The 56,834-nt window shown below is 63.6% G+C and carries 51 protein-coding genes, 1 tRNA gene and 4 pseudogenes (1 of these 56 running past the window's edge); 30 read left to right on the forward strand and 26 right to left on the reverse strand.

Going from position 1 to position 56,834, the window contains the following annotated elements; all coding sequences use genetic code 11:
- The 4 genes from GSQ76_RS28415 to GSQ76_RS28430 form a co-directional block, all read left to right on the forward strand.
- A partial coding sequence (locus GSQ76_RS28415) for a type II toxin-antitoxin system ParD family antitoxin (protein WP_216851343.1) occupies positions 1-375 on the forward strand: 375 nt, incomplete at its 5' end.
- Entirely contained in the window at positions 372-686 is a 315-nt protein-coding gene (locus GSQ76_RS28420; protein WP_158747452.1) for a type II toxin-antitoxin system RelE/ParE family toxin, read from the forward strand. The genes GSQ76_RS28415 and GSQ76_RS28420, both read left to right, overlap by 4 nt.
- 2,816 nt (positions 687-3,502) lie before the next feature.
- On the forward strand, positions 3,503-4,159 hold the full coding sequence (locus GSQ76_RS28425; RefSeq protein ID WP_158747453.1) for a ParA family protein: 657 nt from the start codon (positions 3,503-3,505) through the stop codon (positions 4,157-4,159).
- A complete protein-coding gene (locus GSQ76_RS28430) occupies positions 4,117-4,854 on the forward strand; it encodes a hypothetical protein (protein WP_158747454.1) in 738 nt (245 codons plus the stop codon). The genes GSQ76_RS28425 and GSQ76_RS28430 overlap by 43 nt, the downstream gene beginning before the upstream one ends.
- Before the next feature lie 104 nt (positions 4,855-4,958).
- Here GSQ76_RS28430 and GSQ76_RS28435 read toward each other — a convergent pair whose 3' ends face one another.
- Positions 4,959-5,501 (reverse strand): hypothetical protein, encoded by a 543-nt coding sequence (locus GSQ76_RS28435; protein WP_256367034.1) that lies wholly within the window; start codon positions 5,499-5,501, stop codon positions 4,959-4,961.
- Positions 5,499-5,696: pseudogene (locus GSQ76_RS32405) on the reverse strand (hypothetical protein); the annotation flags it as partial. The gene GSQ76_RS28435 and the pseudogene GSQ76_RS32405, both read right to left, overlap by 3 nt.
- 984 nt (positions 5,697-6,680) lie before the next feature.
- Between GSQ76_RS32405 and GSQ76_RS28440 the strand changes: the two are divergent.
- Complete coding sequence (locus tag GSQ76_RS28440) at positions 6,681-7,637, forward strand: replication protein RepA (RefSeq protein WP_174247418.1); 957 nt, start codon at positions 6,681-6,683, stop codon at positions 7,635-7,637.
- A 1,456-nt stretch (positions 7,638-9,093) separates the two neighbouring features.
- Here the strand turns inward: GSQ76_RS28440 and GSQ76_RS32965 are convergent.
- Together GSQ76_RS32965 and GSQ76_RS32970 are read right to left on the reverse strand one after the other, a co-directional pair.
- A complete protein-coding gene (locus tag GSQ76_RS32965) occupies positions 9,094-9,312 on the reverse strand; it encodes an oligopeptide/dipeptide ABC transporter ATP-binding protein (RefSeq protein WP_408837424.1) in 219 nt (72 codons plus the stop codon).
- Positions 9,285-9,377: pseudogene (locus GSQ76_RS32970) on the reverse strand (hypothetical protein); the annotation flags it as partial. The gene GSQ76_RS32965 and the pseudogene GSQ76_RS32970, both read right to left, overlap by 28 nt.
- Positions 9,378-9,560: 183 nt before the next feature.
- On the opposite strand from GSQ76_RS32970, the pseudogene GSQ76_RS28455 reads away from it, so the two are divergent.
- The 5 genes and pseudogenes from GSQ76_RS28455 to GSQ76_RS28475 form a co-directional block, all read left to right on the forward strand.
- Positions 9,561-10,571, forward strand: a pseudogene (locus GSQ76_RS28455) (IS256 family transposase); the annotation flags it as partial.
- A 96-nt stretch (positions 10,572-10,667) separates the two neighbouring features.
- Positions 10,668-11,687: an IS110 family transposase gene (locus GSQ76_RS28460; RefSeq protein ID WP_158747456.1), complete on the forward strand. Its 1,020-nt coding sequence runs from the start codon at positions 10,668-10,670 to the stop codon at positions 11,685-11,687.
- Positions 11,688-11,995: 308 nt separating this feature from the next.
- A pseudogene (locus tag GSQ76_RS28465) lies at positions 11,996-12,196 on the forward strand (transposase); the annotation flags it as partial.
- 55 nt (positions 12,197-12,251) lie between these two features.
- Positions 12,252-12,710, forward strand: a complete 459-nt coding sequence (locus GSQ76_RS28470) for an amino acid ABC transporter permease (RefSeq protein WP_158747457.1) — start codon at positions 12,252-12,254, stop codon at positions 12,708-12,710.
- Positions 12,707-13,438, forward strand: a complete 732-nt coding sequence (locus tag GSQ76_RS28475; protein WP_158747458.1) for an amino acid ABC transporter permease — start codon at positions 12,707-12,709, stop codon at positions 13,436-13,438. The genes GSQ76_RS28470 and GSQ76_RS28475 overlap by 4 nt, the downstream gene beginning before the upstream one ends.
- Before the next feature lie 152 nt (positions 13,439-13,590).
- Here the strand turns inward: GSQ76_RS28475 and GSQ76_RS28480 are convergent, their stop codons facing one another.
- Positions 13,591-14,064 (reverse strand): DUF3455 domain-containing protein, encoded by a 474-nt coding sequence (locus tag GSQ76_RS28480; protein ID WP_158747459.1) that lies wholly within the window; start codon positions 14,062-14,064, stop codon positions 13,591-13,593.
- 78 nt (positions 14,065-14,142) lie between these two features.
- On the opposite strand from GSQ76_RS28480, the gene GSQ76_RS28485 reads away from it, so the two are divergent.
- Together GSQ76_RS28485 and GSQ76_RS28490 are read left to right on the forward strand one after the other, a co-directional pair.
- The gene (locus GSQ76_RS28485; protein ID WP_158747460.1) at positions 14,143-14,760 is read left to right on the forward strand and encodes a hypothetical protein; all 618 of its coding nucleotides are present in this window, start codon (positions 14,143-14,145) and stop codon (positions 14,758-14,760) included.
- A 173-nt stretch (positions 14,761-14,933) separates the two neighbouring features.
- Positions 14,934-15,776 carry a nidogen-like domain-containing protein gene (locus GSQ76_RS28490; RefSeq protein WP_158747461.1) on the forward strand — a complete coding sequence of 281 codons (843 nt, stop codon included), beginning with the start codon at positions 14,934-14,936 and terminating at the stop codon, positions 15,774-15,776.
- Between the two features lie 248 nt (positions 15,777-16,024).
- On the opposite strand, the gene GSQ76_RS28495 is transcribed toward GSQ76_RS28490, so the two are convergent.
- Together GSQ76_RS28495 and GSQ76_RS32230 are read right to left on the reverse strand one after the other, a co-directional pair.
- Positions 16,025-17,554: an alpha-amylase family protein gene (locus tag GSQ76_RS28495; RefSeq protein ID WP_254070693.1), complete on the reverse strand. Its 1,530-nt coding sequence runs from the start codon at positions 17,552-17,554 to the stop codon at positions 16,025-16,027.
- Positions 17,551-17,688 carry a hypothetical protein gene (locus tag GSQ76_RS32230; RefSeq protein WP_254070694.1) on the reverse strand — a complete coding sequence of 46 codons (138 nt, stop codon included), beginning with the start codon at positions 17,686-17,688 and terminating at the stop codon, positions 17,551-17,553. The genes GSQ76_RS28495 and GSQ76_RS32230 overlap by 4 nt, the downstream gene beginning before the upstream one ends.
- 75 nt (positions 17,689-17,763) lie before the next feature.
- Between GSQ76_RS32230 and GSQ76_RS28500 the strand changes: the two genes are divergently transcribed.
- Positions 17,764-19,332 carry an alpha-amylase family glycosyl hydrolase gene (locus GSQ76_RS28500; protein ID WP_158747462.1) on the forward strand — a complete coding sequence of 523 codons (1,569 nt, stop codon included), beginning with the start codon at positions 17,764-17,766 and terminating at the stop codon, positions 19,330-19,332.
- A gap of 2 nt (positions 19,333-19,334) precedes the next feature.
- On the opposite strand, the gene GSQ76_RS28505 is transcribed toward GSQ76_RS28500, so the two are convergent.
- Entirely contained in the window at positions 19,335-19,961 is a 627-nt protein-coding gene (locus GSQ76_RS28505) for a DUF1345 domain-containing protein (RefSeq protein WP_254070704.1), read from the reverse strand.
- A gap of 836 nt (positions 19,962-20,797) precedes the next feature.
- Here GSQ76_RS28505 and GSQ76_RS28510 point away from each other — a divergent pair.
- Genes GSQ76_RS28510 through GSQ76_RS28525 form a run of 4 tightly spaced genes read left to right on the forward strand, consistent with a single transcriptional unit; the run spans position 20,798 to position 26,303 of the window.
- On the forward strand, positions 20,798-21,652 hold the full coding sequence (locus GSQ76_RS28510; protein WP_254070695.1) for a class I mannose-6-phosphate isomerase: 855 nt from the start codon (positions 20,798-20,800) through the stop codon (positions 21,650-21,652).
- Positions 21,649-23,925, forward strand: a complete 2,277-nt coding sequence (locus tag GSQ76_RS28515; protein WP_158747465.1) for a glycosyltransferase family 4 protein — start codon at positions 21,649-21,651, stop codon at positions 23,923-23,925. Before GSQ76_RS28510 ends, GSQ76_RS28515 begins: the two co-directional genes overlap by 4 nt.
- Positions 23,926-23,982: 57 nt before the next feature.
- On the forward strand, positions 23,983-25,251 hold the full coding sequence (locus tag GSQ76_RS28520) for a glycoside hydrolase family 130 protein (RefSeq protein WP_158747466.1): 1,269 nt from the start codon (positions 23,983-23,985) through the stop codon (positions 25,249-25,251).
- A complete protein-coding gene (locus tag GSQ76_RS28525; protein WP_216851344.1) occupies positions 25,251-26,303 on the forward strand; it encodes a glycosyltransferase family 4 protein in 1,053 nt (350 codons plus the stop codon). The genes GSQ76_RS28520 and GSQ76_RS28525 overlap by 1 nt, the downstream gene beginning before the upstream one ends.
- Positions 26,304-26,479: 176 nt before the next feature.
- On the opposite strand, the gene GSQ76_RS28530 is transcribed toward GSQ76_RS28525, so the two are convergent.
- The 4 genes from GSQ76_RS28530 to GSQ76_RS28545 form a co-directional block, all read right to left on the reverse strand.
- Positions 26,480-26,737, reverse strand: coding sequence for a hypothetical protein (locus GSQ76_RS28530; RefSeq protein ID WP_158747467.1), 258 nt, complete (start codon positions 26,735-26,737; stop codon positions 26,480-26,482).
- Between the two features lie 25 nt (positions 26,738-26,762).
- Entirely contained in the window at positions 26,763-27,107 is a 345-nt protein-coding gene (locus GSQ76_RS28535) for a hypothetical protein (protein ID WP_158747468.1), read from the reverse strand.
- A gap of 67 nt (positions 27,108-27,174) precedes the next feature.
- Positions 27,175-28,209, reverse strand: a complete 1,035-nt coding sequence (lpxD, locus tag GSQ76_RS28540) for a UDP-3-O-(3-hydroxymyristoyl)glucosamine N-acyltransferase (RefSeq protein WP_158747469.1) — start codon at positions 28,207-28,209, stop codon at positions 27,175-27,177.
- A gap of 224 nt (positions 28,210-28,433) precedes the next feature.
- On the reverse strand, positions 28,434-29,216 hold the full coding sequence (locus tag GSQ76_RS28545; RefSeq protein ID WP_158747470.1) for an SDR family NAD(P)-dependent oxidoreductase: 783 nt from the start codon (positions 29,214-29,216) through the stop codon (positions 28,434-28,436).
- Between the two features lie 169 nt (positions 29,217-29,385).
- On the opposite strand from GSQ76_RS28545, the gene GSQ76_RS28550 reads away from it, so the two are divergent.
- Positions 29,386-30,075: a substrate-binding domain-containing protein gene (locus GSQ76_RS28550; protein ID WP_158747471.1), complete on the forward strand. Its 690-nt coding sequence runs from the start codon at positions 29,386-29,388 to the stop codon at positions 30,073-30,075.
- Between the two features lie 75 nt (positions 30,076-30,150).
- On the forward strand, positions 30,151-30,768 hold the full coding sequence (locus GSQ76_RS31485) for a BPSL0067 family protein (protein WP_216851345.1): 618 nt from the start codon (positions 30,151-30,153) through the stop codon (positions 30,766-30,768).
- A 48-nt stretch (positions 30,769-30,816) separates the two neighbouring features.
- Here GSQ76_RS31485 and GSQ76_RS28560 read toward each other — a convergent pair whose 3' ends face one another.
- The 6 genes from GSQ76_RS28560 to GSQ76_RS28585 all read right to left on the reverse strand — a co-directional run bounded on the left by GSQ76_RS28560 (position 30,817) and on the right by GSQ76_RS28585 (position 37,430).
- On the reverse strand, positions 30,817-31,857 hold the full coding sequence (locus GSQ76_RS28560; protein WP_158747472.1) for a 2-keto-3-deoxygluconate permease: 1,041 nt from the start codon (positions 31,855-31,857) through the stop codon (positions 30,817-30,819).
- Positions 31,858-32,040: 183 nt separating this feature from the next.
- The gene (locus GSQ76_RS28565; RefSeq protein ID WP_158747473.1) at positions 32,041-33,561 is read right to left on the reverse strand and encodes an ABC transporter substrate-binding protein; all 1,521 of its coding nucleotides are present in this window, start codon (positions 33,559-33,561) and stop codon (positions 32,041-32,043) included.
- Positions 33,562-33,653: 92 nt separating this feature from the next.
- Complete coding sequence (locus tag GSQ76_RS28570) at positions 33,654-35,189, reverse strand: FAD-dependent oxidoreductase (RefSeq protein WP_158747474.1); 1,536 nt, start codon at positions 35,187-35,189, stop codon at positions 33,654-33,656.
- Positions 35,190-35,285: 96 nt separating this feature from the next.
- Positions 35,286-36,308 (reverse strand): phosphatase PAP2 family protein, encoded by a 1,023-nt coding sequence (locus tag GSQ76_RS28575; protein ID WP_158747475.1) that lies wholly within the window; start codon positions 36,306-36,308, stop codon positions 35,286-35,288.
- An 83-nt stretch (positions 36,309-36,391) separates the two neighbouring features.
- Complete coding sequence (locus GSQ76_RS28580; protein ID WP_158747476.1) at positions 36,392-37,189, reverse strand: glucose 1-dehydrogenase; 798 nt, start codon at positions 37,187-37,189, stop codon at positions 36,392-36,394.
- A gap of 31 nt (positions 37,190-37,220) precedes the next feature.
- A complete protein-coding gene (locus tag GSQ76_RS28585) occupies positions 37,221-37,430 on the reverse strand; it encodes a DUF2945 domain-containing protein (protein WP_158747477.1) in 210 nt (69 codons plus the stop codon).
- 125 nt (positions 37,431-37,555) lie between these two features.
- On the opposite strand from GSQ76_RS28585, the gene GSQ76_RS28590 reads away from it, so the two are divergent.
- The gene (locus GSQ76_RS28590) at positions 37,556-37,879 is read left to right on the forward strand and encodes a DoxX family protein (protein WP_158747478.1); all 324 of its coding nucleotides are present in this window, start codon (positions 37,556-37,558) and stop codon (positions 37,877-37,879) included.
- 18 nt (positions 37,880-37,897) lie between these two features.
- Here GSQ76_RS28590 and GSQ76_RS28595 read toward each other — a convergent pair whose 3' ends face one another.
- Genes GSQ76_RS28595 through GSQ76_RS28605 form a run of 3 tightly spaced genes read right to left on the reverse strand, consistent with a single transcriptional unit; the run spans position 37,898 to position 40,327 of the window.
- Entirely contained in the window at positions 37,898-38,503 is a 606-nt protein-coding gene (locus tag GSQ76_RS28595; protein ID WP_158747479.1) for a hypothetical protein, read from the reverse strand.
- Positions 38,496-39,794 carry an MFS transporter gene (locus GSQ76_RS28600; protein WP_174247419.1) on the reverse strand — a complete coding sequence of 433 codons (1,299 nt, stop codon included), beginning with the start codon at positions 39,792-39,794 and terminating at the stop codon, positions 38,496-38,498. Before GSQ76_RS28600 ends, GSQ76_RS28595 begins: the two co-directional genes overlap by 8 nt.
- Positions 39,791-40,327, reverse strand: coding sequence for a carboxymuconolactone decarboxylase family protein (locus tag GSQ76_RS28605; protein ID WP_158747480.1), 537 nt, complete (start codon positions 40,325-40,327; stop codon positions 39,791-39,793). The genes GSQ76_RS28600 and GSQ76_RS28605 overlap by 4 nt, the downstream gene beginning before the upstream one ends.
- Positions 40,328-40,417: 90 nt before the next feature.
- Here GSQ76_RS28605 and GSQ76_RS28610 point away from each other — a divergent pair, with 90 nt between their 5' ends.
- The 6 genes from GSQ76_RS28610 (at position 40,418) to GSQ76_RS28635 (ending at position 47,003) form a co-directional block, all read left to right on the forward strand.
- Positions 40,418-41,698, forward strand: a complete 1,281-nt coding sequence (locus tag GSQ76_RS28610; RefSeq protein WP_158747481.1) for an MFS transporter — start codon at positions 40,418-40,420, stop codon at positions 41,696-41,698.
- A complete protein-coding gene (locus tag GSQ76_RS28615) occupies positions 41,682-42,095 on the forward strand; it encodes a nuclear transport factor 2 family protein (protein ID WP_158747482.1) in 414 nt (137 codons plus the stop codon). The genes GSQ76_RS28610 and GSQ76_RS28615 overlap by 17 nt, the downstream gene beginning before the upstream one ends.
- Positions 42,096-42,212: 117 nt before the next feature.
- Positions 42,213-44,093, forward strand: a complete 1,881-nt coding sequence (locus GSQ76_RS28620) for a methyl-accepting chemotaxis protein (RefSeq protein ID WP_254070696.1) — start codon at positions 42,213-42,215, stop codon at positions 44,091-44,093.
- 177 nt (positions 44,094-44,270) lie between these two features.
- Entirely contained in the window at positions 44,271-44,657 is a 387-nt protein-coding gene (locus GSQ76_RS28625) for an MAPEG family protein (protein WP_158747483.1), read from the forward strand.
- Positions 44,658-44,726: 69 nt separating this feature from the next.
- Complete coding sequence (locus GSQ76_RS28630; RefSeq protein ID WP_158747484.1) at positions 44,727-46,229, forward strand: ABC transporter substrate-binding protein; 1,503 nt, start codon at positions 44,727-44,729, stop codon at positions 46,227-46,229.
- A gap of 27 nt (positions 46,230-46,256) precedes the next feature.
- Positions 46,257-47,003: an alpha/beta fold hydrolase gene (locus GSQ76_RS28635; RefSeq protein ID WP_158747485.1), complete on the forward strand. Its 747-nt coding sequence runs from the start codon at positions 46,257-46,259 to the stop codon at positions 47,001-47,003.
- On the opposite strand, the gene GSQ76_RS28640 is transcribed toward GSQ76_RS28635, so the two are convergent.
- Positions 47,000-47,638: a class II aldolase/adducin family protein gene (locus GSQ76_RS28640; RefSeq protein ID WP_158747486.1), complete on the reverse strand. Its 639-nt coding sequence runs from the start codon at positions 47,636-47,638 to the stop codon at positions 47,000-47,002. The two genes, GSQ76_RS28635 and GSQ76_RS28640, sit on opposite strands and share 4 nt — an antisense overlap.
- The gene (gene otnK / locus GSQ76_RS28645; RefSeq protein WP_158747487.1) at positions 47,635-48,906 is read right to left on the reverse strand and encodes a 3-oxo-tetronate kinase; all 1,272 of its coding nucleotides are present in this window, start codon (positions 48,904-48,906) and stop codon (positions 47,635-47,637) included. The genes GSQ76_RS28640 and otnK overlap by 4 nt, the downstream gene beginning before the upstream one ends.
- 120 nt (positions 48,907-49,026) lie before the next feature.
- Here otnK and GSQ76_RS28650 point away from each other — a divergent pair, with 120 nt between their 5' ends.
- A complete protein-coding gene (locus GSQ76_RS28650) occupies positions 49,027-49,911 on the forward strand; it encodes a transglycosylase SLT domain-containing protein (protein ID WP_158747488.1) in 885 nt (294 codons plus the stop codon).
- A gap of 20 nt (positions 49,912-49,931) precedes the next feature.
- On the opposite strand, the gene GSQ76_RS28655 is transcribed toward GSQ76_RS28650, so the two are convergent.
- Both GSQ76_RS28655 and GSQ76_RS28660 read right to left on the reverse strand, forming a co-directional pair.
- Positions 49,932-51,650 carry a glycosyltransferase gene (locus tag GSQ76_RS28655; protein ID WP_158747489.1) on the reverse strand — a complete coding sequence of 573 codons (1,719 nt, stop codon included), beginning with the start codon at positions 51,648-51,650 and terminating at the stop codon, positions 49,932-49,934.
- Positions 51,651-52,294: 644 nt separating this feature from the next.
- Positions 52,295-52,369: transfer RNA gene (locus GSQ76_RS28660), tRNA-Thr, on the reverse strand.
- A 151-nt stretch (positions 52,370-52,520) separates the two neighbouring features.
- On the opposite strand from GSQ76_RS28660, the gene GSQ76_RS28665 reads away from it, so the two are divergent.
- The 3 genes from GSQ76_RS28665 to GSQ76_RS28675 are packed head-to-tail and all read left to right on the forward strand — an operon-like array spanning position 52,521 to position 56,190.
- On the forward strand, positions 52,521-53,846 hold the full coding sequence (locus GSQ76_RS28665; RefSeq protein WP_158747490.1) for a paraquat-inducible protein A: 1,326 nt from the start codon (positions 52,521-52,523) through the stop codon (positions 53,844-53,846).
- Positions 53,843-55,585, forward strand: a complete 1,743-nt coding sequence (locus tag GSQ76_RS28670; RefSeq protein ID WP_158747491.1) for an intermembrane transport protein PqiB — start codon at positions 53,843-53,845, stop codon at positions 55,583-55,585. Before GSQ76_RS28665 ends, GSQ76_RS28670 begins: the two co-directional genes overlap by 4 nt.
- Positions 55,582-56,190 (forward strand): membrane integrity-associated transporter subunit PqiC, encoded by a 609-nt coding sequence (locus GSQ76_RS28675; RefSeq protein ID WP_158747492.1) that lies wholly within the window; start codon positions 55,582-55,584, stop codon positions 56,188-56,190. Before GSQ76_RS28670 ends, GSQ76_RS28675 begins: the two co-directional genes overlap by 4 nt.
- A 3-nt stretch (positions 56,191-56,193) precedes the next feature.
- Here GSQ76_RS28675 and GSQ76_RS28680 read toward each other — a convergent pair whose 3' ends face one another.
- Positions 56,194-56,834: the 3' portion of a D-alanine--D-alanine ligase gene (locus tag GSQ76_RS28680; protein WP_158747493.1), read on the reverse strand. Its footprint extends 439 nt past the window's final position; only the last 641 of its 1,080 coding nucleotides appear in the window; its start codon lies off the right edge, out of view; the stop codon is at positions 56,194-56,196.

The following is a 56,834-nucleotide window of genomic DNA, read 5'->3' on the forward strand; positions in this document are numbered from 1 at the left end:
GCGGCTGATGGCGCTGCGGCGGGGACGTCCGGAGGCAGGATCTCGCCGGAGGACGATGCGTCATCCATGGCGATGATCCTTTTCGGCGGGGCCGGCCTGCCCTATCATAGAGTGATGGACGGCATGACCCTTCCCCCCGAGCTCGAGCGCTTTGCCGAAGACGCGATCGCCGCCGGGCATTATCGCGACCTGGCAGAGGTGGTCGCCGCCGGTCTCAGCTTGCTCAAGCGCCAGGAGGCGGCCCGTACGGCATTCGTCACATCGCTGGATGACGCACTGGCGGACGGAGAGCGAGCCGGCTTCCTTACGATAGAGGAGGTCGAGCGCGACATGGACGACGCGATCGCGGAGGTTGCCACCAAGATCCGGTCGTGAGCGGTGCTGCCATCCTCGCACCACGCGCCCGCGCCGAGCTGGTGGAGGCGGTGCGATATCTTGCCCAGGACAGCGAAAGCGCGGCACGCGGTCTCCGCCTTGCCGTGGGCGAGGCGGCGCGTCTGATCGGTGCCCGCCCACTGGCCGGACGAGAAAGGCTGGAGTTGGCGCCAACACGGTATCGGTTCTGGTCGCTGACACGATATCCTTACATTCTGGTCTATGAAGCAGCGTCGCGGCCTCCTCGGATTGCCCGGTGTGTGCATATGGCCCGCGACTTGGAGCCACTCCTGGCAGACTTGTCAGACTAACCGTGGGCTGAAGCCAGACCGCCCCGACAGAGTTTACCTCGACCAGCAGACGCCGCGCCGCGAAGACAGTCATCAGGCCTGTGGCAAGTGTCTGTAAAACCCACTTTTCACCCTACTGCCCTGCCCTTTACGACGTCTGACACCCATTATTCCTGTTCCCAAACGCCCGTCCGGAGCATGCCACTGCCAGGCGGATTGTGGCAACTGCCTGTTTGCTTTACTTAAGTGTTGAAAATGGCTATTTTGGTGAGTCAGCCGCTTGTAGCCGCCCGGTGGCTGGGGTTGCGGCCGGCCTTCGGCAACTGCGGTCGCCTCCTTCGGGCACAGAAGTCCACCATGTTTTTAGGAAGTTAGACCGCGGTGGAGCAGTAACCGACAAATGCGATTTATGGACATAATATTCCATCCCTGATCGGATGATTTCATTTCAATGAACGGTGCGGCGCCTACGCTGGCCCGCAGGGTAGCGGCCCTGCCAGCCCATTGGATCCTCGCGCATGTCCTCCGATGCCCTTCCCTGCCTTCTTCAGCATGTCGTCGCGGAGGCTCTGGTTGGAACCCGGGCGGCGGGGCAGCCCTACAGCCAGCCGCATCAGCCTAGTTTCTCGTCGTCGGTTGGCGGAGCATCCATTGTGGGCACCTGGAGCGGGCACAGCACGTGGCTACGGGCAACATCCCGGAGGCCGATGCACTCAGTGAGGACGGGCGGTTCGTCATGGTCGCTCGCCAGAGCAGTGGCCTGATCAGTCCATATTGGGGCTTCCATCGGGCGAATTTGACTAGCCCGAACCAGATCCACGTAAAGTTCCAGCCGCAAGGTTCAGGAATCATGCTCCGAGGTGCCAGGGAACCAGCGTGTCTGTCACCCGATGCAACTGAAGGCCAACAATCATTCGATGTGACCTTCTACTCACCGAGCCAGATGGCCACGTCGAATGGGGTGCCGGGCTGGGATCGCGACAAGGTGGCACGTTGGTTGGCGCTCACGGGCGTAGCTTTTGACGTCGCAGGCTGCGCCCGTCTCAACGACGTGCACGAGTGGCGTGACGGGACGTTCGCGGTTGAGGCAGAAGACGGCAACGGCCTGACCAGCTTTGAGGGTCTTACAGCGATGAACCTGCCTAGGGCGCATCAATCTGGGAGGGGGATCTTTCGGAGGATGGTGACTGCGTCTGGCGCGTTCGCCTCGCGAAGGGCGGGGTGCGGGCGCTCAACGAGGCCGAAGCCCCTCGACTGACGATTGGACGGGGCAGGCCTGAACGTTGGCCGAGGCGTTTCGCTGCTTTTGTAAGGCCCCTCCCCTCCCCCATCCAATTGCCGCGAATCAGTAAATGCCCTCGGTCCGTCTGGGCGTAGCTCCATGTGACCTCATCCTCCCTGCTCGAACTCCCGGAGCCATCTTATTGGGACGGTTGGATCTCGAAGGCGGTATCAACAGGGCTGCGAACCAAAGCCTCGGCAGTATTGGATGCCGGCATGAGTGTCCGTGAGGCTACAAAACACTTCGACGTCGGTTCCGCCGGTATCTCGCGTTCTAGATCTCGCGTCCGCAGCGCCAGGTCCGTGCGACCCAGCGCATTGGGCAGCAATCGCCGCTTGGTCTTATCGAGGTCCAGGTCGGTTTGATCCTTGTGCCGATTGCTGAACGACCGTGCGCCACCATTGCCGAATTGCTTCCGACCTTGAGCGAAAGAGGTCATCCATTTGCCTATACGACAATGCGGCGATTTATCGCGCGGTATGGCGTGTCGGGGGCGGTCCGTGATCGGCCGTGGAAACCTTTGTGCCAAAGCGCGAAGTCTTGCAGACGGTCACTGTCCGATCCGAGCAGCCGCGATGGTGATAGCTTCCCGCCGGCATCAATGGGAGACTCGCGGCATACACATGTCGGGCGCGAGGTCGGATGGCGAGATCGAGCAGATCTGGAAGGCTCGCCAGCTGGACCGGACAGAGACGGTAGGTGTTCGACTGGGGCCGCATTGGTTGTGACTTGCTAACAGAACCTCTGGAAAGTCACCTGGCCCTATGCTGCGTTGAATAGGATACGGCACTGGCGGTGGGATCACTGCTGCAAAGATAGCAAGCACAGGTGCATCTCGAAATATATTAGAGTGAACGCTCTAGCCGTTTGACAGTGTCAAACGCAGAAAGTGTGTCCGTCACCGGGGTTGGCCCTATCAAGGCGCGAGATCATCATGTCCACCGACCCCTGACCGATATGGCGCCGGTCTTGAAGCGAAGTGGCAAGTCGTGTCGCTTAAGATGCACGAGGCTTGCTCCGCCCCTCTTAGAGCCGCCGTCTAGCACTCGGCCCACGTGGCTATCCTGCACTGCATCCACAGTTGCAGCCGCTATGCAATCCTTAAATCCTTCGTCACTCTCATGGGCGTGCTCTTAGCACCCGTTCGTCGCCGATCGTCTGCTTCGCGATCACCCTGCTTCGATTCCGTGCAGGAGGCCGCTAGTGCTTCGAAAGCATTTTGATTATTGGTGGAGCCCCTCCCTTGCGATTAAGCGGTCACGCCCACCTCGCCGCCTACGGTTTGACGGTGTCAAAGTGTCTTGTTTGACCGAAACGCGGGGATGACTGCAGCGCTGTCTTAATATCTGAACAAAATGAGCGTTAAGCCGTGTCTTGCACATGGCGTGGCAACATTAGAAGAGGGTCGACTAACGCGCGAAATAGTGTGTCCTAAGTGACGCAGTCGCCGGCGTTTGCCTGGCGAAATGGTATCTGTGTGTTCCGTTGCTCACTTATATACTCGACAAGAAGCGGTAATGTCGGAGACTGATCTGCCATCGTTAGGGGTGCCGAAATGGGCCGTGTAATTTTAGTTTCCAGTCCAAAAGGCGGAACAGGTAAGTCGGCTATATCACGACACCTACTGGTCTGTGCCCAGACCGCGGGGCTGGACGCCGTCGGTGTCGATTTTGACCCTCAAAGGTCTTTTTCGAAATGGGCGTCGGCAAGGGAGGCTCAGCGACGGGTTCGATTCCCTGATCAGATCGAGACGAAGGTTTATGAAGCGACGTTCAAGGACTGGCGCAGCGGCTTCGTACAAGCTTCAGGCGCTAGCCTTGGGATCGTCGATACACCGCCGAATGTGGAAAGTGCAGTTTCTGAAATGGGTCAAATGTCGGAAAGCGCTGATCTTGTGCTGGTGCCTTGCGGTTGCACCACCGACGATCTTGATAGCGTCGAGCCGTGGATTTTAGCGTTGCAGAGCAGAGGGGTAAAGCCAATTGTTGTCTTGAATAAGGCTAATTCTCGAGTGCTGTCGTTCAAAAAAATTCGCAGTAGATTTCTAGCAATCGGCGAGGTTTGTCCCGTCGAGCTGCCCAATCTTGAGGACTTCCATACCTTTTCAGCTGCGGGAATGACATTGCTCGACACCCAAAAGAGCCGGGGAAGGGATCCCGTGATTGACCTATGGCAATTCGTTTCCCGCTCTGTTGGCCTGGTGCCGGCATGACGGTATCTCGGGCTAAGTTGCGTGATCTTGAACCTGTCGCTGATTTGCCGCCGCCTGAGGCATTGAAAACGATCACGCCGCTCCGACTGGACGAGAGATCTGCCGAGTTGGCTAATCAGGTCGTCGTTGACGCTGAACTCGTCGACACAATTGAAACCATATTTGCGGGCAGCGGCTTCGTAAAAGATCGCGACAAAGTTCGGATGCTGGTCAATGTTCGGGCCGAGATCAACTCCAAGTGGAAGGATACTAGAGACGCCTATTTAGCTATTGGCCGCTCGCTACTGGCTTTGGATACCAAGTTTTCACGGGAAGAATCGGAGATGCTTCGGGCGAATATGGATCAAGTTTTTCCTTTCTCAGATTCCGTCGGGTCTCAGCTTCGTGCATGTGCAAGAGCGGTCGATTCCGGTCGCCTTCCATTCGAAAGCTGCCCCTCGAGCTATGCTACGGCATATCAAATCGCAATGCTCTCGGACGCTCAGCTTGAAATCGCGAAGCAGAAGGGACTGATACGGATCAACGTAACCAGGTCCGAGATCGTTAGCTTTCGTAAGGAGCTTAAGTCGGGAAGTGCTCCTGTAAACGAGGGAGAGACGAAGGCGAAGAGAGCGCTATTGTTACGAAAGCAGAAGAGACTGGAATTTAATCTCAAGCAGGTTTTAGATGAAATCGCCAGACTCGACGCTGAGTGACAATGGAGATCGGGATAAAGTACCGATCGGCTTCAAATTGCGTTACCTCGCGTTACCATGCTTTGTCACAGGTGTGTTTGGCAGCTTGAGCGCAAGCGATTTATCTAGAACGTTGGCGGCGTGCCGTCCCAATCCGTTGGCGGTTTGATTGGACAGCCTGATTGCCGCGGTCCGTGGCGACATACAGGGCAGGGCGGCTCTCGCGACCCAGCCCAGCCGGCATACACTCCTGGCCTGAGAAGGCGCCGGGAGTGGCCGTAAAGGTGCCCGTCTGGAGGTCCTTCGATTTTCATGTGGCTGGTCGGTGCGTTGATCAGGTGCTTCGACGGCGGCAGGCCAATCGTCTGTTCCGCAAGTTCCTTGGCTCTCCAGAAGGCCATGTAGGTCACATTGCTCTTGGAACCCGGCGCCAGGTAGAGCGCACAGTGGAGTAGGGCAAGGGGCCTTCGAGATCCTCCGGCCCGCTCATAGGCGTCTCCACGGGCCTGTGCATGGATGATGGCATTGGCGTCTGCCCAACCGATTTCCTCGGTCGCCATGACGGGCAGCCGACGGAAAGCGTTTCTGGCTGGTTCGCCGTCTTTGACGAGCCGGGCGATGTCGTAACTGGTCGCCGTTTCGTCGCTGGCCAGAATGCTTTTTTGCAAAGCCGAAAGCAGCCAATAATGGAAATCATCGGTGCGGTCATGGGACGCTGACCGTGCTTGGGCAACCGCGCTTACGTCCTCCACGGTGATCGGCGTGCCCGGCGCCAGCTCAAACAGCGCTTCGGCGATGCCTATGAGACAGCGGCCGTCGACACCGCACAAGCAAGGGACGAGGGCGCGGGCGTCATCGCTGAGTTCTAGGGATTGCCCCTTGTGGCTTTAGGCATGGGCCAGCAGTGCCAGCCAATCATCCGCGCCAAACGGCTCCAGCCGATATGTTTCGCAGCGGCTGAGGAGGTCTGAGACCAAATCGAACGACACGTTGGCGGTGGTGGCACCGATGAAAACGATGGTCCCGTTCTCGACAGGAGCTCCTGGACTCCGCGATTCCCATGGTGAACCGCATCGTCAAGGATCAGGGTAGTGCGTCCTGTCGCCTGCAGGTCATCCTTCGCGTCAGCGTGGATCTTGCGCAAGTCGGCGGTGCCTGAGGTGACCGCAGAGATCTTCTCGAAACGCAGGTTGCTTTTGGCCGCTATCATACTGGCAATGGTTGTTTCCCGACTCCGGCCTGGCCGTGGAGGATGCAGGACGGCGAACGGCGGAGGCCAACTTTCGACCAGGAGGGCGATCCGGTGCAAAGATCTGTCGCCGGCCCACCAGGTCCTATACCTTGGTAGGACGCAACTGCTCAGTCACAGGCTTCGGCGCTGAGATTTCGAAAAGGGACGGGAGGGCGGTTTCGGCAGAAGAACTTCCGCATCTGAGCGCGAAGGCGGGGTATGTTGCATGGTGAGGCGTTGCGTGGAGATCTTCGACCGCGTCATGGAACTGTCCTCCGCAATGTGGGCAAATCTGGATGTCGCATCCCGCTCGATATTTGGGGTGGCCCCTTGGGAAAACTGGGGACTCTACATAGCGCCAAGACGAGTCGGGCTCTCTGGTTCCAGTTGATCATGAACAGAGCCTCCGGGGACTTCACATAGACAAGTGGGGACTTCACATATTGACCCCCTGAAAGATCAAGGGGTTAAAGATCTTGTCCCGGGGACACCGCATAGACATCACTAATAGGAGTCTCAATAGACTCTTCAATTAGCCTGCTATGTGAAGTCCCCAGCGACAAAGCCCACGAACCTGTGGCAACCATCGTCTAAGATCACAGAGAGACGACGGATTATGGGCGAAATCCATGAGCTGTTACTAACCCAGGGCAAGCAGGCAACGCTTGCCAACGGGGCTAACAGGTCCGTTGTGGAGGCAGCAGCCTCCTACATGGCTGACGAGGACAGTGGCCTTGGCTTTGCTTATTCAGGCTGGGCGCAATGTGCGCTTCCGCATAAGAAAATTGCTGACGACGCTCGATGGTCGATTACGAGCGAGCGCGTTCTGCTCGTTGTTGAGCCAGGATTGAGGCGCATCAACCAAACATCTGAATTAGAGCCTATTGGCGTTCCATTTGGATCACATGCACGATTAATCCTCCTTTATTTGCAAACAGAAGCTCTGCGGACAAAGTCCCGCGAGGTGGAACTTGGCCGGTCGATGCGTAATTGGCTGGAACGTCTAAATGTCAGTTACGGCGGAAAAACCGGTCAGAGCGTGCGGGATCAGGCCGAGCGCATTTCGCGCTGCCGGCTCACATTTCATCTAACGACCGGTTCCGAAGGATCTGGCCTTGTTAACCAAAACATTGTGGATCGAGCACTCTTCATAGATGGTGACGACAAGGGCGGTCAGGGACGCTTAACACTTGAGACCGCGAAGCTCAGCGAAGGCTTCTACGAACAGCTGAAGAAGCATCCAGTCCCTTTGGAAGAATCCGCCATTCGGTCTCTCGCGAGTAATGCACCCGCCTTAGATGCTTATCTTTGGCTTGCATATAGGCTGCATGTGCTGAAATCACCTAAACTTGTGTCTTGGACTGCGCTCAAAGGCCAGTTCGGCACAGCTTACTCGAAATTGTCGTCATTCAAGCAGAACTTTACTCACACCCTTGCCATGGCTACCGCTGTTTATCCTGACGCCAAGCTGGAATTACTACCTGACGGGGTGGTTCTAAAGCCATCTAAACCACCTGTACAACCGCGCCAGATCAGCGTCCCAAAATTCTTCTTGGGCACTGGCACAGACTAGCTAAACGCTCACTGCTACACCTATGCAGCTATGTAGAGTCCCCACCTGTGGGATTCTGACCGTTGTTGCAACGTCGCACCCCACGTTGAAGCGGCCGACAACGGGTTGATCGCGATGTAGCGATCCGCAGCCGCTAGCCGCATCACCCAGCCATGTATGTGGAGTCCCCACCTGAGTGGCGAAAGCAGTTTATTGGCCACGGGCTGAGCGGCTTAGGGCATTCAGGCGCTATGTGGAGTCCCCACCAGCGGCCGTGTTCAGCCGCTATGCTGTCTAATCCGCTGAAAGCATGGCTTTTGCGATGCCCTGGGCCACCTCTTCTAGACAGCCATTCCCGAGGGGCTCGATGAGCCACAACATCTAACCAACAGCGTGGCTACTCGATCCCGGGACCTGCGCGCGGTAACAATGCCCTAGCGCATGTAAGTCTGCCGACGGTCTAGGGCACTGCGAATGCGGAAATGGGGACTCCACATAGCGCTTCCGCACTGGAAGTGGGGACTCCACATAGCGGCCCCTTAAAGCAGGCGCCGCTGATCAGGATGCAAGGGTCGCCCTGCGAGCCACTCTGTAAAGTGGTCCTATCCTGGGGACTTCACATAGCAGCCGGTCGCAAAGGCCGCCCCGGCTGATCGACGGCCGGAGTGGTGGCATCGCGGTCTTCGAGAGCTGAGAGGAAGGCCGGTTCGCCCGGTCCGCATGTCATCTCAGGGAAAGCCAGATGAGAGGTAATGTAATCGAGGGATTGGCGGAAGGTCCTTGTAAAGATTGCAAACGCTTTCCCGGATAAAGCCGCGTGGCGCTAAGCTCCTGACGGCACGTATTGTAGTCGGCTACTGGTCGCGTGCGTCGAGCATCCCTGCTTTTTGGCACCAATACCAAATTGCTGGCGGGGATGGCCCTCTGCAAAAGTGAAATCTCAGGTTGGACTGCATTAGGATCTCGCGCGGGAGCTTCACATCGGTGAACCTTCCAGTCCGCGACTGTCCGGTTGCAGGCGACCTTGCCCCCTGAAATGCCCCCGTTCTGAAATTAGGGTTCGTCAACAGGAGACGAGCAAATCGTGGGCGTGCTGAAAGAGCACCAAGCTGGTGCGACGGCAGCCGATCTGTGCCGTAGGCGGCATCAGCGAGGCGACGTTCTACACGTAGTAGGCTTGGTGAACCCCAGCGGTATGTGGCTTGTGCCGTTGGAGGCGAGGCTGCCGCAAAGCTTTCTTTGGACTCTACCGCTAGATCTTGAAGCTGTGCCTCTTCGCCGTCGCCAAGCACGGGAAGGGTCTGCGCATCCTTCCCACGCTCATCCGCGGGCTGCCACTCAGGGAAGGCGGCACGCCAACCGGGTTCAATGGGCTGCGTCCAGCGGACTCATGTGGACGACGGGAGAGAAAGCGATGGAAGAGGAATGGTCAACCCTTCCGGAGCCAGTGCTCCTGATCGAGTAGGAGACTCCCCCACTACGCGAAATGGCAAGCCGCGCTATGTCCCTCGGCCACAATTCGCAATGCCGGGTCCTCCGCGGCGCAGCGTGGCTCGGCCTGCGGACACCGGGTGCGGAAGCGGCAGCCGGTGCCGGGTCGCGCCAACTCCCCCCGAAGCGGCGGCGCGCTGGCAGGCGTGGCACCGGGGCCGAGGCGAGCAGGGCGCGTGTGTATGGATGGCGCGGACCCTGCCACAGGCTCGCCTGCCCAGCGCTTTCCACGATGCGGCCGAGATACATTACCAGCACCCGGTCGGCCATATAGCGCACCACGCCCAAATTGTGCGAGATGAACAAATAGGCCAAACCGAAGTCTCGCTTCAGGTGATAGCGTCCGTGCTGGTGGTGGAATTTCGTTGACTGAAACGGTGTAGGCGGCGGTGGTCATCGGATCGGCTGGCTAAGGTGGAGTTGCGAGCTTCAACCTGAACCGACGAGGACCCGATGACCGAGGACAGACTACCGCTGGCTGAGCTTCTGGCGAAAGCCGGAGATGGCGACTTTCTGCGCAGTGTCGCGGAGGCTGTGGTGCAGTTGCTGATGGAGACTGACGTGGAAGGTCTGATCGGCGCCGGACGGCACGAACGTACGGCCGAGCGGGCGACCTATCGCAACGGCTATCGCGACCGGACCTTAGATACGCGGCTGGGCAGCCTACAGCTGCGGATCCCCAAGCTGCGGCAGGGTAGCTACTTTCCGCCCTTCCTGGAGCCGCGCAAGACGTCGGAGAAGGCCCTGGTGGCGGTCATCCAGGAGGCCTGGATCGGTGGCGTGTCGACCCGGCGCGTCGATGACCTGGTGCAGGCGATGGGACTAGCGGGGATCAGCAAGAGCACGGTGAGCAAGCTGTGCAAGGACATCGACGACCGGGTGAACGCCTTCCTCGAACGTCCTCTTGTCGGCGACTGGCCATACCTGTGGCTGGATGCCACCTACCTCAAGCAGCGTGAAGGAGGCTAGATCAGAACTGTGGCGGTGATAATCGCCGTGGCGGTAAACACTGAGGGCAAACGGGAGATCGTGGGCCTGCACATCGGGCCTTCGGAGGCGGAGATCTTCTGGTCCACGTTCCTGAAGAGCCTGGTCAAACGCGGCTTGCGTGGCACCAAGCTGGTGATCTCCGATGCACACGAAGGCCTAAAAGCGGCGATTCGCCGGGTGCTTGGCTCAACGTGGCAAAGATGCCGCGTTCATTGGATGCGCAACGCTCAGGCCTACGTGCCGAAAGGCCAGCAGAACATGGTGTCGGCTGCCTTGCGCCAGGCGTTCACCCAACTGGACCACCCGAATGCCACCCAGACGATGCGCCACGTCGCCGACCAACTCCGCGACAAATGGCCGAAGCTCGGCGCGTTCATCGACGACAGCGAGGCCGACGTGCTGGCCTGCAGCAACTTCCCCGCCCAGCATCGGGTCAAGATCCACAGCACCAACCCGATCGAACGGCTCAACAAGATGGGATATCCCGGCCAGCAAGCCTGCGGTGGATTTCTCGCCACCACTGGCTGACGCTGTATGCCGGCATTGGTGCCAACGGACCAGGAGGCAGACATGTTCTACGTCGGTTTGGATGTTTCGGTCGCACGCACCGCTGTGTGCATCATGGACGCAGCGGGCCAGGTGATCCTCGAGCGCTCAGTCGAGAGCACGCCAGAGACGATCACCGCAACAATCAGGGCATCCGGAAAGGATGTGGAGCGCGTTGGGCTTGAAGCCGGCATCAACTCCGCCTGGATCGCCCGAGGGCTCGGCGAGGCCAAGCTGCCGGTTATCGTGATCGATGCCACCCATGCTGCCGCGGCGCTCAAGACTGGCTTTCGAAACAAGACCGACAAGAACGATGCGCGCGGAATCGCCGACCTGATGCGGGTCAACAAGTTTCGAGCCGTGTCGGTGAAGTCAGTAGCCGCTCAGCGCGACCGTGCCCTGCTGACGGTGCGCGAACAGCTCCGCCGGCAGTCGCTCGACGCACGCAACATCATCTGGTCCATCTTGCAGGTGGAAGGGCTGAAGCCGCCAAAGCTAGCCAGCCCGGCGTTCCAGGTTTTGCTGAGGCAGTCGCTGGACGACGAAGCACTGGCGCCGCTGCTGCGACCGCTCGCCGACGTCGTCGAGCACATCGACACTCGGGTTGCCAGCCTGGACAAGGAGATTGCCGCGCGAGCCAAGGCGAGCAAAGCCTGCAAACGGCTGATGACAGTGCCTGGCGTGGGCCCGCTCGTTGCCCTGACCTATGCCGCCGGCGTGGACGACCCGGCACGGTTCAGCGACTCTCGAACCGTCGGTGCTCACTTCGGCCTGACCCCGCGACGGTTTCAGTCCGGCGAGATGGATTGGTCCGGCGGGATCAGCCGTGCTGGCGACGCCGGGGTGCGGCGTGCGCTTTATCAGGCAGCCAACGTGCTCATCCATCACAGCCGTGGCTGGTGCGCCCTGAAGTCCTGGGCCGTACGCCTGGCCAAGCGCCGCGGCCTGGGCAAGGCCAAAGTCGCCCTGGCGCGCAAGCTGGCCGTGGTGCTGCACAAAATGTGGACGACGGGAGAGGACTATCGGCTGAAAGCCGCAGTCTAGCCGTCCATACCAGATCGGCCGCACGTTCGACGCGGCCGAAGAGGTCCCTCCGGGGACGGTGTTGAGGAGAGTGCGTTCTACTTCTTTGGCGGCCGCATCGCTCTTTGTGGGAACCAGACGCCACAAATAAGGAAGCACCCCTCGGCTCCTGCCCATACCCCATCCTGAGCCGACGTCCGCGGACGAGCTCGTAGAGAAGGCTGCCCCCGGGGGACACCATCATCAGCAGGCCGAGCTGGCCCGCTGCAACCTCAAAGGGACGAGGAGGCGCGATGTAGTAGTTGACGCAAGAGACCGGGATAGAGAAGAAAGAGGTCAAACGCCGGGCCGACGTTGTCGGCATCTTCCCAAACGAGGGCGCCATCGTAAGGCTGATTGGCGCTGTGCTGCTGGAGGCCAACGACGAGTGGCAGCTCCAGCATCGCTACATGCAGACCGAGGCCATGGCCGAACTCACATCGCCGACCATCGACGCAGCGCCCAACGAGATCACCACCGTAGCCGCATGATAGGTGACCACCTCAACTACACCGCAAATTCCACCACATTGACGGACGCCATCGGTTGCTCCGCAACCTGCCGTTGGTCGTGAAGATGTTCTTCTTCTATTTCGTGCTTGGCTGGCCGGAGGTTTCGGCGGCGCTAACCGCCTTGATCTTGCATCAGAGTGCCTACATCGCCGACGTGACCGCGGCCGGCCTGCGTTCCATCGAGCGTGGACAGTTCGATGCTGGGCTCGCGCTCGGATTGCGACGCATCGCGGTACTGCGTCACATTGTGCTTCCCCAACTCGCCCGCGTCGTTCTGTCGCCGATGACGACCCAGTATGTGTCGGTCGTGAAAAATACCTCGGTGGTGGCCCTGATAGGCGTCGCCGATCTGACCTTCCAAACTCAGCAAATCAACGTCGATACCTTTCGTGGCTTCGAAGCAGCGACGGCAGCGACGCTGCTCTACATGATTGTGGCGGGCGTGGTCATTGCGGGCATGGGTTGGCTACAACGCCGGCGGATCATGCCTTGAAAGCGCAGGTCTGGATTTGGCGCGCGTTCGTCGCCGTAGCGCTCGTTGCTATCGTCTGGTGGCTCGCCGCGCTGGACTGGTCACCCGTCACGCCGTCCTGGCAGTTCCTCCTGGCCGCGTTGGGCCGAAGCTGGCTGTTGGCCATCGTCTCCATGACATTCGGCAGCTTTGCCGCGATACCTCTTGCCCTGGTCCGCGCGTATGGACCGCCGTGGCCACGGCGGATGTCTGCGCTCCTGATTGAGGCGGTGCGCGCCACGCCGGAGCTGATGATAATCTTCTGGGTGTATTTCACCTTACCCATCATCACCGGCTCCGACATCAGCGCCTGGAGCGCGGCCCTAGGATCGCTGGCCGTTATCGCAGCCGCCTATCTTGCCGAAGTCGTGCGTGCGGGTCTGTCCTCTGTTCCTGCTGGACAGCGGGAGGCTGCCAAAGCCCTTGGATTGCGTCCAGTTACCGCATTCCGCCTTGTGGTTCTGCCGCAAGCATTGCGAACTATGGCACCTGCACTGATTGCTACCTTCGTTGCTTTGTTCAAGACGACATCGCTCGTCTACGCCATAGGCGTCATGGACTTTTTTCGCGCGGTCACTGTCACCAACAACGCGGTTTATGCGCCGTATCAACTTCACGTCGTGTTAGGGGGAGGTTACTTTGCGAGTTGCTGGGCCCTCACCCGCGCAATCCGATACTTCGATCCCGGCTATTCCGCGCTGGAGGGCTGAAGAGGAAGGCAGGTGGTCTCATCTCCAGCAGACAGGAATAGGCACCGAAACCTCGATCGAAGGGGTGCTGACGGCGTTTGCGGCCTACTGCAGTGACGGATCGCGCTGCACCGTCCAGGGCGCGCTTGCCGCCTTATATCGCTGATCGGCGTCTAATCCGCCTTGGGGAAGAACGTGTAGGTCGCGCTGTAATCCACGCGCGTTTCCGTGTCGACGTGCAACTGGTCGCAGCCGGCTGCTGGGGCAACTCCCCCTACCGTAGCGCTCCGTACCACATAGGCAACGCTGCTGAACAAACCCGGTCCAGAATGGCTCTTCGCAGCCAGCACCAGCCAAGGAATGGCCTTCGGCTGCGGCGACGCACTGGTCACCACTGGATCGCCGACAACCGTACTCCCATCTGTGGCCTGCCAGCTCGGCCCAGCGAAATGATGGCCGACTACGTTGCCGGCGGCATCGGTCAAGTTGGCGTCCGGCGCTTTGAGACGCCAGGCGTAACCGCCGCCGGCGGTCGTGCAGCTGTAGATTTGGACGCCCTCTCCTTTGAGGACTATCGCCGGTGACGCAGCGAAGGCGTAACAGGCGGTGGTAAGCACGAACGCGCCGATTGCCACGACAAGCTTCATATTGGGACTTTCAGTTCTAGGCATGATCGTAGCATGAGGCGAGGCGGGTCAAGGGTAGGTGCGTGTGGAGGAGACGTCTTGAAAAGCTTGCTACTGGCGACGGTGATTTTTATCGGCCTGCTTGGCTCTCGTGCCGGCCATGCCGCGTCTCAGCCATCTGCGAACCCGATTTCCTTCACATGCCCCGTCACTGGGACAATCAGCGTCATCCAAACTGAGGATGGAAAGCGACACAGAACGGAATGGCTTGGAAGCGCGTCGGATGATCCCGACATGTGCCTGCTGAAGCCCTACAAGAACGGCCAACCCGGAGAGACAATCGGGCGTATCTTCGGCCGCTGGCCTGCGAAATACACCCGCACTACGGCGGACGAAGCCGCAACCTTTCGCAGCGCCATGGACGGCTTCATGCGACACCATGCTTCCATGGCACAATTTATCCTTAGGGGACGCACGGGGGAACAAACCGTTCAGATCTGGACGCTCGATGGTGAGGAAACCCTCAAAATCGGGGATGATACGGTCCGGGCTGTAAAGATCCACGTGAACTATATCTACTCAGGGTCGACAATAATGTATTGGACCAACCTATGGTTTGATCCAGAGCATAATCTGTTTGTAAAGTCGGAAGGTTCGCTGGAACGATCTCGTTCCTACACTTGGTCGATGGTGAAAATTCAGAGCCAAGGCGGCTAGGACGGGCATGACACGTTACCGGATGTCTGGGATGACTAGCTCGTTCGACCACGCCCCGAAACAGTCGGAATTCCTTACGGTTCGGAGCCGGAACCGATATAAGTACTTGAAAACTTTTGCTGGCACGTATGTTGCCTACTCCGAGTTGGATTAGTGCAGTTACGGAGATTTTAATGCGCGCGTGGGCCATATGTATTACAGCCGTCGCTCTTGCGGGGCCGGCGATAGCCGGGCCAGTAGACCTCGATCCCGCATTCCAAGCGAACACATTTCCAGCAAATGACGATGGTGCAACCGGCGCTATCTCGCTTGGTTTTGCCGCCAACTTTTTCGGGACAACCTATACGCAAGCGTATGTGAGCAACAACGGTTATATCACCTTCAACACTGGGCAGGGCACTTACACCCCTTCTGGGCTTGGCGCGAGTTATTCGGGTCAGCCGATCATCGCCCCGTTCTTCGCCGACGTTGACACCCGCGGCAGCGGTAGTGGCCTTACCAGCTATGGTACTGACACCTATAACGGCTTTACCGCGTTCGGGGCGACTTGGCCCGCCGTTGGATATTTCGGTGGGCATACGGATAAGCTCAACACGTTCCAGGTCATTCTGGCCGATCGAGCCGACGTCGGTGCCGGCGATTTCGATATTTATTTCAACTACAACTCGATCCAGTGGGAGACGGGCGACGCAAGCGGTGGCTCGGACGGTTTGGGCGGGGTGTCTGCCGCAGCCGGCTACAATGCCGGGCAGGCGGGTGACCCGCCGGGCACCTACGACCAACTCGACGGATCGTTGGTGAACGGCGCTTTCCTCGATGGCGGACCGGATGCACTTGCGTCCAACACCAACGACGGCGTGACTGGCCAATATCTTTTCGAGGTTCGCGACGGTGCCGTGATCACGCCGCCGCCGCCTACGTCCGTGCCTGAGCCGGTTTCCGCTGTGCTTCTGGGTGCAGGGCTGGTTGCGGTCGGCATGGTTCGGAAGCGTCGCGGCAACCCTACCGCCGCGTAGGTTGGATCCCGCTTGCCTTTCCCAACGACGGGAGAGGCGAGCGGGATTTATGCCAACGATCACGGAGGCCAGGCGACTTTTGCCTTATCCTCGGCACTGCTGCTCCTTTCCGGGCTTGAACGAAGGGCTTGCGCACAATGCGCTGGGGACGGTAGGCCGCGGGGTCTGCAAGCTCTGCAACGGGTGAAAAACCTCGTAGGATCTACCTATCGATGCTCCGTCGCGCCGATGACCTGACAGTTGCGCAATCAAGCCTCGGTGCGACGGAGCAAGTAATCCAGGCCGCCGACGCGAAACCAGCGGTAGCCGTAGGGCTCCATCAGAATGCAATGGGTTCCATTTGCATCCGGTGTGCTGTTATCCGCGCTCAATAGATTGACCAGCAGTCCGTCATGCAGACCGTGGACGCCGGGTCGCACGTGGACCTCCTGGGGCGCCGCGCCAAGGTTGTGGACGACGACCACGGCATTGTTGCGCCAGACGTAGCGCAGCGCGAATATGTCGGGACGGCCGCAATCCAGTACCTCGAACTCCCCCCAGCCGATCTCTGGCACCTCCTTGCGCATGCGCAGCAATCGCTCGGTCCAGTTCAGCAGCGACGCCGGGTCGTGGCGTTGGGAGGCGACGTTTAGATGGGCGTAGCCGTAGGGACCATGGTCAATGACCGGCAGCGGCGGGTCCTCGCCGGACGTAAACCCGGCGTGGCGTTCGCCCGACCACTGCATCGGGGTGCGCGCGCAATCGCGCTCTGGCAGATCCAGGTTTTCGCCCATGCCGATCTCGTCGCCGTACCGGATCACCGGCGTGCCGGGTAGCGTCAGCATGAGGCTGTAGGCCAATTCGAGCCGACGCCGGTCCCCCTGCAGCATTGGCGCCAGCCTGCGCCGGATGCCGCGTCCGTAGAGTTGCATGTCCGCCGCGGGGCCAAAGGCAGCAAAGACGCTGGCGCGCTGTGCCTCGGATAGCCGGCCGAGATCGAGCTCGTCATGGTTGCGTAGGAAAACCGCCCATTGCGCGGTCGCCGGGCGGCTTTCCGTTGCCTTCAGCGCCGCTGCCAGCGGCCCGGAATCTGTGGTGGCAAGTGCGTAGAAGAGGTATTGGTTGACCTGGAAGTTGAACATGAGCTGAAGACGCTCACCACTTGCGCCGAAGTAGTTCATGTCGGTATCCGGCAGCACGTTCGCCTCGGCCAGAACCACGGCATCGCCCTGTCGCCACTGCAGAAATTCACGAAAGGTGCGCAGCATGTCGTATTGCTGGGCGGGCTCGGAAATACCCGCGCCCTTCTTGGCGATGACGAACGGAACGGCGTCCATGCGAAAGCCGGACACACCGAGTTGCAGCCAGAACCCCATGATCTTAAGGATTTCGGCCTGCACCAGCGGGTTGCTGGTGTTGAGGTCGGGCTGAAACTCGTAGAAACGGTGGAAATAATACTGTTTGGCGACTGGATCCCGTGTCCAGGTTGTCTTCTGCACGCCGGGGAACACCACGCCGTCCGTCGCATGGGCCGGCTTCTTCGCGGACCAGACGTACCAGTCGCGATACTGCGAGTTCGGGCCGAGTCTGGCATCCTGAAACCACGGATGCTGGTCGGACGTGTGGTTGACCACCAGGTCGATCAGGACGCGGATCCCCCGCTGCTTGCAGCCATGGGTGAATTCCACAAAATCCCCCAGCGTGCCGTATCGTGGATCGACGCCGTAATAATCGCTGATGTCGTAGCCATCGTCGCGCTGCGGCGAGGGTTGGAACGGCATGAGCCAGATGGCCGTCACGCCCAGGCCTGAAGGTAGTCCAACCGGCGAAGCAGACCGACAAAGTCACCGACCCCGTCCCCGTTCGAGTCCATGAACGTCTCGACGGAGAGGGAGTAGATGATGGCGTTCTTGTACCAGAGGTCTGAGATCAACGGAGAACTCCTGTTCGGACGGTGAACATTGCGCGCTGTGGCGCGTTCTGTCGCGCAGGTTCTGGGGAACGCGGCATGGAGTGGTGGCAGACTGGGATCGTCTACCAGGTTTATCCGAGGTCGTTCCGTGACAGCGACGGCGACGGAACGGGCGACCTGCCGGGCATCATCGCGGGGCTGGAGCATCTGGTCTGGCTCGGCGTGGACGCGGTGTGGATTTCGCCGGTCTACCCATCCCCGATGACCGATTTCGGCTATGATGTGTCCGATTACTGCGCGATCGACCCGTTATTCGGCACGTTGGCCGATTTCGACACCCTGGTCGCCCGGGCGCATGCGCTGGGGTTGCGGGTGATCCTGGATTTCGTCCCGAACCATACCTCCGACCAGCATGAGTGGTTCATCGACAGCCGAAACCGCCGTAATGGGCGTGAGGACTGGTATATCTGGCGCGATGCAGCGCCGGGTGGCGGTCCACCCACCAATTGGCTGTCGAATTTCGCCGGGCCGGCCTGGGGGTGGGACGATCGGCGCGGCCAATACTACTACCACGCATTTCTGCCGACCCAGCCCGACCTGAACTGGCGCAACCCCGCAGTCGTTGCAGCCATGCACGACGCCATGCGGTTCTGGCTGCGGCGCGGCGTGGATGGGTTCCGCGTCGACGTCATGTGGATGATGATCAAAGACGATCAGTTCCGCGACGATCCACCGAACCCGGCGTGGCATCCTGGCATGTCGTCGCATGACCGGTTGCTGCCGGTCTACACCGCAGACCGGCCGGAGGTGCACGACGTGGTGGCCGGCATGCGGGCCGTCACCGACGAGTTCCCGGCCCGCGTATTGATCGGTGAACTTTACCTGCCGATCGACCGGCTCGTCACGTATTACGGGCTGGATGGGAAGGGCGCGCAGCTTCCGTTCAACTTCCAGCTTCTGCTGCTGCAGGATTGGTCGGCATCGGCGATCGCAGACATCATCACGCGCTATGAGGCCGAGTTGCCGCCTGGCGCCTGGCCCAATTGGGTTTTGGGCAACCATGACCGGCCGCGCATCGCCAGCCGGATTGGACCGGCGCAGGCGCGTGTCGCAGCGATGCTGCTGTTGACGCTACGGGGAACGCCCACGGTCTACATGGGGGAGGAATTGGGCATGATCGACACGCCGATCCCGCCTGCCGCGGTGCGCGACCCGGCGGAGTTGCGCGAACCTGGCAAGGCCCTGGGCCGCGACCCAGAGCGCACGCCGTTTCCCTGGACGGACGCCCCGGGCCATGACTTCACCACCGGCACACCGTGGCTACCATTCGGCGCCGATACCCCGTTGAGCCAGCAACGGGAGGATGCCGGGTCGATGCTGCAACTCTATCGCCGGCTCACTAGCCTGCGCCGGGCAAATCCCACGCTGGCAACGGGCGCCATCACCAACGTGCGTGCCGATGGCCCGGTGTTGCGTTACGAGCGCACGCTGGGCGATCGGAAGAGCCGTGTCGTTCTCAACCTCGGTGTGTTGCCGGCCGCGGGGTGGGGCGGCGGCAAGGTCGCGGCCAGTACGCATAGCGGGCGGGTCGGTACGGCGTTGGAGGGTGGCTGGTATCTTCAGCCAAACGAGGGGGTCGTTTTGGACATCGAGCCTCCGGGTTAACCTCAGCCGGCCAGCGAGGCCGCGATGTTCACGCCAAGCGCGATGATGGCGGTGTTAAAGAGATAGCCGACCAATGAGTGAGCGAGGACGAGGCGCCGCATTGCCGCGGATTGCGTCGAGACGTCGCTAACCTGGAAGGCGACGCCCATGCAGAAGGAGAAATACAGGAACTCGGAATAGCCCGGCTCGTCATTGCCCGGGAAATTCAGCGCCCCACCGTGACCCCAGTATTCATGGGCGTAGTGGGTTGCGAAAATCGTCTGGATGAAGAACCAACTCAACACAACGGTGACACCGGAGAGCAGGCCGAGCCAGCCCGCGTGAGGCGAACCGTGCGCGTTGGCCAGTTCGGCAACGATGGCACCCAGTGAGGCGATGGCGGCAAATACCGTGATCCACAAGACGCCCCAGCGCCCCTCATCCAACTTTGCCGCCACGCGGCGAATGCCCTCGGTGGTGGACCGCCAGACACTCAAGGTGAAGACGGCGGTATAGGCCAGGATCCCCAGGTCCCAACCGACAAGGCATGACGTAATCGGGTCGAACCGGGTTAAACACACGGCGGAGCAAACGACGGCGACACCAATGCCGGCGATGAATGAGGGCCGGCGGCGCAGATGCTGAAGCACGTAGAACAAAGCGGGGATTACCTGGGGGCGATGGGGTCGGGCTCAGCAAATGAACTTTTCGCAGACGCCCTGCGTAGAGCTACTTTGGTGAAAAAGAAACATTATGTTGAGAATAGCACTCGTTGTGACCGCCATCGCGATATCGTGCGGTGCTGCATCCGCCCAGCCGGCCCCGGCCGCCGCTGCTTCCCCGGAAAAGCCGATCGATAACGGCCCAACGTCGCCGGGGTCCGACCGCGCGTATCAGGGCGGTGGTGTGGTTCTGCAGGGGGCGCCGGGGGCTCCCGCGCCCAAACCGGAGCCGACGCCCGCCGGGCAGGCGCCGGCTGGGTCGCTAGATCCGGCGCCTTCGTCGCAATCACCGGCCAGCGCGCCGTCCAAGGCCGCCGACGACTGATGCGGCAACGTGCGGCGCAGATGTCGCACATCGGACTTAGGTATGACCTAGTCGGCTTGATGGCGTATGACGCTCATCATCCGGCTCTTGGGTAACATGCGCGCTATGTGAGGTCGCTCAGATAGCGCGCTTCGGTTGGGCTGCCCCGCTGCGTTAGCGGCAGAGCGGCAGCATATGTGCTTCGCCCGCATCGCTCGAATACCCCGCCGAGCCATCGTTCCGAAAGAAAAACCCGACGACCAAGCTGTATTATTGACTAATTCGGCAATAATTCTGTGTTGATGCGGAACTAGCTAAAACCTAACGTAATCGAAAGTCAATTGTTGGATTGCCAAGCTTACAGCTCGTAATCCATCATTTATTATCATCTGTCTCTCAAATTTCCGAAACAAAACATTATATACGCAACATGACGATAGAGCGGGCCACCATTCAGTCTGTGGCTAAGCCCTGGGGCAGCGCAGATCGTCTCCCATGGAGCAGCGCCGAGCCGGACACGATCATCGGTGAAATTTGGTTCGGACGGGCGGGTGCGACCGCTGAAACCTCATCGCTCCTGCTGAAATTGCTGTTCACCCAGCAGGCGCTGTCAATCCAAGTGCATCCCGATGATGCCATGGCCCACACGATGGGTCTTCCTTGGGGCAAGTCGGAGGTTTGGTATGTCCTATCCGCCGAACCCAGCGCCAAATTGGCCCGGGGGCTTCGGACCGCACTCACGCCGGACGGGCTGCAGGCTTCGATTATCGACGGCAGCATCCAGCAATTGGTGAATTGGCACGGCGTCCAGGCTCACGACACGATTGATATACCGGCCGGGACGATCCACGCCCTGGGGGCGGGCCTCGTCGTGGCGGAGTTGCAGCAACGCAGCGACGCGACGTTCCGGCTATTCGATTATGGCCGCGACCGCACGCTACACGTCGATCTCGGCGTCGCCGCAGCGATTCTGAGCCCAAGCGACCCCACCCCGGCACCACGACGACTGACACCGGCCCGCGTACTTCTGGCGGCGTCTCCATACTTCGTCTTCGAACGGATCGAACTAGAGGCTGGCTCCCGCTGGGACATCGATGCAGCGGTGGAAACCTGGCTTCTGGTGATTGAAGGGGCGGCCACGATCGGTGACGTTCAGGCCGCAATTGGGGAGGCGGTGTTCCTCGATCAGGACCGGGCGGTGATCACGCCGGGTGCATCTGGCATGACGGCATTGGTCGGGATCGCCTCCCCCATCCCGGCGGAGAATTTGCTAACCGAAATTCTATCCCCCCACTTCAGCGAGGCCCAGGCATGACTCAACTTCGGCGGCTTGCGTTCATTGGCAACGCGCTGCCGAGGCGCTGCGGGATCGCCACCTTCACCACGGACCTACAGCAGGCGGTGGACGCATCAAGCCCCGATATCGAAACCTGCGTCGTCGCCATGAACGATCATGGTCGCAGCTACGATTACCCGGCCGCCGTCGGCTTCGAAGTCGATGACACCAATATCGACGACTACATCCGCGCAGCCGCTTTCCTCAATGCCGGCCATTTCCAGGCCGTGTCGCTGCAGCATGAATTCGGGATTTTCGGCGGCGAGGCCGGCAGCCATATCATGGCGCTGCTATCGCGGCTGGTCATGCCCATCGTGACCACCCTACACACCGTGGTTGCCAAGCCCACGCCCGCCCAGCGCGATGTATTGGAGCAGATCGCCGCCGTTTCCACACGCCTCGTCGTGATGTCGGAAAAGGGGCGGGAGTTGCTTTGCTCGGTCTATCAGGTTCCCCCAGGCAAGATCGATGTCATCGCCCATGGCATCCCCGACTTCCCGTTTTCGGAGCCCGACATCGCCAAGGCGGAACTTGGCTTCAGCGGGCGGCCGGTAATCCTGACATTCGGCCTGCTGTCGCCGAACAAGGGGATCGAGGTGATGATCGACGCGATGCCCGCCATACTCGCCAGCGTACCGGATGCGGTTTACGTCGTATTGGGCGCCACGCACCCGAACCTGGTGCGCGACCAGGGCGAGACGTATCGGGACAGCCTCATCAGCCGCGTGCATGCGGCGGGTGTCGACAACCACGTGGTGTTCCTGGACCAGTTCGTCGACCAGTCCACCCTGCTGCGCTTCATCTCGATGTGCGACGTCTATGCGACGCCGTATCTGAGCGAGGCGCAGATGACGTCGGGTACGCTGTCCTACAGTTTTGGGCTGGGTAAGGCCGTCGTTTCGACGCCCTACTGGCACGCGCAGGATCTGCTGGCGGACGGGCGTGGCGTGCTGGTGCCGTTTGGCGACGCCGTCGCGATGGGGCGGGAAGTCGCGGGGCTGCTGCTGGATGACGACCGCCGGCTTGCCATGCGGCAGCGCGCGCATGCCGGCAGCCGCTCGATGACCTGGGCCAGCACGGCGCTGAACTATCTCGCCACGTTCGAGCAGGCGCGCCGCACCCGGCGCCTGAAGGTGGTGACCGAACTGAACCAGCCGCCGCCGCCGCGGGAAAGCCGGCCGATCCCCGGCATGGCGTCCATGCATCTCGTGTCGATGTGCGATGATACCGGGCTGTTCCAGCACGCCGTGCATTCGGTGCCCGATCGCGTCCATGGCTACTGTGTCGACGACAATGCTAGGGCGTTGCTGGTGGCCTGCGGATTGAACGCGCCGGGCGAGGAAAGCCTGCCCGATGCGCTGACGGCGCGGTTCGCCTCGTTCATTCAGCACGCCTGGAACCCACGCACCGGGCGGTTCCGCAATTTCATGGGGTTCAACCGGGTGTGGTTGGAGGAGCAGGGCTCCGAAGACAGCCATGGCCGTGCGCTGTGGGCACTCGGCGAATGCTCCCGCAGCGACAGCAGCGGGTCCCGGCGGCGCTGGGCCGCTGCGTTGTTCGCCGAGGCGTTCGCCGCCACCGAAGGGTTCAGTTCGCCACGGGCCTGGGCGTTCACGCTGTTGGGGTTGGACGCCTATTGCCATGTCGCGCCGGGCAATGCCCGCGCCGCGCAGACACGTCGCCTGCTGGCGGACCGACTGGCGGCTCTCCTATCCGCAGTCGGGCACGCGGACTGGATGTGGTTCGAAACAGGCTTGTCCTACGACAATGCACGCCTGTCTCAGGCCCTGCTGGTCACCGGTGCGGCGCTCGGCGTGCCATCCTTCATCGATGCCGGGCTGCGGTCGCTGCGATGGCTGATGGCGGTGCAGACCTCACCGGCGGGTATGTTCCGCCCAGTCGGGTCGGAGGGGTTCGGCGACCAGTTGATGCGCCCCAGGCCGTTCGACCAGCAGCCGCTGGAGGCCACGGCCACCATTGCCGCCTGTCTCGCCGCCTGGCGGGCCGATGGCGACCCACGGTGGAAGACCGATGGCGACCGGGCGTTCGCTTGGTTTCTGGGCGATAACGATCTGGGGGCGCCGCTGGTCGATCCAGATACCGGAAGCTGCCGCGACGGCCTGCACCGCGACCGCGCGAACGAGAATCGCGGCGGCGAATCGGCGGTATCCTATCTTCTGGGCCTGTTGGAGATCCGGCAGACAGAGCGCATCAACCAGCCGCATGTGAAACTGGCTCCGGGCCCGTTATAGACCAGTGAGCGTGCCCGATGCTGCCCTCACTGGTTCGATCCACCGGAGCGCCGAACGATGAGCGATAACGGCTTTCTCATGGGCCCCGACTCGGCGCGCGTGGTGTTGCTGCCCTTTACCCCTGCCGCCGAGTTGCGCAGCAACGTACAAATCCAGGATACGCGCGTGACGCAGATCCTGGGCCGCATCTTGGCGCTGGACGACGCAACCGTCGAGCGACAGCTCGCGGACGTCACTGCCAACTTCGACGACCGCCATCGCGACCTGACCGCCCGGTTCGAGGGACGTGCCGCACAACTGGTCCCGCCGGGGCTCACCGAAAGCCGGCGCCGGCTGGCCGGGGCGTATTTCCTGATGGAGTATGCCTTCGAATCCGCGGCCCTGTTCAATCCCAGCGTGGTCGCCCATCCGGACCAGTCGGGCGCGCCGGAGGGCGGTCTTCGCTTCATCATCAGCCTGCGCGCCGTGGGCGAGGGCCATGTCTCCAGCCTCACCTTCCGCTCCGGCACGGTCACCGCCAATGGTCGGGTGACGCTCGACCCGGCGGCACGGCTCGCCTCCCTCCCGCACCAGGTCAGCCGCGAGTCTGCCGAGGGGTTCGACACGGTGACGTTCGCCTTCGACCCGACATTCGACCTCAGCGAGCGGGTGATCTTCCCGATGACGCCGGCGCAATCCAAGGGGATCGAGGATGCGCGGTTCGTGGTCTTTGCCGATGGGGACGCGCGGCATTATTGCGCCACCTATACGGCGTACAACGGCCAGGGCATCCGGTCCGAGCTGATCGAAACGACGGACTTCACCACCTTCCGTTCGACCACGCTGCAGGGCACCGCCGCGCGCAACAAGGGCATGGCGCTGTTCCCGCGCAAGATCGATGGCCGCTATGCGATGATCAGCCGGGAGGATGCGGAGAACCTCTATCTCGTCACCTCCGACAACCTTTACACCTGGAACGACGGCGTCGTGCTGCTGAAACCGAAATACGCCTGGGAGTTGATCCAGATCGGCAATTGCGGCTCGCCGATCGAGCTGGACGAGGGCTGGCTGCTGTTCATTCATGGCGTGGGGCCGGTGCGGAACTACGCGATCGGCGCCGTGCTGCTGGACAAGGCGGACCCGTCCCGGGTGCTGGCGCGGTCCCGCGAGCCGCTGCTACGCCCGATGGCGGCGACCCGTGGCGGCTATGTTCCGAACGTGGTCTATTCCTGCGGCGGCATGCGGCATGGCGACTGCATCATCCTGCCCTACGGCGTGTCGGACATGTTCTCCCACGTGACGACGATGCGGATCGATACGCTGCTGCGGACGCTCGATCCCGCCTGATGCATCCACTTGCGCGGCATCCCAACCTGGCGCGGCCAATGCGGATCGGGATGCTGGCCCCGATCGCCTGGCGGGTGCCGCCGCGTCATTACGGCCCGTGGGAACGCGTCGTGTCGCTGCTGACGGAGGGGCTGGTGGCGGCCGGCGCAGAGGTGACGCTGTTTGCGACTGCGGATTCGCAGACATCCGGCCAGTTGAGCGCCGTGGTGCCGACGCCGTATGAGGAAACGCCGGGCATGGATGCCAAGGTATGGGAGGGGCTACACCTCGCCAACGCCTTCGGACAGGCGGCCGGGTTCGATGTGATGCATAACCACTATGATTTCCTGCCGCTGACCTATGCTGGTCTGACGGGCACACCGATGGTGACCACCATTCACGGGTTTTCCAGCGACCGCATCCTGCCGGTCTATCGGGCGTATAATGGGCGGGCAGCGTATGTCAGTATCTCAGACTCGGATCGTCACCCTGACCTCGCCTACGCAGCGACCGTGCATCACGGGATCGACCTGGCGGCGTTCACCTACCAGCCGGACCCTGGGGCGTATCTGCTGTTCTTTGGCCGCATCCATCCGGACAAGGGCGCCGCCGATGCCATCCGGGTTGCGACGGCTGCGCGCCTGCCGCTGATTTTGGCCGGGATCGTGCAGGACCAGGGCTATTTCGATCGCGAGGTCGCCCCGTATTTGAACGAGACGATCCGGTTTGTGGGCTCGGTTGGTCCTGCGGCACGGGACACATTGCTGGGGGGCGCCTTGGGGTTGCTGCACCTCATCCATTTCGACGAGCCGTTCGGCCTTTCCGTCGTGGAGGCGATGGCCTGCGGCACCCCGGTTATCACCTTTCCCCGCGGCAGCATGACGGAATTAGTCGCCCAAGGCACCAGCGGTTTCCTGGTGGAAGACCAAGCAGCCGCGGTCGAGGCGGTGTCCCACCTTGCCGGCCTGAACCGCCGTGCCGTGCGGGCGGAGGCCGAACGCCGGTTCTCCGTGGATCGCATGGTGGTCGACTATTTGCGGGTTTATCAGACGACGCTGGCGGCGCGCGCCTAGACAGCCTGCGGCCCCTACCACCAGCCCAGGATGCGCGAAACCACGAACGCGACGACGATGAGGGCGAGCAGTTTCCACAGCAGATTCGACGGCAGACGGCTATGGCGCCGCGGCGGCCGGGACGGTCCACCATATCGCCAGGGTTGCCTCATTGGAAGACGCCTACGGCCGGGTGCTCACTCAAGCGCGGTCCGGACTTCTTCGATCAAGGCGTCCATTTCCGCCAACGAGCCAGCGTCGAGGTCTTCCAGGGCCTTTGTCAGCTTCGACGCTGCGATGCCCTGGTTGGGCACATCGCGTAGGGCGGCGAGGGCGATTTCTACCCCGCGGCGAACCTCCGAGGCGTCCATTGCGATGACGCCGCGATGTGCCCTGGCAAGTTCGAGCCGGGCGGTCTCCAGCAGGGCATCGCCGTGATGGTCTTCGGTTGGCATGAGCATCTCCAGGATCTGATTGCCATTAAGCAGCCGGCGCCGGGCAACCAATATGTGCCGCCGCGGTCACCACCGCGTTTTGCTGCCCTTTCAGGTGGGCAAGATGGGCCGCATCATCCTGGTTTCCCCGCGATGCGGTGGGCAGGCCGATAGAAAGCACGCCCAGGGTATCGCCGATATAGGCCTTTTCTTGTTTGGCGGATGCGCCCGCGACCTGAGTATCCAGGCTTGCCTTCTCCTGCACAAGGCGGCTGCAGGACCAGGCCTGATAAGGCGCGCTGCTCAGCCGCTCTGCAGGGACATCTTCGGGCGCCTGCGCGCAGCCGGCCAGGAGGACGACGCAGATCGGGATTATCGCGGTCAATTTCATGGTCAAAGCTACGCTTTTGGCGCCGGACAGTTGCCGTTGGCGGCTGGCCCCGGGCGCGGTTGGCGTGTCAGACAGGTTTCTTCGGTCGCTCCGTCATGCGCTTCAGCGTGGCGACCTGGCGGAAGAATTGCTGGCGGGATTGTGCCGGGCTGCCAATTACGATCGCGCCGGGTTCAACGTCGGCGATGACACCGGCCTGGGCCCCGATTTGGGCGCCGTCGCCGATATGCAGATGCCCGGCCATCGCCGCCTGCCCGCCCACCTGCACAAAATCGCCCAGAATGGTCGACCCAGAAATGCCCACCTGCGCCACAATCACGCAGCACCGGCCCAGCCGCACGTTATGGCCGATCTGCACCAGGTTATCGATCCGCGAGCCCGCGCCGATCACCGTGTCCTGCGCCGACCCGCGATCGACGGTGGAGTTGGCGCCGATCTCCACGTCATCCTCGATGATCACCTTGCCGAGTTGCGGGATCGTCAGGTAGCCGGTGCTGGTTCGCGCGAAACTGAAGCCTTCCTGGCCGATACGCACGCCAGGATGAAGGAACACGCGATCGCCGATGAGGGCGTGGCTGACACTGACATGGGCGCTGATCCGGCAATCCCGCCCGATCACCACCCCGGCGGCGAGGCTGACATAGGCACCGATGGTGCATCCCGGCCCGATCTGCACCCGATCTTCGATACAGGCGAAGGCGCCGATTTCCGCGCTGGGGTCGACCTCCGCCCCGCGGGCGATCAGCGCGGTGGGGTGGATGCCGGGGCAGAGCGGGCGCGCCGGGTGGAACAACTTGCCGACGCGGGCCCAGCCCTCGTATGGCGCCTTCATCACGATCGACACGGTGTTGGCGGGGACCCGGTCCTGCATGTTTGGATGCACGATGACGGCGCCGGCAGTGGTCTTGCCCAGCATGTCCGCATAGCGCCGATTGTCGAGAAAACTCACATGGCCAGGCTTCGCGACCTGGAGCGGCGCGATCCCCGTCAGCATCAGGCCGGACTCGGCCGCGTCGCCCCCGGCAGCACGCGCCACCTCGGCAATGCCGAATGGTCCGCCCTGCGGGTAGAACCGCGGGTCGCCTACAGACACATCCTGCATGTCGCCCTCAACATTCGTTTAGGTGCTTAATATCGACCGAACGCGAAACAGAATTGCGAACTGTGGCGGACATAAATCAGGCGTGATCAATACTCTGCCTGGATGGGCGACACAAATACAAAGAAAATTCTATTACCTTGCAGGCCAATTATATCGAACATAGCGAGGCTGTGTACCATCGACTGGACAGCGACGCCATGATGGCCCGATTTTATTGGCCGCGTCTATCGGATGGACGGCCGCCGCTGGCCGCCATCGACCTGCAGGTCGGTCGCGTTCAGCCCCATGGCGCGCGGTGAGGCGAGGAAGACCGCGGCGTCGGCGATTTCCTGTACCGTGCTGAGCCGCCCGCGCGGGAAGTCCATCCGCTCGAACTCGCTGAAAGCCTCGGGTTTTGAGTGCTTTGTGCGATCCCACCCGCCGCCGTCGAATAGGGTGGAGCCCGGTGACAGGGCGTTTACCCGAATCCCCATCGGGCCCAACTCCCACGCGAGGGAGCGTGCGGCATGGATCAGCCCGGCCTTTGCCGCGGCGTATGACGCCGCGGCGGTGGTCGCTGCCCGGCCCGAGATGGATGCGATGAAGATCGCCGACGCCGCATCGCTGGCGGCAAGGGCCGGGATGGCCTGGCGCAGTAGGTCGACCGCGTGCAGCACGTTCAGTTGGAAGGTCTGCGCCCAGTCATCATGCGTCGCCGTCGCGAAATCCCGCGCGCCGACGCTACCGCCAGCGTTGGCAACGACGATATCCAGGCGCCCATACTCGGCCATGCACGCGGCAACCAACCGTTCGGGCGACGCCGGGTCAAGCATGTCTGCGGCGATGGTCAGAACACGGCCGCCGCCGAGCGCGCTCAGGTATTTTGCGGCGGAGTCGAGTTCCTCCTGCCCGCGGGCTGCGATGGCGACGTGGCACCCCTCACCCACCAACCCGGCGGCGGTGGCGCGGCCGATCCCACGGCTCCCGCCGGTGATGAGGGCGACCTTACCGCTGATCTGCATATCCATTCGTCAGGCACTCCATACTGGATGACGGCCAGGCCAGTTCGTCACGATGACGCGCATGGCGTGCCTTGCGTTGGTGGATTTGCTAGGGTGGCGGCAGACGTGAGCATCCGAGATGAGAAGCAAATTCCGAGCCATGCGGGAGGCTGAGTCCGCATCGCAAATTGGGGACATGATGTCTGACCGCCCGACGCTGCGCATCTTCTCCACCCTGGCCGTGCAGGGCGCCCTGCCGGTGTTGTTGGAGCGATCTGGCATCCTCGGCGCGGTCGAGTATGCCCCCACGGTCGCCACGCAGGAGCGCCTGCGCGGGGGCGCAACCGGCGACGTGGCTATCCTGACCCGCGCGGGGGTCGATGGGCTGACGGCGGACGGCATCCTGCGGCCAGGTGGGGTCGATATCGCCGGCTCCCTGGTGGGCATCGCCGTCCGGCCCGGCACCCCCCTGCCGACGCTGGACACCGAGGCCGATCTTCGCGTTGCCCTGCTGGCGGCGCGGTGCGTCTGCTATTCCCGCATCGGTGCCAGCGGATTGTTCTTTGCGGCCTTGCTCGACCGTATGGGGATCGCCGACGCGGTGAATGCCAAGGCGCGCATCATCCACTCCGGCTTCACCGCCGAGGCCGTTCGCGATGGGGATGCGGATATGGCAATCCAGCAAATCAGCGAGTTGATGGTAGTGCCGGGCATCACCATCGCCGGGCCGCTGCCAGCCATTTTGCAAACGCCGACCATGTTTACCGCCGCGATGATGACCGGTTGCACCGAGCCCGAGGCGGCAAGCCAGCTGATTGCGTGCTTGGCGTCGCCGGATGCGGAACCGGCCTTCGCGGCCGCAGGATTGCTGCCGCCGCGAGGCTGAGCTTCGCCGGAATTTAGGGTTTCGTAAGCTTCCCATTCTAGGTGTTGCGCACACTGGCCAGCATGAGGCCCCAAAATGGTAGATCCCGTCCAACGGCCGAACCCGGCGCCGACGATCGCGCAAGTTCGGTCAGATTCGACCGCGCCAGCCTTCGCGATGCCCGAGATTTCGGATGCGCTGATCCCGTCGCTGGCCCCCTATTCTCTCGTCGCGCTCCAGCACCTCCTCGGTATTCAGGAAGGCCAGTTTGGCGTGGCGCACGGGGATGCGACGTTGCAATCCGGGGTGTCCGGCACAGGACCGGTCAATGGGCGGCCGATCGTGGCTACCGACATCGACCGGTTCATGGGGCGATCCGTCGGCTCCGGCCAGTGTGTCGCCCTGGTCCAAGCCGCCAACCCGGATATCGGCTCAACCCATTGCTGGAGCGGTGGGACGCCCGTCCGGGGCAACACGAATTTGCAGGCTGGAACGGTGATTGCCACGTTCGATAGTGGCAATCGGTATGCCAACCATACGGATGGCAGCAGCCACGCCGCGATCTATCTGGGGCAGAACGAACAGGGCATCCAGGTCGTCGACCAATGGGCCGGCAGCACCGCGGCCGTTCGAACGATCGCGTGGAACACGCCGGGGGCAACGGCGGCCAATACGGGCAGCGCGTTCAAAGTGGTCGAGTCGACCCACAGCTGACCCGAGCGGCTGGCCGGAGCCTTTGGCCCCGGCCGCCAGGCGGCCCTGCTACAAATGGCTCCCTAGGGCTGTATGCCCGAGACCGGGATGGCCGGCCTCGTCAGCAATCCCAGTGTCCGGCTCGACCTGGTCCGCCATGCCTTTGCCGAAGTGCCGATACCAGAGACCCGTCAGGATTGGGACCACGATCGAGGTCACGATGACGCAGATCGCGAGCAGGGGCGTGGCGGTCTTCACCAGGCCGCTGAACTGCGGCGCCACGGCTGCGATGGCAAGCGGGTTGGCCACCGCGGCGCCCGCGGTGCTGGATGCTGCAAGCCCGGCCGTGCCGGTGCCGCCGCCGATGAAGCGGTCGGCCAGGATCAGCGGGATCGCCGTCAGCACGACCACCGACAGGGCCAGCAGAACGCCCAAGCCCGCGAGCGGCGACAGCAGGTTGGTGAGGTCGACCGTGTTGCCGAGGGAAAAGGCGAAGAACGGGATCATCAGCATGCCGCCGGGCGTGAAGAAAGCCCGCAATTTGGGGTCCAAGTTGCCGAGGGCGAAGCCGGCGAGGAAGGGCAGGATGGCGCCCACGAAGATCTGCGGCTCGAAATGGGCGACGCCGGAGGCGCCCAGGATAATCATGCTCATCAGCGGCCCGGATTCGATTGAGGTCAGCACGAACGCGCCCGCTTCCTCCTTCGTGCCGTAGGTCTGCATCAACGAGGCGTAGAGGCCGCCATTGGTCATATCCATGGCGCAGACGATGGCCAAAACCGAAAGGCCGGCGAAGAAGCCGGTCTGAATGCCCTCGGGCGGGAGGAGCCAGGTGGCGACGATGGTGATCACCCACGCGGCCAGGAATTTCGTGATGACCAGCGTGCCAGACTTGCGCAGCACGGTGCCGGTGGCGCTGAGCTTGATCGAGGCCCCCATGCAGAAGAACCATACGGCGAGGATTGGAACGACCCCGGTCATGATCCCCTGGGTGAAGCCCTTGAAGTAGTTCGGCGCGTCCGGCGCAAACGTGCGGCAAAGCGCCCCCAGCAGAAGCGGGGCGAGCATGAGCCCGCCGGGGATCTTGTCGATCGTATCTTTCAGTCTCATTGCCGTCTCTCCCTGGCCGTTGCCAATCGTCATTGGCCGGGAGGGGCTGCCGGGCAGCAGGGCCGCCGGCGTCTCCAATCCCGGAACGGACAGGCTGCCATCTCCAAAGCGAATTGCCTAGTAGGACAGTAGGGCTGACGGGTACGGAGCAAACGGCGGCGCCGCACGGCGCCGCCGGGTTCGTCACGGGGTCGCGGTCTTGAACCGGACATCCTGCAGCCGCAGCAAGCCGTCTGCCATCAGCGTGAAGCCATCTACCCGGCGTGACACGCCCTGGATATTGCGCGTCGTCCAGAGGTAGATCAGCGGCAGATCCTTGTTCACCTGCTGCCAAACCTGGGAATAGATCGCGCGGCGTGCCGGAACGTCACTGGCGACGCGCGCCTGGTCCAACAGGGAGTCTACCGCCGGGTTGGAGTAGTGGGCGATGTTCAACGCGCCGCCGGTATGCAGAAAGCTCCATGAATTGCTGTCGGTGTCCAGCAGGCCGGACCAGCCGCCCAGCGTCACCTGGTAATCGCCGCGGTTGGTGGCTGCGATGACGGCGCCGAACTCCATCGTATTGACGTGCACGTCGAACCCGGCATCCGCGGCCATGGCCTGGATCACTTCACCGGCCTGCGTCGCCTGCGGCGTGTTGTAGACGGCGAGGTCGACCCGGAATGGCGTCTTGACCCCAGCTTCCTTCAGCAACGCCTTGGCACGCTCCACATCGCGCTTCGGGATCGGCACCGCCGGGTCGTAGAGCGGGCTGATGGGCGATGTCGCCTGCGCATTCGCCACGTAGGACCCGGCGAACACCACACTGTTCAGCGCGTCCCGATCCAGGGACAGTTCCAGCGCCAGTCGCACCCGGGAATCCTCCGCCATGGGCCCTTTGGCGCTCGCCCCGTTGCCGATGTTCACCGTCAGCGCGCCGTAGCCCAAGCTGGGGACCGAGACGATGGCGAGTTTCGGGTTGTGCGATACGGCATCCACGTCCAGCGGCGCTACCTCCGCGATGTCCAGCGCGCCGGCCTCCAGGTTGGCCTTGCGGATGCTGCTGTCGGGGATGACCTGGTAGGTGACGCGGTTGAAATGGATGCGGCTGGCGTCCCAATAGCCGGGATAACGCTCCAGCGTGACGTGATCCTGCGCCACCCGCTCGACAAATCGGAACGGGCCGGCGCAGACCGGGTGCAGGCCGAAATCCTTGCCCGCCGCCTCGGCCGCCTTCGGTGCGACCATCATGCCGGACCGGTCGGTGAGCGTGGCGATGAAGGGGGAGAAGGGCTGCTTCATCACCACCCGCACGGTCATCGGGTCGGCGACCTCGGCATGGTCCATGGCGCCGACTTCGCTGTGGCGCATGCTGGCATTCATGGTCAGGTCCCGCTGCAGCGTGTAGACCACAGCGGCGGCATCCAGCGGTTCACCATCCTGGAAGGTGACGTTCGGGCGAACATGGATCAGCAGCGTCTTGGGATCGGCCCATTCGTAGCCGGTGGCCAACACGGGCACGATGTTCAGCTTGGCATCGAAGTCGAACAGCTTGTCGCAGATTGCGGTCATGACGACCGTGCCGACATAGGTGCGGGAGAAGGTCGGATCCAGGATATCCGGATCGTCGCGCATGCCGATGTGCAGCGTGTCGGTGGGCTGGGCCTGGGCGACCCCGGCAAGCGATATCAGGCCCAGGCAGAGCCAAGCGGAAAAGCGATACATCGACACCCACCGTGTTGTTGCAGCATGGGATGCAAAGCGTGTACCGGCTGGCGCGGACTGTGCCGGACCGATGGGCGGGTGACGCCTGGTGGTTACTGTCCGCCGGCCGATAGACCAACCATGGCGCGGGCCTCGGCAAGCGTGCGGGTGCGCCGTAGCGCGTGTGACAATGTCGCGGCGATCCTATCGCGGCAACAAACCAGTGCCGCGGTGACTTTTCCGCCTTCGAGATACCAAGCGACGAAATCGAACGCCTCGACATCGCCATCATAGGCGATGTCTCCATCGCCGCGTCCGTGACCGATGTATTGCAGGCGTTTGCCGTGTTGCGCGGTCCAGAAGAAGGGGACGCCCTCGTAGCATGCGTCGCGACCCAGCATCGCCGCGGCGGCAACCCGGCCATGCTGCTGCGCCAGACGCCAATGCTCGATCCTTGGCCAGCCGGACGGCGAGGCGATGTCGCCCGCGGCCCAGAGACCGTCCGCTACGCGCAGGGCGGTATCCGTGACCAGGCCGCCATCATCCGCCTTCTGCAGTGACGGCACGTAGTCCAACACAGGGGCGACGCCGAGGCCGGCGACGACCAAACCAGCGGACAGCGATTCATCGTTCACGATGACGGCGTCCAGCGTGATGCGCTGAACCGATGTGCCAAGCCGGAAGCGCACGCCCTTGGACTCATGCAATGTCCGCAGCGCAGCGCCGACCCGGGGACCGAATTGCTTGGCGAATGGGATTTCGTCTCGGCCAATGACCGTGACATTCATCTTACGGTCGATCAGATCCGATGCGACTTCCATCCCAATGAAGCTGGTGCCGATGATGACGGCCGACGCGCCGGGTTCGACATGGGCGAGGATCCCATCCACATCACTCAGGCTGCGCAAGGTCCGCACATGCGGCAGATCACCGCCCTCGATTGATAGCGCAAGAGGCTGCGCCCCGGTCGCCAGCATGGCGGCATCGTAGGCGAGTGTTTCGCCGGTCGAGAGGGTGAGTTGGCGTTTGCCTGGATCGACGGCCGTGACGCGGGCGACAATTCGCTCGAGCTTTAACTTTTTCTGCAGCTCGTCATCGAGCAGCGGCAGCGTGCTGCGATCGAATGCGTCCTGCGCCAGCGCCATCTTGCTGAGCTGCGTGCGGTCCAACGGCTCGGCTGCGTCCGGCCCTACCAAGATGACGCGACCGCCGAAGCCGTCGTCGCGGAGCAGCGCCGCCGCGCTTGCCGAGGCCGCCCCGGTGCCCACCAACACAAAGACACGATCATCGGGCGCGTGCGCCAATGCGTCCCCGGGCGCCAGTGCGTCAGTGTGCATCGGCTCGATGTCGACCAGGACCCTGCCGTCGATGACGCGCACCGCATGGCGTTGCAACCCGGTCAGCGGCACGGGTTCGAGCAAGGCGCCGGTTTTGCTGTCGAAGGCGCCTGCGTGCCAGGGACAGATGATCCGACCCTCGCATAGAACACCGTCGGCCAAGGGGGCCTTGGCGTGGGGACATGTACCTTGGAATGCCCTGACGTCGTTGCCTTCCCGCACGAACAGGAGCTTGGTGTCGCCCACTTCCAGCCCGGTCAGCCCTTGCGCAAGGGCGTCCAACTGTATCGCGCTGACCTCAACCATCGGCATTCCCCACTCCCTGCGGAATGGCAGCGCAGAAAGCAGCGGTGCGTTCCGCGACACAGTCAGGTCTACGCCGAACGTGAAGTGCCGCCGCCGCGGGAATTAGCTGCCCGGCGCCGACACGCCGGGCAACCAGGCGTTGCGATAGCCTGCAACCGGCGACCCCCAGCGGCGGGCAAACATGATTCCGAGAATGGCAACGAGTACGCCGGCAACCAGGTCGATGTAATAGTGGCCTCCGATCGGCGCGGCCGAGACGAACATGCCAGCGTTGAGGAGGCCAAACGGGATACGTGTCCAACGATTGAATCCGAACCCCCACCCAAGCAGCACCGCGCCCGCCGCGTGGAAGCTGGGGAATGACACGATGCCCTCAAGCGCATCGGTGTTGATCCGAGATAGCTCGCCGGTTCGCAACTTCGTGAGGATGGTTGCCTGGCGCCAGGCAACCATATCATGCACGGTTGGCACATCCGCGGCGGTGATGGCGAAATGAGGATAGGCGCCAAGGGCGGGCATGATGGAAAATATGGCCATCACGACCACGAGCGCCGCCGACCATGCCGCCATGAACGTCCAGCAGGCGCGTGTGCGGTTGCTGAGGCAGAGCAGGCAGATCAGCAGGAACGGCTGCCATTGGATGCTTTCATAAGCGAAATTCGCCGGCACCATGAAGGCGGGCATCTTCGTGAGGGCCAGCATGGCCGACGGCCAATCGAGTACCGGAAACAGCGTCCGGTCGACCATCGCCAGCCAGGCATCCGCCAAAGGCGACGGGCTGGTTCCGAGTAGGATCGAGAGGAGCACGAAGGTGATGCCGTACAACACGTAGAGCGTCACTGCCTCCAGCAGATCGGCCAGCCGCATGACCCGGCGTGCGCGTAGGCACCCGGCGGTCCACAACAGCAAACCCGCCGGTATGAGTAACGCAGCGCAATCCGCCGGCGCGACTGTGAGGCCGCGGAGATGATAGCCGACGATCAGGAACAGCCAAAGACACGCCAAACCTTGGTAGAACCGCCTCGGAAAGGACCGCCGCGCCGAAGCATCATTCGCAACCGGGCTGCGATGCATCGTCGCGACGGTAAACCAGCGTCCGCCGGCGAGATGAAGGGAACTGGGCATGTCGGTGAGCATGCTACACCCAACAGGTAAAGTGTCCCTGAAGGCGTCGGACTGGCGGGAGCGGCATCAGCCGCGGGGCATCGTCACCCGTTGCCGCGGAACTCCGGGTAAAGCGCCATGCCGCCGTCGATGAACAGCGTCGTTCCCACGACGTAGTCAGACTCGTCGGACACCAGCCATGTGGCTGCTTTGGCGACGTCCGCGGCCTCGCCGATGCGGCCATAGGGGATGAGCCGCAGCAGTCGCTCCGCCGCCTCGCCCTCGGTTTCCGCCTTGTTGATGGCGGTGCGGATTGCGCCGGGGGCGATGCCGTTCACCCGGATGCCGTCGGACGCGACCTCCTGCGCCAAAGTGCGCATCATCATGCCAACGCCGCCCTTCGACGCGGCGTAGTTCACATGGCCGGCCCAGGGAATGACCTCGTGCACCGAACTCATGCACAGGATCTTGCCAGCCGCTTTCGAGACGCCTCGGCGGCCCTGCTTGCGGAATTGGCGGATCGCCTCGCGCGCGCATAGAAACTGGCCGGTGAGGTTGACCGCGATCACCTTGTCCCATTGCGCCAACGTCATCTCGGCCACCGGTGCGTCCTGTTGCAGCCCGGAATTCGCGACCAGGATATCGAGCGCGCCCCATTCCCGCACCATGGCGTCGACGAGGGCGATGGCGTCAGGCTCGTGCGACACATCACCCTTCAAGGCCCGGGCGCGTCCACCTAGGGCGATGATTTCGGCGGCCGCCTGCTCGGCCGGTTCGGCGTGGGCATTGTAGTTGATCCCAACCGCCGCCCCGGCCTCCGCCAGCGCGTGGGCGATGCCGAGGCCTAGGCCGGAACTGGCGCCGGTGACCAATGCCACCTGCCCGGTTAAACTCACGCTCATACAGATCTCCTGATCGTTGCCGGCCCAGGCACTAGGTCTTTTTGACGTGTTCGGGTTTGTGGACGGCTTCCTTGCCGGATTTGTCGCTGCGGACCAGGACCTGCGGCTCCTCCTTCGTCGCCTTGGCCGTGTGGCCCTTCACCTTCGTCGTCGATGTCACAACTTTCTCGACTGTACCGTGCGTCTCGCCCTGCGACGTGCCCCAGCTGACCTTGTCGCCCTTCTTCGGTAATGCCGTCATTGCGGCCCTCCTCTGTTTTGCCTGACGCACCAACGCGGATTGCGCCAATCGGTCGCGCCGGCGCGTGTTCAGGAAACCGGCATGACCTCAGCGGACTTTCACCCAGGCAGAGAAGGAATCGCACGATGAAGCTGTTGCTTGCCTTGTTCGGGGGCGCCGTTGCCGTCGCAGGCGCCGATAAGCTGACGGGAAACAAGGGCTATGCCAGGATGTTCCGGCACCTCGAATGGTCGGACAACGCCATGCGCGCCGCGGCCATCGCCGAAACCGCCGGCGGGGTCCTGATGATCCCGCCCGCCACGCGCCGCCTGGGTGGGGCGATCGTGGCGGCCGTGTCCACGGTGGTCATTGCCAGCGAACTACAGCGCGGCGACTCCAAATTGGCCGCGCCGCGCGCCCTGGTTCTACTGGGCGGTCTGCTGGGCGTGGTCGTAAGCCAGAGGACGTAGGACATCCCCCCAGGGCGTCTACCCGGCAGATGGGCGGTATGGGGCGTATAGGTTGAAGAACGTGGCAGCCGTGCCGGCAATGTCGCCGACCGCGTCGGCAAGTGTGTCGAAGCCGACCGGTCCGGCGAATTCCGCCAGTACCCAATACTCGTGGCCGCCCGGCGCGGCGAATAGCCGGCATTGCGCCAGTCGGCCCAGAGTGGCGAAGCGTGAGGTTGCCGCTGGCGCAAACCCCGGCCCGGCGCCGGGGTAACGCGCCACCAAAAGGCAATTCACGTTGTCCTGCGGCAGGGATAACGAGTCGCCCGGGGTGATCCGCTCTGCCTCGACGCGGATGCGGCCGGCGCGCGCAGTCCGGGCGAGGAGGCGGCGGCTCCATGGGGTGGATTGCGCGCCGGCCACGGCGCGATACGCCGGGTCGTCCAGCACCGACAAGGCGCGAAGATCGTAGATGGCCAGCGAGCGAGGAAATCCCGTGGTGCAGATCCAGCGGTTCGCGGTCAAAAACCCTGGGAGGCCCTGCCGCTGCGGCAGGTGTTCGGTGTCATACCAATCGTTGAACTCTTCCTCAAGACCTGGCGGTGGTTCCATGATCGCCAGCATGACCGCCGGGCGCTCAGACACGGGCGCGGCCCATGGGCAGCAGCGTCAGCAGCCCGCTCACCAGGCATAGCCCGGCCAGAAACAGCAATCCCAATTCGAAGCTTCCCGTCGCACCCCTGATCCAGCCGATCGCATATGGCCCGACGAAGCCGGCCAGGCCAGCCAGGGAGGTGATGATGGCAATGCCGGGTGCGGCGTCGACATTGGCCAATCGCTCCGTCGCCAGCGCCCAGAATGGGCCCTTGACGCCATACAGCCCCAGCGACGCCACCGACAGCGCCAGGATCTGGGTTGCCGGCGACCGCAGTATCAAGCAAGCGGCGAGCCCGATTGCCGCGAGAAAGGCCGGGATCGCGGTATGCCAAACCCGTTCGTCCATGCGGTCGGACTGGCGGCCCCAGAAGATCGTGGCGACGCAGCCGAACCCGAACGGGATTGCCACCATGAGGCCCGTCTGGAAATCGCTATAGCCCGGTGACTTCAGAATTAGGGGGAGCCAAAGGCTCAACCCATAGGTTCCGGCGGTGACGCCGAAGAAGATCATTGCGAATATTAGCAGCGTCGGGTTTGCCAACAGGTGCCACCGTGACCCGGCGGCCGGCGCGGTGGATTGGCCAGCCTCCCGCGCCAATTCGTGCAGCAGCCAGTCCCGCTCGTCTTCCGGCAGCCATCGCGCGGTCTTTGGCGTGTCGCTCAGCAACGCGAAACATAGCAACCCGAGGATGACGGAGGGCGCGCCTTCCAGCAGGTACAACCATTGCCAGCCACGCAAGCCCTGGATGCCGTTCAGCCCCAGGATCAGGCCGGAGATTGGCGCACCGAGGAAGCTCGAAAGAGGAATGGCCAACATGAACAACGCCATCGCTTTGGCCCGGTGTCGTTTGGGGAACCACTTGGTCATGAAGAAGATGACGCCTGGGAACAGCCCGGCCTCCGCCATGCCCAGCAGCAGGCGAACGGCGTAGAACGAGCGCGCACCCTGTACTGCGGCCATCGCGGCGGATATGATGCCGATCGTGATCAAGATACGGCCGAGCCAGAGGCGGGCACCGAATTTCTCCAGCGCCAAATTGCTGGGCAATTCGCAGACGAAGTAGCCGAGGAAGAAGATACTGGCGCCGAAGGCAAAATCCTGCGGTGACAGGCCCAGATCGTGATTGGCGGTCAACGCCGCGAAACCGACATTCACGCGGTCCAGATAGGTCACCAGGAACGCCACCACCAGCAGCGGCAAAAACCGCCAGGCGATCCGCCGCATGGTGCGGATCTCCACCGGGTCGAGCACCGGCGCGGTCGCCTGCAGCACGCTCATGCCGGTTGTTCGGCGGATGCGATTCCGAACGTGACCACCGTCAGCGACACCATAGTATAGTAGCCGATCGCGGTGACCAGTTCGACCATGCCGCTCTGCCCCAGCACGCCGGTCGCAGTGGCGTAGGTGGCATCGTCCATCCCTTGCCCCGTCAACAGCCGACGCGCCACATCGTACGCAGTGGCTTGCGCGGGATCGGATAGTGCTGGGCGCGCGCCAGCCTTGATCGCAGCAATGGCGTCCTCGGCGACATGTTCGGCGCGCAGCTTGGCTTCCTGAACATTTTGCACGTAGCCAGCATTCCAATGCACCGCTGCGGTGAATGCCGCCATTGCGGTGACGACGGGCGCCAGACGAAGGTCGAACCGAATGGCTTCCCCCAACGCTTGCGCTGGCATTGCCATGGCCGGGCTATGCAGCCACGCCGTCAGCGGTGCGGGTAGGTATTGCCTGCGGCCGGCCAAAGCAGCCTCGACCACGCGGCATTGCGCCGCATCCATTTCTGCAGGCGCTATCGATGTCAAACGTGTCACGCGTTCCATCCCCGATCCGTTGGGCGCATTGATACGCCTGCGCTGGAAGACTACCATCGGCATTTACCAAGCCCAAATGGGATCGTCCGAATGAACCGCCGTTGGTGGGTTGCGCTGCTGCTGTTTCTGCTGACGGCGATCAACTATATCGACCGCGTCGCCCTGTCGTTGGCAGCCAAGCCGGTGGCGACGGAGTTCGGGTTGACGCCAGTCCAACTCGGGTACGTGTTTTCCTCGTTCCTGTGGACCTACACGTTCGCGCTGATCCCGATGGGCATCCTGGTCGATCGCGTGGGCGCAAAACGAGTGGCGGGTTTCGGCCTGGCATTGTGGTCGTTGGCCACCGCCTGCACGGGCTTTGCCAGCAGCCTGCCCATCTTGATCCTGACGCGCCTCGCCATGGGCGCTGGGGAGGCGACGACCAACCCGGCGGGGGCGCGCATCGTGCGCGAATGGTTCCCGGCGGGGGAACGGGGAACTGCCAATGCAGTGTTCAACAGCGGTGCCTTTGCCGGGCCCGCCATCTGCGCCATCGTCGTGGGCGCCTTGCTGGATACGATCGGCTGGCGCGCCTCCTTCCTGGCAGCGGCCGTGCTGGGCGGCGTGTGGCTGGTGGCGTGGTGGTGGGTTTATGGCCCGCCCGAACGCGTTCGCTGGCTGAGCGCAGGGGAACGGGACTACATCGTGACGCAGCGGCAAATGGCGCGGGCCGACGTGCAGGACCGGTCGAGCCTCGCCGGGCTCGCAGCCATTCTGTCGCAGCCAGCGATGTGGGGCTTGGTCATTGCCCAGGGTTGCAGCGCCTATTGCTCCTACCTGTTCTTGTCCTGGTTGCCGAGTTATCTGCAGGTGGCCAAGCACCTAACCATCGCGCGTTCCGGTCTTTTCACCGCCGTGCCGTATCTGTTGGCGATGGTGTTCTGCATTGCGATCGGCCGGTTGAGCGACCGCATCATCAGCCGCAATCGCGGGGTGCCGGGCGGCCGACGATACATCATCGCGATCTCCATGCTGACCGCCGCCTGCATGATCGCCGCGGCGCCGTTCACCGACAGCACGCCGATGCTGCTGGGAATGTTGACGGTGGCGCTGACGGGGATCGCGGTGAATACCTCCCAGCTCTTCGCACTGCTGAGCGATCTGCTGCCCGACCCGACCAATGTGGGCAAGGCGATGGGCGTCATGGTGGTGGGAGGCAATCTGTTCGGATTGCTGGCGCCCATCCTCACCGGCTACGTCATCGCGGCAACTGGCAGTTACGACCGGGCATTCGTCCTGGCCGGCGTGCTGATGCTGGCGGGGGCGGCGTGCTGCCTGGGGCTGGCGCGCACCACCATCCGGATTGGAATGCCCCGTGTCCTCCCCACCTAATCCGGCGGAGGACCGCGAGGCGATCCGAGCGTTGCTCAGCCTTTATGGCCGATTGTGGGACCAGGGGGCGGTCCGCGAAGTCGTTGCCCTGTTTACGGCGGATGGCGAATGGCGGTCAAAGCTCGGCAGCGCAACCGGGCCTGTCGAGATCGAGGCGTTGCTGGCCCGCATCGGGCGGGGGCGCGGCAACGGGGAAGCACCGGCGCGGCGGCATTTCGTCGCCAATTTCACCATCGATCTAGCCGGCGATGTCGCGATGGCCGAGTCCGACTTTTTGGTCGTTCAGCACGATGGCGGCGCCTTCACCATCGTCAGCATGGGCAGCTACCGCGACCGCCTGGCCCGGCAGCAGGAGGGCTGGCGCATCCTGCAGCGGGTTATCGTCCACCCGGGGTGACCAGACTGCACTTGTTGCGGATACACGAAGGATTAATGACGACTCCCTAATCTGTTTACCAATTCGACGGGAGAGAATTGGATGCGCAGACTTGGGGCCTTCACGATATCGCGGCGCTTGTCCGTTTTTGCAGCGCTCTCCTTCGCAGGGTTGATCGCGCTTGGCGGCGTGGCGCTGGATATGCAGTGGCAGAACCTGCGGTCCGAACGCATCGGCCAGTTGACCGCGCTGACGCAAGTTGCGCGCGGTGTCATCGATGCCAATCACAGCCTTGCCCAAAGCGGCAAGTTAGCGGAAGCGGAGGCGAAGACGCGGGCCTTGGCGGCCATTTCCGCCATGCGTTACGGCAAGGAGGACTACATCTCCGTCCGCGACGCCAAGCAGATCATGATCGCTCATCCCGACCCGAACCGGCTCGGTAAGGATTACAGCACGTCGCTCGATGGTCATGGCGTAAATTACACGGCCGAGGTCATTCCGCGCGCCCGCCGAGACGGCTGGGCGGTCACCACCTACTGGACCCAGCGTGCCAGTGGCGGCCAGATGATCGAGAAGACGAGCGTGTTCATGGACTATCCACCTTGGGGCTGGACGATCGTTAGCGGCTCGTTCGTCGACGATCTGGACGATATCTTCTGGGCGTCCGCCCTCAAGCTGGCCGCCGTGGCGCTTGGCGTGCTCGCGCTGGTCGCGGTCGTGGCGGTGCTGATCATACGATCCGTCGTGCGGCCGATCCGGGCGCTGAATGCGCAGATGGTGCAGCTCGCAGCGGGGGACGTCGCGTCCGAGGTACCGGGCACGGCACGGCAGGACGAGGTGGGCGGCATGGCCCGCGCGGTGCAGGTCTTCCGCGACGCGGCCGTCGACACGCAGCGGCTGGAGGCAGAGGCCGAAGTGGCGCGCGCCGCGGCGGAGGCCGACCGTGCCCGTGGCGATGCAGAGCGTGCCGAAGCCGCCGCGCAACAGCGGGTCGTGGTGGAGGGATTGGCCACCGGGCTGTCCCGTCTGGCCACGGGCGATTTGTGTTGCGGTATCGAAGAGCGGTTTGCGCCGGAATACGAGCGCCTGCGCGCCGACTTCAACGGCGCGGTCGCCAAACTGTCGGACACGATTACGGCCGTAGTCGCCAATGCCGCCGCCATCCGTTCGGGCAGCGGCGAGATTGCGCAGGCCGCTGGCGATCTGAGCCGCCGGACCGAACAGCAGGCCGCAACGCTGGAGGAAACGGCCGCGGCGCTGGACGAGATTACCGCTACGGTCAAGCGCACGGCCGATAGCGCCGGCAATGCGACTGCCGTGGTGCGGCAGGCGCAGGTGGATGCGGAGCATTCGGGCAACGTCGTGCAGAATGCGGTGGCGGCGATGGGCGCGATCGAGGGCTCGGCCCGGCAGATCGGCCAGATCATCGGCGTGATCGACGAGATCGCGTTCCAGACCAATCTGTTGGCGCTGAATGCCGGGGTGGAAGCGGCCCGGGCCGGCGACGCCGGTCGTGGCTTCGCCGTCGTGGCGCAGGAGGTGCGCGCCCTGGCGCAGCGCAGTGCCGACGCCGCGAAGGAGATCAAGGTGTTGATCGGCGCCAGTACGCAGCAGGTCGGCTCGGGCGTGCGGCTTGTTGGCGAAACCGGTGAGGCGTTGGGGCGCATCGTGGCGCAGGTCGCCGGCGTGGCGGAGGCGATCACTGGCATGGCGAAGGCGGCGCACGAGCAATCGACGGCGCTGCAGGAGGTCAACACCGCCGTCAACCAGATGGACCAGGTGACGCAACAGAACGCGGCGATGGTGGAGCAAAGCACCGCTGCCAGCGAGGCGCTGCGGCAACAGGCCGAGGAGTTGGGCGTGCTGACGGCGAGCTTCAAACTCGCCCGGGACACGGCGGAGGCGGCGCCCGTGCGCAAGGCGCCGCCGAGTGCGACGCGGCGTGCTGCGCCGCGCGTGGTGGCCCGTGGCCGGAGCAACCTTGCCCGCGACCAGGCGGCCGACTGGGAAGAGTTCTGAGGCTAGTGCAAACTTCGTGCTGAAAGACGCACGAACTTTGCACTAGCTCTCTGTTTTGGCTGCGGGCCGCCTGGCCCGACCGCGCAGGGTTAGGACAAGCCTTGCAGACAGGACGGTCCGGGGCAACCAAGCGGCATCGGCCGACGTTGCCCTACGCCCATCCTGAAAGCACCATCCATGACCATCGAACTCCAGATTCTCGCCTGGTCCATCGTGCTGGGGCTCGTGCATGTGCTGGCCACCGGCTTCGTCGCCACGGCGCAGCATGGCGCCGCGTACAACGCCGGGCCACGGGATGCGCAATTGCCGCTGACCGGCGTCGGCGGCCGCGTGGTTCGCGCCTTCGCGAATTACATGCAGACCTGGCCGTTCTTCGCGGCCGCGGTGCTGATGGCGCATGTGCTGGACCGCCATGGCTGGCTGACGATGCTGGGATGCCAGCTGTATATATGGGCACGGCTGATCTATGTGCCGCTTTATGCCGCTGGCGTGCCGGGGCTGCGGTCGCTCGCATTCACGGTGGCGATCGTGGGGATCGCGATGATCTTGGTGGCGCTGCTGTAGCCGACCGGCTGGAATCCGGATAATTACCGTGGCGTAACTCTTGCTAATCGGTGGCGGAAGGAGTTCGCCATGCGCCGTTTGTGGGTCCTGTCCGCCGTCTTCCTGTTTCTTGGCATGTCGGCGCAAGCGCAAACTTTGCGCATCGGCCTGGCAAGCGACCCGGATGCGCTTGACCCGACCATCTCCCGCACCGTGGCCGGGCGGCAGGTGTTTGCCGCCATGTGCGACAAGCTGGTGGACATCGACGCCAACCTGACCATCGTGCCGCAACTGGCCACCGCCTGGACCTGGCAGGACGACAACAGGACGCTGGTGCTGACCTTGCGGCCAGGCGTGCAGTTCCATGATGGCTCCACCATGGATTCTGCCGCGGTGGTTGCCTCGTTGCAGCGCCACCTCAACCTCCCAGGCTCCACCCGCAAGCCGGAGATGGGGCCGATCGAGCGGATCGAGGCGTCGGGCCCGCTGGAGGTGCGCATTCACCTCAGCCAGCCGTTTGCGCCATTGCTGGCGGCGCTGTCCGATCGATCCGGCATGATCATGTCGACCAAGGCGGCCGCGTTGTCGGGTGCCGATTTCGCTGCCCATCCGGTGTGCGCCGGGCCGTTCCGGTTCGTGCGCCGCATCGCGCAGGACCGGATGGAGCTGGAACGCTTCCCCGAGTATTGGGACGCCAAGTCCATCCATTTCGACCGCGTGATCTATTTCCCCATTCCGGATCCGACCGTGCGCTCCGTCGGGCTGCGCGGCGGCACGCTGGATCTGATCGAGACGGTGCAGCCGACCGACATTCCGACGCTGAAGGCGGATAAGCGGCTGCAGGTGATGACGGGGCCGAGCCTGTCTTCCTATTACATCGCGGTGAACATCGCGGACGGGCCGCGCGCCAATACCAAGATCGGCCAGAGTGAGGCGGTGCGGGAGGCGCTGGATTTGTCGATCGATCGCAAGGCGCTGGTGGACGTGGCGTTCGAGGGATTGTTCATCCCCGGCAATCAGACGGTGCCGCCGGGCAGCCCGTTCTACGTCGCGTCGATCCCGGTGCCGGGGCGCGACGTGGCGCGGGCCAAGGCGGTGCTGAAGCAGGCCGGGTTCGACCGGGTGACGGTGCAGATGACGATCCCGAACTCCGCCGATTACCAGCAGGCGGCGGAGGTGATCCAGTCCATGGCGGCCGATGCCGGGATCGACATCCAGTTGGTGAAGACCGAAACCGCGACCCTGTTGGCGAACTGGACCAGCGGCGATTTCGAGAGCCTGCTGATCCAATGGAGCGGCCGGACCGACGTGGACGCCAATCTGTATAACTTCAACGCCTGCGGCATGGCGCTGAATGGCGGGCATTACTGCAATCCCAAACTGGACGAGGCGCTGAACGCCGGCCGGTCCACCACCGACATGGCGCAGCGCATGGTGGCCTACACCAATGCGGCGCAAATCTACCTGAAGGACCGGCCCTACATCTATCTTTGGCATCCCGTGCTGGTGTTCGGCGCCACGGCGAAGCTGGACGGGCTGCGCGTGGTGCCGGATAGCCTGATCCGGTTTCCGGGCCTGCAATTGAAGTCCTAGGCTGCGTCACCGCATCGGAGGTTGCCCATGCCTTTTCTCACGCGGCCAGATGGCCGGATCCGCTACGAGTTGTATGGCGAAGGCTACCCGGTGTTGCTGTTCGCACCGGGCGGCCTGCGATCCCGGTTGGAGATGTGGTCCGCCCCGGCGGGGGGGCCGCCGCGGCCGTGGGTTGACTGGACGCAGGCGCTGCCCGCAGCCGGGTTTACCGCGGTCGCGATGGACCAGCGCAATGCCGGGCAGTCGGAGACCGCTGTCGAGGCGGACCATGGCTGGCACACCTACACGGAAGACCATCTGTCGCTGATGGACCATCTGGGTTTCCAGACATTCCATGTGCTGGGCGGGTGCATCGGCGGCAGCTTCTGCCTGAAGGCGGCCCAGCGAGCGCCGGAGCGTGTGACTGCCGCGGTGTTGCAGAACCCGATCGGGCTGAACCCGGACCATCCGGAGTATTTCCCCGATAGCCAGGTCGAATGGAGCCGGGATCTCCGTGCCGCCCGGCCGGCGTTGGACGAGGCGGCCATCGCCGCGTTCGGGCGCAATATGTGGGACCACGATTTCGTCTTCTGCGTCGATCGCGCCTTCGCCAAGGCCTGCCCGGTGCCGACCTTCCTGCTGCCTGGCACGGACATTCCGCACCCGGCCATCACCAGCACGGAATTGGCGGCGCTGCTGCCCGGGGTGGAGGTGCTGAGCGATTGGCGAGCGCCAACCTACCTGCAGCAGCAGCACGACAGCATCGTCCGGTTCCTCCGGTCGAAAGCGCCCTAGCCCCTGGCGGGCGATCCATAGGTTTTGTACCGCTCGCGCGCGGCTTCGATCTGGGTTGGGGTCAGCAGGCGGGGTGACCCGGCGCTGCGGGCCAGTAGATATTGCCGGGCGAGGGTTTCGAGGCGCAGCGAGGCGGACAGCGCCGTCGCCGGGTCGCGGCCGTGGCAGATCATGCCGTGATTGGCCAACAGGCAGGCGGACCGGCCTTGCAGCGCCGCCACGGCGGATTCGGCCAAGGCGGGTGTGCCGAAGGTCGTATAAGGCGCGCATCGCACGTCACCGCCGCCGAAGCCCACCACCATATAATGGAACGGCGGCAGATCCTCCCCCAAGCACGCTAGCGCGGTGCAGTAATCGGCGTGGGTGTGCACGATGGCGCCGGCCTGCGGATAGGCGGCGTAGATTGCGGCGTGCATCGGTGCCTCACTGGATGGGGTGCCAGGGCTCTGCGCCTGCCCGTCGAGCGTCACCTGCACCAGCCCGGCGGGGGTGACCGTCTCGGCAGTGGTGCCGGAGGGGGTGATGAGCATGCCGGCGCCACTGCGCTGGCTGACGTTGCCGCTGCTGCCGTTGTTGAGGCCGAGCCGGGCGAGTTCGCGGTAGACGAAGGCGATGGCGTTCGGATCGGCGGTCATGCGGCGTCTCCCATCTCGGCCAGGGTGCGGGCGAACATGTCCACGGTGCCCAACTTGCCGGATTTCAGGCACAGCGCCAGACGCACCGGCGCCTCCACCAGGCAGACGCCCAGGCCGGCGGTGGTATAGGGGGCGACGTGCAGTTCGGTGATGCCCAACGCCTGCACGATGCTGCCGGAGGTTTCGCCGCCAGCCACCAGCAGGCGCCGCACGCCGCGCGCCACCAGCCCGGTTGCGATCTGGCCCAACAATCCCTCCGCGAACCGGCCCGCGGCGACCGCGCCCATGCGGGCTTGTGCAGCGGCTACCGCGTCGGCGGAGGTGGAGGTGGTGATGCAGACAGGCCCATCCGCCAGGCGCGGCGTGGCCCAGTCTAGCGCATGGGACACGGTGGCCGCCTCGTTGGCCAGCACGTCCAGCTCCAGCACCGGATGGTGCTGGCCGAACGCGGCAATCTGTTCCCGCGTGCGGTCGGAACAACTACCCGCCAGCACGGCTCCGGCGCCCGCAACGCGCGGCGGCGAGGGTGGCACAAGGCGGGGAATAAGCCCCTGTTCCTGCCAAATCGCCGGGTAGTGGCCGACCACGGTGGAGCCGCCGGTGGTGAACCGCCAATCCCAGCTGGCCTGCGCAATGGCCTGCAGGTCGCCATCGGTGAGCGTGTCGGCGATCACGAACGGGGTGCCCGCCGCGGCCAGCCCGGCGACGTGGCTGCGGATTGCCGCCGCGCCAGCCTGCACGACCTCCCACGGCAGCAAGCCGACCGCCAGCGTGGTCTGCGGCGCCAGTACGTCGCTGAGGCGCGAGCGGGTCATCGGGGTTAGTGGGTCGAAGCGCTTCGGCGAGTCTTGCAGCAGCCGGTCCGCGACGAAGAGGTGGCCCTGGTAGATCGTGCGGAATGCTTCCGGGAAGCCGGGGCAAAACAGCGCGGATGGGGCGCCGGTGCGGGCCAGGAGCACTTCGGAGCAATTGCCGATGTTGCCGCTGTCGGTGCTGTCGAAGGTGGCGCAGTATTTGAAGAAAATTTGCTGCACGCCCAGAGCCTCGAACGCGTCGGCGGCGGCCTGGACGGTCGCGATGGCTTCGTCCGGCGGGGCCACGCGGGATCGCAGGGCGATCACGACGGCATCGGTGTCGGCCAGTTGCGGGGGAACGGCTTGCGGGCCGGTGAAGAGCAGGGTACGCGCCCCGCCTGCCGCCAGCACACCGGCCAGTTCGACTGCGCCGGTGAAGTCGTCGGCAATCGCGCCCAGGATCGGGGAACGCATGGGCACCATCCTCGAAAGGTCACGGGCCGCCTTTATAGATCGATCCCCGCCGTGCCGGCGAGACGTCTCGGCGGGATGGCAAATCTCGACTTGGAAGGGGTCGGTCATTATGAATTGCTGATGGCCCTTCCATATCACCTCCTGGTTCTCGCGGCTGTGATGGTTGCGGTATCGCCGTCCGCGGCGGGGGCGAAGGCTCGGGCGGTGGCGCCGGTGGTTCAGGGGCCGCTGCCGGATGATCGGGTGTGCCAGGCGGCCATTCAATCGGCCGAACAGGCGTTGCACCTGCCCGCGCAGTTGTTGGGGGCGATTGGGCTGGTCGAGAGCGGCCGGGTGAGCCCACCGACGGGCCGCGTCGCGCCCTGGCCGTGGACCATCAATGTCGGCGGGACCGGGTATTTCTACGATACGAAGGACCAGGCGATCGCGGCCACCCAGGGCTATCTGGCCAAGGGCGTGCAATCGATCGATGTCGGGTGCCTGCAGGTCAATCTCAGCTACCACCCGACGGCCTTCGCCTCACTGGACCAGGCGTTCGACCCGGTTGCCAACGCCAAGTACGCCGCCGACTTCCTGACCCGGTTGTATGCACAGTCGCATCTTTGGGCCACCGCGGCGGCGGCCTACCACTCGCAGACGCCAGGCGTGAGCGATGGGTATGTGCGCCGGGTAGTGGCTGCCTGGCCGCTGGCGGTGCGCTATATCGACGCGTCGGTGCTGACGGCGATTGGCACGGGTCCGGGCGTGAGTATTTTGCCTCCAGCAGCCCCCGCCTGCGTGCCACCAGACCTGAGCCGCTATACGCCGGAATTCCAGAAGGTGATGATCCAGGCCTCGCTCGACCATGCCAGGCTGCTGGCCGCGATGGGGGCGGCGAATCTGCCCAAGACCCAGGCAGGATGCGAGGCGCAGCCGATCGGCGTGCCCCAAACCGCCCGCCTGCGATCTGCTCGGGGCCCGCAGATCGGGGGGCCGCCAGTCGCATTTGCCCGCCAAGCCGGCTGATCAGGCGGGAGTGCCGTCCGTCAGAGTGCTGGTAGCAGCGCGCCGAGGTCGCGGAGTTGGGGCTGTTCGTCGACCAGGTGCAAGTTTGGATTGAGGAACGGGTCGCATTCAATCAAAGCGCCCCAATCACGCAGCAGCCATTCCAACTCAAGCACCGTTTGCTCCCGCCGCCCGTCCGAGCTGTCGGGCGGACGGGTGGCCATCTCATGATGCGTTAGCTGGGACCAGGGCGTCCAAATGACGCGGTAACCATGCGCGGTCAGCCGCAGGCATAGGTCGACGTCGTTGTATGCGAGCGGAAAGGCTTCGTTGAGGCCGCGCACCTCCTGGAACAATTCGGTTCGCATTGCCAGGCATGCGCCGGTGACGCCCCATACTTGGCGCGTCAAGCCGGCCAAGCCGAAAGCACCGCTTTCATCACCCGGCAGAAACCGGAACATATGCCGGGGCACGCCGGAACGGTCGGTCGTGAGCCCGGCATGCTGTACCCGTCCGTCCGGATACAGCAGCTTGGCCCCGACCGCGCCGACGCCGGGTTGCAGCGCCTGGGACACGAGTTCGGTCAGCCAGTCCGGATGCACCATGGCGATGTCATTGTTCAGAAATACCAATACCGAGCCGGTGGCGTGTTGCGCAGCCAGGTTGTTGGCCGCGGACCAGTTGAACGTGCCCGGCTGGGGCAACACCCGGACCCGCGGATCGCCGGCCAGCCGCTCCAGCAGGGCGAGTGTCTCGGGTTCGACGGAATCGTTGTCCACGATCAGGAGTTCGATATGCGGATAGTCGGTCCGGTTCAGGACGCCGTCTGCGGATTCCCGCAGCAACGAGGCGCGGTCCCGGGTTGGAATGATGAGGGAGACCAGCGGCGGTGGGTCTGGCAGGGCATACACGATGCGGCTCCAGGCTGGCTCCCTCGGATGGGGCTGTACGCGTGCGGCGATATCGTCCCGGGCGAGTTGTGCGGTCGCGGCTTGGCGCATGGCCGGGTAAAGATCCTGCGGCACCATCGTGCGGTGGCAGAGCACGGCCGGGATGTGGTGAATGCGATCTTCTCGCGCCGCTGCGGCGACCTGATTGGTGAGATCATAGAGCCAAGCCGATCCGTGCACTGGGGCGGCGTTTTCCACCAGAGCGCGCCGGAAAAACGTGAACGGGCCCACGAGGTCGCGTCCTCGTTGTAGTTCTGGATCCCAGCCGGGCTTGAAGAAGGGGTTCACGCGCCGGCCTGAGTCGTCCAGCCAATCCTCATCGGCAAACATCAGATCGAGCGGCGACAATTGCGCCGCCACCTCCGCCGCCAGCCCCAGCGCGCCGGGGGCCAGACGGTCCCGCGCATCGAAAAAGCACAGCATGTCCGCGTCCAGCCGTCTCAGCGCCAATGCCACGGCCTCAGCAGGCTGGGCGCCGGGTGGGAGCGTGGCGTATTGGATTTGCCCGCCCTCGGACGAAGGTGGCGGGAGAGTTGCAGTCGGGTCCAGGACGAGGATGGAGCAGGCAGCCGGGCAATCAGCCAGCAGGGTTTGAGCCGCGAAGCTGCACCCGGGTGGCACCCACATGACCAACCCCAGGGTCGTTCGGTGATGGGTGGTTTCGACAGGCGAAATCGCTGCGCGGCAGGCGGCCTCGCTGGTTTCGATCCAAGCATCGTAGCGATCCTGGTCCGTCATGGGCCGAGGAGCCGCCGGCTCGCGCCGGGTTTCCGCCACTGTACGAAGCAAGGTTTTCAGGGCGTCGATCATGGTCCGGATCGGATGGGTCAACCGCCAGCTGTTGCTGTCTTGCAGCTGCTGGACATGCGACCGCAGCATCGCCATTTCAGATTGGGCGGCTGCTAGGGCGGCTTCCAAGGCTCTGACCCGCCGTTTGGCGGCATTTCCTTCGAAACTCGCGCGGTTTTCATCAATTAGCCTTCGGGCTTTGTCGGTGCCCGCCTTAATAAGCATCTTGTTGCACGCCGACTCCGAGCCTTTGGCTCAAATTAATCTAGAAAGTTCCAACGTTTAATCCGCCTCACCTGGCGGCTGATATCGACCTTGGTCGAGCCGTGTCGATCGTTCGGTATTACGCAGAAGCCCCCCTTGGCGTTGCACACTGATACAATGTCGGGGACGATCGTGGAGTTTATGTGGCAATTGCGCACGGTTGACGCCAAGCCGTCGATGCGGCTGGTGCGACGATATGCGTCCAGTCACGCGCGAATGTTTGCTTGGAGAAAGGGACGAGTACAGCCGCTTTTGAACAGCGTCGTAGTATAGGATATCAGCCTGGGAGTTTAGCCGGTGCCTCGCGACTGCATTTGCTTGTGGCTCAACCACCGCGATGGGTTATTGAGAACAGGAAGCTCACGGAGGTGCGTAGTCGCTGGCGTTTGTACCGGTTGAAATGGTGCCGACACTCGGAATTGAACCGAGGACCTACTGATTACGAATCAGTTGCTCTACCCCTGAGCTATGTCGGCAACGCGGCGGGTATACCGTTGTCCGCTGATGGCTGCAACGGCTTGGAAAACGGGCGGATCAGCCATGCGTGCCGCCCCCAGGGGACAACTCCGCGCGTACCGGGCGGAAGCCGCTGGCACCGCGGCGCTGGGTCGTTCAGGTTGCGGCCCGATGACCGAGCGATCGACCCAGCCTGCGCCGACCGACCACGAACGGGAATGCCCGGATTGCGGACTGTTCCAGCGTATCCCGCGGCTGCCGCCGAATGGGGAGGCGAACTGCTTGCGATGCGATGCTACGCTGCGGCGCACCCGCGTGCGGTCATTCGACAAGACGCTGGCGCTCAGCCTTACCTCGCTCGTGCTGTATTGGGTGGCAGTGACGGCGCCGTTCCTCTCAGTCGATATCGTGGGGCGGCAGCGGGAGACGACCATGCTGTCCCTTCCCGTCGCTTTCTGGGAGGAAGGAGCGTGGGAACTTGCGCTGATCGTTGGCGTCACCGCCATCATCATGCCGCTGGTGAAAATCGGCGTGATGGTCGCCGTGATGGTGGGGCTGCGCACCGCCAATCCGCCACGCAGCCTGCCGTTGATGTTCAAGTGGTATCGCCGGGTCGGGCCGTGGGCGATGGTGGAGGTGTTTCTGCTGGGCGTGTTCGTGGCGTTTACCCGCCTGGGCGCGATCGCGACCGTGGATGTGGGCATCGCGCTCTACGCCGTGGCGGCGCTGATGATGACCATGGTGGCCGCCGACTACTACCTGGATGATGACGAGATCTGGCATGCCATGGAGGCACGCGGCCTGGTGCCACCGGCGGAAATTGGGCCCGGCACTCCGATCGGGTGCGACGTGTGTGGCCGGGTGCATTATGGGCAGGATGGCGACCGATGCACGCGCTGCGACAGCGTGGTGCGGAGCCGCAAGCCCAACAGCATCGTCAATACCTGGGCGCTGCTGGCGGCCTCCGCCCTGCTCTACATTCCGGCCAATGCCTTCCCGGTGATGACCATCACCCGGCTGGGCAAGGGCAACGAGTCGACGATCCTGGGCGGTGCGCAGGAATTGCTGGACGCAGGCATGTGGCCGCTGGCGCTGTTGGTGTTCGTGGCCAGCATCATGGTGCCGCTTCTGAAGCTCTTCAGCATGTCGGTGATGCTGATGACGGCGCAGCGCGGGTCGTCCTGGCGGCTACATGACAGGACGGTGGTCTTCCGGCTGGTCGATTTCATCGGGCGCTGGTCGATGATCGACATCTTCATGATGGCCACGCTGGTTGGCCTGGTGCGCGCTGGCGCCATCGCGAGCATCACGCCCGGGCTGGGCGCGATCTGCTTCGGCAGCGTCGTCGTCTTGACCATGTTCGCCGTTACGTGCTTCGACCCCCGCGTAATGTGGGACCGGGCCGAGGCACGCGACGCAGCGCGCAACGACCCGAACACGCTGCTGCCACGAGAGAACCGCCCGGCGCCCCTGCCGGCCGAGCCGAGAGCCGCATGAGCGACCAGACCCCGCCGAGCCAACCCGACCCGCCGCCTTCTTCCCAGCCAAACCCCCGCCCCTACACCCCGCCCGAGGCCCATGTCCGGCGGAAATCCGGGTTCTCGCTCGTCTGGATTTTGCCGATCGTGGCGGCGGTCATCGGCGGCTATTTGGCCTTCACCACCCTGTCCCGGCGCGGGCCGGAGATCGTCATCACCTTCCAAAGCGCGGAGGGCCTGACCGCCGGGCAGACGCGGGTGCGGCACAAGGCGGTCGACCTCGGCACCGTTACGGGCATACGATTGTCCTCGGATATGAGCCACGTCATCGTGCATGTGCGCATGACGCGAGAGGCCGATCCCTACCTCACCGACAAGGCGCGGTTCTGGGTGGTGCGGCCGCGGCTGTCGGCCAGCAATATCTCCGGCTTGGAGACGCTGCTGTCGGGCGGATATATCGAGATGGACCCTGGCACCGATAAGGATGCCAAATCCCAGACCGAATATACCGGCCTGGAGAACCCGCCCGGCGTGCGATCGGACGAGCCTGGGACGACGTTCAAGCTGACCACGGCACGCATCGGCTCGTTGGGCAGCGGCTCGCCGGTGTTCTACCGCGACATTACGGTCGGCGAGGTGCTGGGCTACCAGTTGCCGGAGGGAAATGGCCCGATCGACGTCAACGTGTTCGTGCGCGCGCCGTATGACAAATGGGTTCGCTCCGGCACGCGGTTCTGGAACGCCTCGGGGCTGAGCGTCGAACTGGGCGGCAGTGGCGTGCATGTGGAACTGGAATCGATCCAGGCGGTGCTGTCGGGCGGCGTGGCGTTCAGCACGCCGGAGGATAGCCGGGAGACGCCGAGTGCGGCCAGCGATGCCAGTTTCCGGCTGTATGATGACGAGCCGGCGGCGAACGCGGCCGGGTATAAGGAACGACTGCCGTTCGTACTGTATTTCCAGACGTCGACCGCCGGGCTGTCGGTCGGCTCGCCCGTGCAGATGTATGGCATCACCATCGGCAACGTCACCAACGTCCGGCTGGAGCTGGACCCGGTGAACGCCACCGCCCGGGTGCGCGTCGCGATCGAGGTGCAGCCGGAGCGGCTGAGCGCCATCGGCGGCAATCGGAGCGACAATGCCGGGCTGGTAGCGCAGCGCCTGGTGGATCATGGGATGCGGGCGGGGCTGTCGACCATCAGCTACCTCACCGGGTCGATGGCGGTGTCGTTGGACTTCCCGCAGAGCCCACCCCCGGCGAAGGTGACGCGGGAGGGAGATGCCTATGTGCTGCCCACCCAAGGCGGCGGGCTGGGCGGCATCACCACGGCGCTCAGCGATATTGCCAACAAGATCGGGCAGATCCCGTTTGCCGCGATCGGGGCAAACGCCAATGGGGCGCTGGCGGCGATCAACGGCCTGGTGGGGAGTCCGGAGTTGAAGAACGCCGTGGCGGGACTTGCCGGCACATTACAGGACGTGCAGGGGCTGGTGCGGCGAACCGATGCCGGGCTGTCGCCGTTGATGCGTCGCCTGCCCGAGGTGAGCAGCGATCTGCAGTCGACGATCGCCCGCGCAAACCGGCTGGTCGGATCGGTGGACGCAGGGTATGGCGCGAACTCGCAGTTTTCGCGTGATCTGGAGCGATTGATGTCGCAGTTGAACGATGGTGTTCGATCCATCCGGCTTTTGGCGGATTTCCTGGACCGGCATCCGGAGGCGTTGATCCGTGGCCGGACCAACACGGGGGCGGATCGGTGAGACGTCGCTTTCTGCTGGTAGCCCCGGCGGTGCTGGCGCTGGCCCGATGCGCCTCGCCAGACCCGGCGATCTACACACTGCGCGCCGTGCCGGGCTCCGCCGCTAGCGGTGGCCCGATGGCGATCAAGGTCGCCCGGCCCGGGCTAGCGGGTTATTTAGATCGGCCGGAGATCGTTCGCGACAATTCCGTCTCCCGCTTGACGCTGAATAGTGGGGAGCGTTGGGGCGAGCCGCTGGGGGATATGGTGGGGCGCGTGCTGGCGCTGGATCTGGCGCAGCGGCTGCCCGGCAGCAGCGTGTTTACCGAGGCGGGGACCATCTCCGTCGATCCGTCCGCCACGGTCGAGTTGGATATCCAGCGGTTCGACCTGGACACTGGCGGCTCGGTGATCCTGCTGGCGCAGGTGGCGGTGCAGCAGGGGCGCGCGCATGACCCTGCAGCCACGCACTCGCTACGCCTGACGGTGCAACCCGCCAGCACTGGCACGCCGGATGTGGTCGCGGCGATGAGCGGCGCGTTGGGGCAGTTGGCCGATTCCGTGGCCGATCTATTGCGCGCGCTGAGCCCGCGTGCGTTGACGCCGCCGACCGCCCGGCGGCGATAGGCGTCAGTCGCTGTTGGGATAGGACGCCATCAGCGCCTGCTGCCGGCGCCAGGCGCGGAACATGCCCCAAAGGCCGGTGGGGCGAGCGCCGGCGGCGCGGTTGGCACGGCCAATTTCCCACGCGGCGCGGTAGTGCATGAACTGCGACACGTAGGCGTCGCGCAGGGTGCAGCGGGCGTCCCAGATATGGGTCGCTTCCGACCCGGCGCCGTTCACCTCGATCACGGTGAAGCCTTGGCCCAGGCGCAACGCGGCCTCCGACCCGTAGCGCACATCGATGCGGCCGAAATAGAAGCCGGGAATGGCGCGGGCGATGGCATCGACCTGCCGGGTCAGCGCGGGGGTGATGCGATCGGCGCCATCCAGGAAGACCGAGCCCTTGCAGTGATTGCCGGTGAAGACCAGCGGCACGATTTCGCCGGCGGCCGGGATTTCCGCCAGCCGGCTGGTGAGACGGGGCAAATAGAGTTGCGGCACCTGGCCGGCGCGCGGGTCATTGCGAATCAACGTTTCCAACGAATTGCGGCCATCGCCCGTGACACTCGGCTGGCGCTTCAGCGTGACGGAGGTGATACGGCCGGTCTCTTCGTGCGGGTGGCGGATGTAGAACAACCCGGCCTCGTTCGGCTCCGGCACGAAGCGTT

It is taken from the genome of Acidisphaera sp. L21, from assembly GCF_009765685.1.
Lineage (GTDB): Bacteria > Pseudomonadota > Alphaproteobacteria > Acetobacterales > Acetobacteraceae > LMUY01.

Bases quoted from the DNA above. Each gene is read 5' to 3' on its own strand.
- GSQ76_RS28480 (WP_158747459.1), bottom strand. From the start codon at position 14,064: ATGAAGCTTGTCGTGGCAATCGGCGCGTTCGTGCTTACCACCGCCTGT.
- GSQ76_RS28460 (WP_158747456.1), top strand. From the start codon at position 10,668: ATGTTCTACGTCGGTTTGGATGTTTCGGTCGCACGCACCGCTGTGTGC.
- GSQ76_RS28635 (WP_158747485.1), top strand. From the start codon at position 46,257: ATGCCTTTTCTCACGCGGCCAGATGGCCGGATCCGCTACGAGTTGTAT.
- GSQ76_RS28590 (WP_158747478.1), top strand. From the start codon at position 37,556: ATGAAGCTGTTGCTTGCCTTGTTCGGGGGCGCCGTTGCCGTCGCAGGC.
- GSQ76_RS28655 (WP_158747489.1), bottom strand. From the start codon at position 51,650: ATGATCGACGCCCTGAAAACCTTGCTTCGTACAGTGGCGGAAACCCGG.
- GSQ76_RS28550 (WP_158747471.1), top strand. From the start codon at position 29,386: ATGATGTCTGACCGCCCGACGCTGCGCATCTTCTCCACCCTGGCCGTG.
- GSQ76_RS31485 (WP_216851345.1), top strand. From the start codon at position 30,151: ATGGTAGATCCCGTCCAACGGCCGAACCCGGCGCCGACGATCGCGCAA.
- GSQ76_RS28530 (WP_158747467.1), bottom strand. From the start codon at position 26,737: ATGCCAACCGAAGACCATCACGGCGATGCCCTGCTGGAGACCGCCCGG.
- otnK (WP_158747487.1), bottom strand. From the start codon at position 48,906: ATGCGTTCCCCGATCCTGGGCGCGATTGCCGACGACTTCACCGGCGCA.
- GSQ76_RS28565 (WP_158747473.1), bottom strand. From the start codon at position 33,561: ATGTATCGCTTTTCCGCTTGGCTCTGCCTGGGCCTGATATCGCTTGCC.
- GSQ76_RS28560 (WP_158747472.1), bottom strand. From the start codon at position 31,857: ATGAGACTGAAAGATACGATCGACAAGATCCCCGGCGGGCTCATGCTC.
- GSQ76_RS28585 (WP_158747477.1), bottom strand. From the start codon at position 37,430: ATGACGGCATTACCGAAGAAGGGCGACAAGGTCAGCTGGGGCACGTCG.
- GSQ76_RS28580 (WP_158747476.1), bottom strand. From the start codon at position 37,189: ATGAGCGTGAGTTTAACCGGGCAGGTGGCATTGGTCACCGGCGCCAGT.
- GSQ76_RS28665 (WP_158747490.1), top strand. From the start codon at position 52,521: ATGACCGAGCGATCGACCCAGCCTGCGCCGACCGACCACGAACGGGAA.
- GSQ76_RS28520 (WP_158747466.1), top strand. From the start codon at position 23,983: ATGAGCGATAACGGCTTTCTCATGGGCCCCGACTCGGCGCGCGTGGTG.
- GSQ76_RS28525 (WP_216851344.1), top strand. From the start codon at position 25,251: ATGCATCCACTTGCGCGGCATCCCAACCTGGCGCGGCCAATGCGGATC.
- GSQ76_RS28425 (WP_158747453.1), top strand. From the start codon at position 3,503: ATGGGCCGTGTAATTTTAGTTTCCAGTCCAAAAGGCGGAACAGGTAAG.
- GSQ76_RS28670 (WP_158747491.1), top strand. From the start codon at position 53,843: ATGAGCGACCAGACCCCGCCGAGCCAACCCGACCCGCCGCCTTCTTCC.
- GSQ76_RS28500 (WP_158747462.1), top strand. From the start codon at position 17,764: ATGGAGTGGTGGCAGACTGGGATCGTCTACCAGGTTTATCCGAGGTCG.
- GSQ76_RS28570 (WP_158747474.1), bottom strand. From the start codon at position 35,189: ATGCCGATGGTTGAGGTCAGCGCGATACAGTTGGACGCCCTTGCGCAA.
- GSQ76_RS28650 (WP_158747488.1), top strand. From the start codon at position 49,027: ATGGCCCTTCCATATCACCTCCTGGTTCTCGCGGCTGTGATGGTTGCG.
- lpxD (WP_158747469.1), bottom strand. From the start codon at position 28,209: ATGCAGGATGTGTCTGTAGGCGACCCGCGGTTCTACCCGCAGGGCGGA.
- GSQ76_RS28625 (WP_158747483.1), top strand. From the start codon at position 44,271: ATGACCATCGAACTCCAGATTCTCGCCTGGTCCATCGTGCTGGGGCTC.
- GSQ76_RS28515 (WP_158747465.1), top strand. From the start codon at position 21,649: ATGACTCAACTTCGGCGGCTTGCGTTCATTGGCAACGCGCTGCCGAGG.
- GSQ76_RS28575 (WP_158747475.1), bottom strand. From the start codon at position 36,308: ATGCCCAGTTCCCTTCATCTCGCCGGCGGACGCTGGTTTACCGTCGCG.
- GSQ76_RS28545 (WP_158747470.1), bottom strand. From the start codon at position 29,216: ATGGATATGCAGATCAGCGGTAAGGTCGCCCTCATCACCGGCGGGAGC.
- GSQ76_RS28600 (WP_174247419.1), bottom strand. From the start codon at position 39,794: ATGAGCGTGCTGCAGGCGACCGCGCCGGTGCTCGACCCGGTGGAGATC.
- GSQ76_RS28535 (WP_158747468.1), bottom strand. From the start codon at position 27,107: ATGAAATTGACCGCGATAATCCCGATCTGCGTCGTCCTCCTGGCCGGC.
- GSQ76_RS28490 (WP_158747461.1), top strand. From the start codon at position 14,934: ATGCGCGCGTGGGCCATATGTATTACAGCCGTCGCTCTTGCGGGGCCG.
- GSQ76_RS28440 (WP_174247418.1), top strand. From the start codon at position 6,681: ATGGGCGAAATCCATGAGCTGTTACTAACCCAGGGCAAGCAGGCAACG.
- GSQ76_RS28640 (WP_158747486.1), bottom strand. From the start codon at position 47,638: ATGACCGCCGATCCGAACGCCATCGCCTTCGTCTACCGCGAACTCGCC.
- GSQ76_RS28630 (WP_158747484.1), top strand. From the start codon at position 44,727: ATGCGCCGTTTGTGGGTCCTGTCCGCCGTCTTCCTGTTTCTTGGCATG.
- GSQ76_RS28430 (WP_158747454.1), top strand. From the start codon at position 4,117: ATGGCAATTCGTTTCCCGCTCTGTTGGCCTGGTGCCGGCATGACGGTA.
- GSQ76_RS28610 (WP_158747481.1), top strand. From the start codon at position 40,418: ATGAACCGCCGTTGGTGGGTTGCGCTGCTGCTGTTTCTGCTGACGGCG.